The sequence below is a fragment of the Paraburkholderia sp. BR14374 genome (assembly GCF_040948685.1).
Taxonomy (GTDB): Bacteria; Pseudomonadota; Gammaproteobacteria; order Burkholderiales; family Burkholderiaceae; genus Paraburkholderia; species Paraburkholderia youngii.
On record NZ_JBFPKF010000011.1, the window covers coordinates 115,344 to 170,986 of the forward strand.

At 62.6% G+C, this 55,643-nt stretch carries 59 protein-coding genes and 1 pseudogene (2 of these 60 cut by a window edge); 33 read left to right on the forward strand and 27 right to left on the reverse strand.

Going from position 1 to position 55,643, the window contains the following annotated elements:
• A protein-coding gene (gene tssH / locus AB3X86_RS24000) for a type VI secretion system ATPase TssH (protein WP_368597945.1) crosses the window boundary here: on the forward strand, positions 1-100 show its final stretch. 2,591 nt of this gene lie to the left of the window's left edge; 100 of the gene's 2,691 nt are visible here — the last part of the coding sequence; the start codon falls outside the window, past its left edge; the stop codon is at positions 98-100.
• 14 nt (positions 101-114) lie between these two features.
• Here tssH and AB3X86_RS24005 read toward each other — a convergent pair whose 3' ends face one another.
• The gene (locus AB3X86_RS24005) at positions 115-288 is read right to left on the reverse strand and encodes a hypothetical protein (RefSeq protein ID WP_368597946.1); all 174 of its coding nucleotides are present in this window, start codon (positions 286-288) and stop codon (positions 115-117) included.
• A 239-nt stretch (positions 289-527) separates the two neighbouring features.
• On the opposite strand from AB3X86_RS24005, the gene AB3X86_RS24010 reads away from it, so the two are divergent.
• Entirely contained in the window at positions 528-911 is a 384-nt protein-coding gene (locus AB3X86_RS24010) for a PLDc N-terminal domain-containing protein (RefSeq protein ID WP_176369344.1), read from the forward strand.
• A gap of 115 nt (positions 912-1,026) precedes the next feature.
• Positions 1,027-1,581, forward strand: coding sequence for a hypothetical protein (locus tag AB3X86_RS24015; RefSeq protein WP_176111521.1), 555 nt, complete (start codon positions 1,027-1,029; stop codon positions 1,579-1,581).
• Positions 1,582-1,589: 8 nt separating this feature from the next.
• On the opposite strand, the gene AB3X86_RS24020 is transcribed toward AB3X86_RS24015, so the two are convergent.
• Positions 1,590-3,176 (reverse strand): phospholipase D family protein, encoded by a 1,587-nt coding sequence (locus tag AB3X86_RS24020; RefSeq protein WP_368597947.1) that lies wholly within the window; start codon positions 3,174-3,176, stop codon positions 1,590-1,592.
• Positions 3,177-3,481: 305 nt separating this feature from the next.
• On the opposite strand from AB3X86_RS24020, the gene AB3X86_RS24025 reads away from it, so the two are divergent.
• Positions 3,482-4,270: a hypothetical protein gene (locus AB3X86_RS24025; RefSeq protein WP_176378495.1), complete on the forward strand. Its 789-nt coding sequence runs from the start codon at positions 3,482-3,484 to the stop codon at positions 4,268-4,270.
• Between the two features lie 39 nt (positions 4,271-4,309).
• On the opposite strand, the gene AB3X86_RS24030 is transcribed toward AB3X86_RS24025, so the two are convergent.
• Entirely contained in the window at positions 4,310-5,587 is a 1,278-nt protein-coding gene (locus tag AB3X86_RS24030; protein ID WP_368597948.1) for a hypothetical protein, read from the reverse strand.
• A 363-nt stretch (positions 5,588-5,950) separates the two neighbouring features.
• Here AB3X86_RS24030 and AB3X86_RS24035 point away from each other — a divergent pair, with 363 nt between their 5' ends.
• The 4 genes from AB3X86_RS24035 (at position 5,951) to AB3X86_RS24050 (ending at position 8,600) form a co-directional block, all read left to right on the forward strand.
• On the forward strand, positions 5,951-7,024 hold the full coding sequence (locus AB3X86_RS24035) for an AI-2E family transporter (RefSeq protein ID WP_368597949.1): 1,074 nt from the start codon (positions 5,951-5,953) through the stop codon (positions 7,022-7,024).
• Between the two features lie 63 nt (positions 7,025-7,087).
• The gene (locus tag AB3X86_RS24040; protein WP_368597950.1) at positions 7,088-7,621 is read left to right on the forward strand and encodes a helix-turn-helix domain-containing protein; all 534 of its coding nucleotides are present in this window, start codon (positions 7,088-7,090) and stop codon (positions 7,619-7,621) included.
• A 177-nt stretch (positions 7,622-7,798) separates the two neighbouring features.
• Complete coding sequence (locus AB3X86_RS24045; RefSeq protein WP_368597951.1) at positions 7,799-8,101, forward strand: hypothetical protein; 303 nt, start codon at positions 7,799-7,801, stop codon at positions 8,099-8,101.
• 88 nt (positions 8,102-8,189) lie between these two features.
• A complete protein-coding gene (locus AB3X86_RS24050) occupies positions 8,190-8,600 on the forward strand; it encodes a VOC family protein (protein ID WP_368597952.1) in 411 nt (136 codons plus the stop codon).
• Between the two features lie 109 nt (positions 8,601-8,709).
• Here the strand turns inward: AB3X86_RS24050 and AB3X86_RS24055 are convergent, their stop codons facing one another.
• From AB3X86_RS24055 to AB3X86_RS24080, 6 genes are all read right to left on the reverse strand, one after another.
• Positions 8,710-9,102, reverse strand: a complete 393-nt coding sequence (locus AB3X86_RS24055) for a 2-oxoglutarate dehydrogenase (RefSeq protein ID WP_368597953.1) — start codon at positions 9,100-9,102, stop codon at positions 8,710-8,712.
• Between the two features lie 57 nt (positions 9,103-9,159).
• Positions 9,160-10,995, reverse strand: coding sequence for a peptidase S10 (locus AB3X86_RS24060; RefSeq protein WP_368597954.1), 1,836 nt, complete (start codon positions 10,993-10,995; stop codon positions 9,160-9,162).
• Between the two features lie 525 nt (positions 10,996-11,520).
• A complete protein-coding gene (locus AB3X86_RS24065) occupies positions 11,521-11,889 on the reverse strand; it encodes a DUF2784 domain-containing protein (protein WP_176369355.1) in 369 nt (122 codons plus the stop codon).
• Between the two features lie 74 nt (positions 11,890-11,963).
• Positions 11,964-13,637: an alpha,alpha-trehalase TreA gene (gene treA / locus AB3X86_RS24070; RefSeq protein ID WP_368597955.1), complete on the reverse strand. Its 1,674-nt coding sequence runs from the start codon at positions 13,635-13,637 to the stop codon at positions 11,964-11,966.
• 361 nt (positions 13,638-13,998) lie between these two features.
• Positions 13,999-14,799, reverse strand: coding sequence for a transporter substrate-binding domain-containing protein (locus tag AB3X86_RS24075; protein WP_176378488.1), 801 nt, complete (start codon positions 14,797-14,799; stop codon positions 13,999-14,001).
• 211 nt (positions 14,800-15,010) lie between these two features.
• On the reverse strand, positions 15,011-15,766 hold the full coding sequence (locus tag AB3X86_RS24080) for a DeoR/GlpR family DNA-binding transcription regulator (RefSeq protein ID WP_368597956.1): 756 nt from the start codon (positions 15,764-15,766) through the stop codon (positions 15,011-15,013).
• 80 nt (positions 15,767-15,846) lie between these two features.
• Between AB3X86_RS24080 and AB3X86_RS24085 the strand changes: the two genes are divergently transcribed.
• On the forward strand, positions 15,847-16,446 hold the full coding sequence (locus tag AB3X86_RS24085; protein WP_368597957.1) for an NUDIX domain-containing protein: 600 nt from the start codon (positions 15,847-15,849) through the stop codon (positions 16,444-16,446).
• Here AB3X86_RS24085 and AB3X86_RS24090 read toward each other — a convergent pair.
• Positions 16,429-17,163, reverse strand: coding sequence for a haloacid dehalogenase type II (locus tag AB3X86_RS24090; protein WP_368597958.1), 735 nt, complete (start codon positions 17,161-17,163; stop codon positions 16,429-16,431). The genes AB3X86_RS24085 and AB3X86_RS24090 overlap by 18 nt on opposite strands.
• Positions 17,164-17,380: 217 nt before the next feature.
• On the opposite strand from AB3X86_RS24090, the gene AB3X86_RS24095 reads away from it, so the two are divergent.
• Positions 17,381-17,827, forward strand: coding sequence for an SRPBCC family protein (locus AB3X86_RS24095; protein ID WP_176111504.1), 447 nt, complete (start codon positions 17,381-17,383; stop codon positions 17,825-17,827).
• Between the two features lie 116 nt (positions 17,828-17,943).
• On the opposite strand, the pseudogene AB3X86_RS24100 reads toward AB3X86_RS24095, so the two are convergent.
• Positions 17,944-18,051: pseudogene (locus tag AB3X86_RS24100) on the reverse strand (histidine kinase); the annotation flags it as partial.
• A gap of 534 nt (positions 18,052-18,585) precedes the next feature.
• Here AB3X86_RS24100 and AB3X86_RS24105 point away from each other — a divergent pair.
• Both AB3X86_RS24105 and AB3X86_RS24110 read left to right on the forward strand, forming a co-directional pair.
• Positions 18,586-18,753 carry a hypothetical protein gene (locus AB3X86_RS24105; RefSeq protein ID WP_184227111.1) on the forward strand — a complete coding sequence of 56 codons (168 nt, stop codon included), beginning with the start codon at positions 18,586-18,588 and terminating at the stop codon, positions 18,751-18,753.
• A gap of 10 nt (positions 18,754-18,763) precedes the next feature.
• The gene (locus AB3X86_RS24110) at positions 18,764-18,943 is read left to right on the forward strand and encodes a hypothetical protein (protein ID WP_176121469.1); all 180 of its coding nucleotides are present in this window, start codon (positions 18,764-18,766) and stop codon (positions 18,941-18,943) included.
• Between the two features lie 122 nt (positions 18,944-19,065).
• Here the strand turns inward: AB3X86_RS24110 and AB3X86_RS24115 are convergent, their stop codons facing one another.
• Together AB3X86_RS24115 and AB3X86_RS24120 are read right to left on the reverse strand one after the other, a co-directional pair.
• The gene (locus tag AB3X86_RS24115; protein WP_368597959.1) at positions 19,066-20,700 is read right to left on the reverse strand and encodes an NADP-dependent glyceraldehyde-3-phosphate dehydrogenase; all 1,635 of its coding nucleotides are present in this window, start codon (positions 20,698-20,700) and stop codon (positions 19,066-19,068) included.
• Between the two features lie 96 nt (positions 20,701-20,796).
• On the reverse strand, positions 20,797-21,060 hold the full coding sequence (locus tag AB3X86_RS24120; RefSeq protein ID WP_368598025.1) for a hypothetical protein: 264 nt from the start codon (positions 21,058-21,060) through the stop codon (positions 20,797-20,799).
• Between the two features lie 408 nt (positions 21,061-21,468).
• On the opposite strand from AB3X86_RS24120, the gene AB3X86_RS24125 reads away from it, so the two are divergent.
• The 3 genes from AB3X86_RS24125 to AB3X86_RS24135 are packed head-to-tail and all read left to right on the forward strand — an operon-like array spanning position 21,469 to position 23,370.
• Complete coding sequence (locus AB3X86_RS24125; protein ID WP_368597960.1) at positions 21,469-21,909, forward strand: hypothetical protein; 441 nt, start codon at positions 21,469-21,471, stop codon at positions 21,907-21,909.
• 21 nt (positions 21,910-21,930) lie between these two features.
• Complete coding sequence (locus tag AB3X86_RS24130; protein ID WP_368597961.1) at positions 21,931-23,019, forward strand: hypothetical protein; 1,089 nt, start codon at positions 21,931-21,933, stop codon at positions 23,017-23,019.
• Positions 23,020-23,064: 45 nt separating this feature from the next.
• A complete protein-coding gene (locus AB3X86_RS24135; RefSeq protein ID WP_176111499.1) occupies positions 23,065-23,370 on the forward strand; it encodes an acylphosphatase in 306 nt (101 codons plus the stop codon).
• A 58-nt stretch (positions 23,371-23,428) separates the two neighbouring features.
• Here AB3X86_RS24135 and AB3X86_RS24140 read toward each other — a convergent pair whose 3' ends face one another.
• The gene (locus tag AB3X86_RS24140) at positions 23,429-24,244 is read right to left on the reverse strand and encodes a class I SAM-dependent methyltransferase (protein WP_368597962.1); all 816 of its coding nucleotides are present in this window, start codon (positions 24,242-24,244) and stop codon (positions 23,429-23,431) included.
• Between the two features lie 258 nt (positions 24,245-24,502).
• Between AB3X86_RS24140 and AB3X86_RS24145 the strand changes: the two genes are divergently transcribed.
• Positions 24,503-24,775: a hypothetical protein gene (locus tag AB3X86_RS24145; protein ID WP_176121464.1), complete on the forward strand. Its 273-nt coding sequence runs from the start codon at positions 24,503-24,505 to the stop codon at positions 24,773-24,775.
• Positions 24,776-24,861: 86 nt separating this feature from the next.
• On the opposite strand, the gene AB3X86_RS24150 is transcribed toward AB3X86_RS24145, so the two are convergent.
• A complete protein-coding gene (locus AB3X86_RS24150; protein ID WP_368591336.1) occupies positions 24,862-25,767 on the reverse strand; it encodes a cation diffusion facilitator family transporter in 906 nt (301 codons plus the stop codon).
• 524 nt (positions 25,768-26,291) lie between these two features.
• Here AB3X86_RS24150 and AB3X86_RS24155 point away from each other — a divergent pair.
• From AB3X86_RS24155 to AB3X86_RS24195, 9 genes are all read left to right on the forward strand, one after another.
• Complete coding sequence (locus AB3X86_RS24155) at positions 26,292-27,563, forward strand: MFS transporter (RefSeq protein WP_368597963.1); 1,272 nt, start codon at positions 26,292-26,294, stop codon at positions 27,561-27,563.
• Positions 27,564-27,683: 120 nt separating this feature from the next.
• On the forward strand, positions 27,684-28,613 hold the full coding sequence (locus AB3X86_RS24160) for a LysR family transcriptional regulator (protein ID WP_176121461.1): 930 nt from the start codon (positions 27,684-27,686) through the stop codon (positions 28,611-28,613).
• Between the two features lie 179 nt (positions 28,614-28,792).
• Positions 28,793-29,287, forward strand: a complete 495-nt coding sequence (locus AB3X86_RS24165; RefSeq protein ID WP_368597964.1) for a hydroxyquinol 1,2-dioxygenase — start codon at positions 28,793-28,795, stop codon at positions 29,285-29,287.
• A 91-nt stretch (positions 29,288-29,378) separates the two neighbouring features.
• On the forward strand, positions 29,379-30,398 hold the full coding sequence (locus AB3X86_RS24170) for a hydroxyquinol 1,2-dioxygenase (RefSeq protein ID WP_176121459.1): 1,020 nt from the start codon (positions 29,379-29,381) through the stop codon (positions 30,396-30,398).
• A 46-nt stretch (positions 30,399-30,444) separates the two neighbouring features.
• Entirely contained in the window at positions 30,445-31,911 is a 1,467-nt protein-coding gene (locus tag AB3X86_RS24175; RefSeq protein ID WP_368597965.1) for an aldehyde dehydrogenase family protein, read from the forward strand.
• Between the two features lie 7 nt (positions 31,912-31,918).
• Positions 31,919-32,986 carry a maleylacetate reductase gene (locus AB3X86_RS24180; RefSeq protein ID WP_368597966.1) on the forward strand — a complete coding sequence of 356 codons (1,068 nt, stop codon included), beginning with the start codon at positions 31,919-31,921 and terminating at the stop codon, positions 32,984-32,986.
• Positions 32,987-33,031: 45 nt separating this feature from the next.
• Positions 33,032-33,904 (forward strand): intradiol ring-cleavage dioxygenase, encoded by an 873-nt coding sequence (locus AB3X86_RS24185; RefSeq protein ID WP_176368020.1) that lies wholly within the window; start codon positions 33,032-33,034, stop codon positions 33,902-33,904.
• Between the two features lie 5 nt (positions 33,905-33,909).
• Complete coding sequence (locus tag AB3X86_RS24190; protein WP_368597967.1) at positions 33,910-34,221, forward strand: YciI family protein; 312 nt, start codon at positions 33,910-33,912, stop codon at positions 34,219-34,221.
• Between the two features lie 3 nt (positions 34,222-34,224).
• On the forward strand, positions 34,225-34,557 hold the full coding sequence (locus AB3X86_RS24195; protein ID WP_368597968.1) for a Rieske (2Fe-2S) protein: 333 nt from the start codon (positions 34,225-34,227) through the stop codon (positions 34,555-34,557).
• 32 nt (positions 34,558-34,589) lie between these two features.
• On the opposite strand, the gene AB3X86_RS24200 is transcribed toward AB3X86_RS24195, so the two are convergent.
• Both AB3X86_RS24200 and AB3X86_RS24205 read right to left on the reverse strand, forming a co-directional pair.
• Positions 34,590-35,072, reverse strand: coding sequence for a hypothetical protein (locus tag AB3X86_RS24200; RefSeq protein WP_368597969.1), 483 nt, complete (start codon positions 35,070-35,072; stop codon positions 34,590-34,592).
• Positions 35,065-35,727, reverse strand: a complete 663-nt coding sequence (locus AB3X86_RS24205) for a hypothetical protein (RefSeq protein WP_368597970.1) — start codon at positions 35,725-35,727, stop codon at positions 35,065-35,067. Before AB3X86_RS24205 ends, AB3X86_RS24200 begins: the two co-directional genes overlap by 8 nt.
• An 837-nt stretch (positions 35,728-36,564) precedes the next feature.
• On the opposite strand from AB3X86_RS24205, the gene AB3X86_RS24210 reads away from it, so the two are divergent.
• Complete coding sequence (locus AB3X86_RS24210) at positions 36,565-36,822, forward strand: PIN domain-containing protein (protein WP_368597971.1); 258 nt, start codon at positions 36,565-36,567, stop codon at positions 36,820-36,822.
• Positions 36,823-37,025: 203 nt separating this feature from the next.
• On the opposite strand, the gene AB3X86_RS24215 is transcribed toward AB3X86_RS24210, so the two are convergent.
• The 5 genes from AB3X86_RS24215 to AB3X86_RS24235 all read right to left on the reverse strand — a co-directional run bounded on the left by AB3X86_RS24215 (position 37,026) and on the right by AB3X86_RS24235 (position 41,292).
• A complete protein-coding gene (locus AB3X86_RS24215) occupies positions 37,026-37,793 on the reverse strand; it encodes an ABC transporter ATP-binding protein (RefSeq protein WP_176368014.1) in 768 nt (255 codons plus the stop codon).
• 33 nt (positions 37,794-37,826) lie between these two features.
• Positions 37,827-38,540, reverse strand: coding sequence for an ABC transporter permease (locus tag AB3X86_RS24220; protein ID WP_176111477.1), 714 nt, complete (start codon positions 38,538-38,540; stop codon positions 37,827-37,829).
• Positions 38,537-39,226, reverse strand: a complete 690-nt coding sequence (locus tag AB3X86_RS24225) for an ABC transporter permease (RefSeq protein WP_368597972.1) — start codon at positions 39,224-39,226, stop codon at positions 38,537-38,539. The genes AB3X86_RS24220 and AB3X86_RS24225 overlap by 4 nt, the downstream gene beginning before the upstream one ends.
• Positions 39,227-39,315: 89 nt before the next feature.
• Positions 39,316-40,089, reverse strand: a complete 774-nt coding sequence (locus AB3X86_RS24230) for an ABC transporter substrate-binding protein (protein ID WP_368597973.1) — start codon at positions 40,087-40,089, stop codon at positions 39,316-39,318.
• A gap of 285 nt (positions 40,090-40,374) precedes the next feature.
• Positions 40,375-41,292, reverse strand: coding sequence for a LysR family transcriptional regulator (locus AB3X86_RS24235; RefSeq protein WP_176111474.1), 918 nt, complete (start codon positions 41,290-41,292; stop codon positions 40,375-40,377).
• A gap of 447 nt (positions 41,293-41,739) precedes the next feature.
• On the opposite strand from AB3X86_RS24235, the gene benA reads away from it, so the two are divergent.
• The 5 genes from benA to AB3X86_RS24260 all read left to right on the forward strand — a co-directional run bounded on the left by benA (position 41,740) and on the right by AB3X86_RS24260 (position 46,822).
• Entirely contained in the window at positions 41,740-43,107 is a 1,368-nt protein-coding gene (gene benA, locus AB3X86_RS24240) for a benzoate 1,2-dioxygenase large subunit (protein ID WP_368597974.1), read from the forward strand.
• Positions 43,104-43,595 (forward strand): benzoate 1,2-dioxygenase small subunit, encoded by a 492-nt coding sequence (gene benB, locus AB3X86_RS24245; protein WP_176111472.1) that lies wholly within the window; start codon positions 43,104-43,106, stop codon positions 43,593-43,595. Before benA ends, benB begins: the two co-directional genes overlap by 4 nt.
• Before the next feature lie 25 nt (positions 43,596-43,620).
• Positions 43,621-44,643, forward strand: coding sequence for a benzoate 1,2-dioxygenase electron transfer component BenC (gene benC, locus AB3X86_RS24250; protein WP_368597975.1), 1,023 nt, complete (start codon positions 43,621-43,623; stop codon positions 44,641-44,643).
• Positions 44,640-45,431 (forward strand): 1,6-dihydroxycyclohexa-2,4-diene-1-carboxylate dehydrogenase, encoded by a 792-nt coding sequence (locus AB3X86_RS24255; protein WP_176368008.1) that lies wholly within the window; start codon positions 44,640-44,642, stop codon positions 45,429-45,431. The genes benC and AB3X86_RS24255 overlap by 4 nt, the downstream gene beginning before the upstream one ends.
• Positions 45,432-45,604: 173 nt before the next feature.
• Complete coding sequence (locus AB3X86_RS24260; RefSeq protein WP_368597976.1) at positions 45,605-46,822, forward strand: benzoate/H(+) symporter BenE family transporter; 1,218 nt, start codon at positions 45,605-45,607, stop codon at positions 46,820-46,822.
• A 12-nt stretch (positions 46,823-46,834) separates the two neighbouring features.
• On the opposite strand, the gene AB3X86_RS24265 is transcribed toward AB3X86_RS24260, so the two are convergent.
• Genes AB3X86_RS24265 through AB3X86_RS24285 form a run of 5 tightly spaced genes read right to left on the reverse strand, consistent with a single transcriptional unit; the run spans position 46,835 to position 52,153 of the window.
• The gene (locus AB3X86_RS24265) at positions 46,835-48,352 is read right to left on the reverse strand and encodes an efflux transporter outer membrane subunit (RefSeq protein WP_368597977.1); all 1,518 of its coding nucleotides are present in this window, start codon (positions 48,350-48,352) and stop codon (positions 46,835-46,837) included.
• 12 nt (positions 48,353-48,364) lie between these two features.
• Positions 48,365-49,480: an ABC transporter permease gene (locus AB3X86_RS24270; protein ID WP_176378610.1), complete on the reverse strand. Its 1,116-nt coding sequence runs from the start codon at positions 49,478-49,480 to the stop codon at positions 48,365-48,367.
• 32 nt (positions 49,481-49,512) lie between these two features.
• On the reverse strand, positions 49,513-50,499 hold the full coding sequence (locus tag AB3X86_RS24275; protein ID WP_368597978.1) for an ABC transporter ATP-binding protein: 987 nt from the start codon (positions 50,497-50,499) through the stop codon (positions 49,513-49,515).
• Positions 50,496-51,461 (reverse strand): HlyD family secretion protein, encoded by a 966-nt coding sequence (locus AB3X86_RS24280; RefSeq protein WP_368597979.1) that lies wholly within the window; start codon positions 51,459-51,461, stop codon positions 50,496-50,498. The genes AB3X86_RS24275 and AB3X86_RS24280 overlap by 4 nt, the downstream gene beginning before the upstream one ends.
• A complete protein-coding gene (locus tag AB3X86_RS24285) occupies positions 51,458-52,153 on the reverse strand; it encodes a TetR/AcrR family transcriptional regulator (RefSeq protein WP_368597980.1) in 696 nt (231 codons plus the stop codon). The genes AB3X86_RS24280 and AB3X86_RS24285 overlap by 4 nt, the downstream gene beginning before the upstream one ends.
• A 658-nt stretch (positions 52,154-52,811) precedes the next feature.
• Here AB3X86_RS24285 and AB3X86_RS24290 point away from each other — a divergent pair.
• Together AB3X86_RS24290 and AB3X86_RS24295 are read left to right on the forward strand one after the other, a co-directional pair.
• Positions 52,812-54,728 carry a potassium transporter Kup gene (locus AB3X86_RS24290; RefSeq protein WP_368597981.1) on the forward strand — a complete coding sequence of 639 codons (1,917 nt, stop codon included), beginning with the start codon at positions 52,812-52,814 and terminating at the stop codon, positions 54,726-54,728.
• A 190-nt stretch (positions 54,729-54,918) separates the two neighbouring features.
• Positions 54,919-55,643 carry the start of an alkaline phosphatase family protein gene (locus tag AB3X86_RS24295; RefSeq protein ID WP_368597982.1) on the forward strand. 763 nt of this gene lie beyond the right edge of the window, so 725 of the gene's 1,488 nt are visible here — the first part of the coding sequence; the start codon lies at positions 54,919-54,921; its stop codon lies beyond the right edge, outside the window.

A 55,643-nucleotide genomic window follows, 5' to 3' on the forward strand; every position in this document is an offset into this window, starting at 1 on the left:
TGCGTTTGCAGCGAAAAGCGCGCTCACGCATATGACAATCGAGGTGACCGATGCGGCTGCGGCACCTGCGGATGCGCTCGTGGTCCGGGCTAGCTGCTGACGCATGCTCCGAATTTATTCAGGTTTGTTTACGAAAGTGAACGAAGGCTGCAATTCAATCGATGCATCTCGCAAACACTCTTTTTGGCATTTTTTTTGCATAGCAATGGCGCTCGCATTTGACATCGTTTTCACATGATGCATGTCTAATGCCAGCGGCATGATCGCCAGATCGTCAGAAATCGCCAATCGAAGGGAATCCTTAAAAATTGCTCGCGTTGCTTGATCGGAATAGTCTATAAAGACAAAAAGTTCCGCATCATGCGCATGTCTTCCATACAGTATGAATGCACGTGCCCAACCGACATGCGGTCATGGTAGATTTTCAGCGCTGCCATGCTTGATCGTATGCGCCATCCATAGCAGGCAACCATAGGTCGAAATCCGTTACGCCTTTCAATTGCAACCGGAATGACTGGAGAACAACAATGCTCTTCTTTAATGATGGTTTCACATTCCCGAATTTTCTGGCCGACGTTTTTTCCATCTTCATCTTTATTCTGTGGTTCTGGCTGTTGATCACGGTGTCGAGTGACCTGTTCCGCCGCCATGACGTGTCGGGATGGGGCAAGGTTCTGTGGGTGATTTTCCTGATCATCCTGCCGTATATCGGCATCTTCGCGTATCTGCTCACGCAGCATCGCGGCATGGCGGAACGCGATCAGGCGCGGGCCAAGCAGATGCGCGAAGATTTGCGCAATGTGGTGGGCTTCAGTGTCGCCGATGAAATCGAGAAGCTCGACAAGCTGAAAGCGTCCGGTTCCATTTCTGCGGACGAGCACTCGCGTCTGCGCGCGAAGCTCGTGCAGTAAGCGTCGGTTACCTCAGTGCAGCCATCGGCGAGCGGGCGCATTGCCCGTGTCGCCTTGGCTTTTGCGCGGTGAGGGTTTCCCGACGTCGCGCGATCGAACGTAACGGGAGGAACCCATGCTTGCCCGAGTCGCCCACGTTCGAAACGCTGTTGCGCGAACGGCACGGGCGCCGCTGGTTTTGCGCCGCGCCGCGCTCACGTGCGTGACGGCGTTGATGCTCGCGGCTTGCGCGCAGCCGTGGCAGCAATTCCAGGCTGGCCAGGATCAAGCGGCGATTATCGCCCGCATGGGTCCGCCGCGCGAAACCTATGACCTGCCCGGAGGCGGCCGCAGGCTGATGTGGCCGACCCAGCCGATGGGTTCGACCACCGTCGCCGCCGACATCGACGCTTCAGGCAAGATCGTGAGCGTGCGTCAAGTGTTGCAGTTGAGCGAATTCAATCGCGCGGAAATCGGCAAATGGACGCGCGAGGATGTGCTGACCAATTTCGGCCGCCCCGTGCAGACGCAGTTTTTCCGGCTCTCGCAACGCGAAGTCTGGTCATACCGGTACATCGAAAACAACATCAACCACATGCTGTTCAATTTTGCGTTCGACACCAACGGCGTGTTGCGCGCGACGCAGCGCTCGCCCGATCCATTGCGGGATCGCGATTTGCGACGGTTCTGAACCGCAAGCTATAGCAACGACTCAATTGGCATAATCGACAGCATCCATACACCGAGCCGCGCGTACCACGTCGCATTCGGTTCGGTATCGAGGCGGGTTTCGACGCCGTCGTTGGTTTCGATCCAGTACAGCTTGCCGTTTGCGTCGAGATGCACCGCGTACGCGACTGTCGGCAGCAAAGCGAGAAATTTTCGATCGACCCGCGTCGCGAGATCGGGGCTGTCGATCACGAGGCCAAGCTCGGTATTCAGATGCGCGGAGCGCGGATCGAAGTTGAACGAACCGACGAAAACCCGCTGGGAATCGGCGATGAAAGTTTTCGCATGCAAGCTCGAACCCGAGCTGCCGAACGGCCCCGGCGACTGTTCTTTCTTATGGGTGACGCCCGCCACGCGCCGCAATTCATACAGGTGCACGCCGTTTTGCAGCAACTGGACGCGCCGCCTGATATAGCCCGAGTGCACGGCGGCGACATCGGTCGCTTCGAGCGCGTTCGTCAACACGCGCACATCGACGCCCTGGGCGGCGAGGCCGCTCAGAAACTGCGTGCCCGTATTCGCCGGCACGAAATAGGGCGAGACGAGGTCGAGCGACTTCGTCGGCTGGCCCATCACTTCGCGTAGCTGGTGCGGAATCAGCGCTTCCGGCGGCGCGTCGTTCAAGCCTTTCGCGGGATCGTCGCTGATCATCTTCGTTTTGGCCCAATCGAGCGGCAGTTTGTGGTCGAGCAGGTTCTGCACGACGCGCGGACCGCGCAGCGCTTGCTTGTACTCCGCGGCGGCGGGGGCCTGTTCGATCGCCTGCGCATCACGCTCGAGCGTGGCCAGTTCATCGACGCTCTCGTGCGGCAGGATCATGTCGACCGGATACGCCGACGCGCTGGCCCAGTAGCGGTCGAAATCGCGCGACACGTCGGCCGCGGCCGGTCCGATCGCGAGGACATCGAGGTCGGCGAAGACGACGCCGTCGGTGGCATCGAAATACTCGTCGCCGATGTTGCGGCCGCCGAGGATCGTCGCGGTGGCGTCGGCGGTCAGTGACTTGTTGTGCATGCGCCGATTGGCGCGTGAGAAGTCGGTTACAAAGCCGAGGAATTTCGGGCTGCGCACGACGAACGGGTTGAACAGGCGTACTTCGATGTTCGGATGCGAGTTGAGCGCCGAGAGTGTCGGGTCGAGCGCGGACGCGATGCCGAGATCGTCGAGCAGCAGGCGCACCCGCACGCCGCGGTCCGCCGCTTCGTGGATCTGTTCGAGCAGCAGCGTGCCGGTCAGATCGTCGCGCCAGATGTAGTACTGGATGTCGAGCGTGCGTTGCGCGGAACGGATCAGGTCCATGCGCGCGGCAAACGCGACATGCGCATCCGCCAGCGGATAAATGCCCGCCAGCCCCGCGTGCGCGGCCAACTCGGGCGCGACCGCGCGACCGAGATCCGTGGTGGCCGCCACCGCGGGCGACAACGCATGCGACTCCTTGCGGTCCTCGAGCGACGGTAACCGCGCGCAGCCGGCAAGCAGGCTTGCGCACAGCAGCGCGCACAGCGCGCCCTGCCATCGACGATGCGGGAACGACGGGTGGTGTATCTGCGCTTGCATGGAGTCCGGGTCTTCCTTTGGGTCGCGCGTTCCTGCACGCAGCTCGCATTGGTTGAGAAGAATACTATGAGCGCATGTCCATCGGTGCGCCGCCCGACGCTCTTGTTGCGCCAGGCGCTTTGTCCGATGATACGAGCAGGCTGCGCGAATTCGAACGGGGGCCAACCCGGCTGCGCATCGGCCGCACGGTTTCCGTGCGAGCGAGCGTGATCCGCTTCGCGTCAGCGTAAAGGGTCGCCAAGTGGCGTAAAAGGTCCGGTTCACGGCGCCTTCGAGCGTTTCGCCCCACTGTGGAGTCGAGCAACGTGAAGATCTCCCGCTTGCTGCTGGCTAGCGTGCTGCTTTTCGTGGCGGGCACCGTGCTGCAGATGATATGGCCGCTCGCGCAGCCGGCCTCGTATCACCACTTCGCCGATCAGCGCTCGCTGGGGCCGCTGCACAATGCGGCGGACGTGCTCTCGAACGTCGTCATTCTGATCGCCGGCGTGCTCTGTCTGCGCTGGGTCACGCGGCATGCGTCGAACCAGCCGGCGCAATTCCCCGGCATGGTCGTCGCCGCGATCGGGCTGCTGTTCACCGCGTTCGGTTCGGCTTACTACCACATGGCGCCGAACGACGCGACGCTCGTCTGGGATCGCCTGCCGATGACGATCGTGTTCGCCGGCATCCTCGCGATGCTATGGACGTCGTGGAGCGGACAGCGCGTCGGCTGGGCGCAGATGCTGATCATGGTGGTCGTGTCGCCCGCCACCGTCGGCTACTGGCTGGTATTCAACAGCCTGTGGCCTTACGCGATTCTTCAGTTCGGCGGCCTCATGCTGATCGTCGGTATGACGCTCACGCGCAAGGTGGACGGCGTGATCGCATGGACGCTCGTGATCGTCTTCTACGGGGTCGCGAAGATTTTCGAAAGCCTCGATTGGCAGATATGGGAGCTCACGCATCACGTGATCGCCGGCCATGCATTGAAGCATGTGTCGAGCGGTCTTGCCGGCGCGTCGATGATTCTGGTCGCGAACACGGCGCCGCGCTCCGTCGCGGGCATCATGCCGCGCCGGCCGGGCGGCATCGGGCATTCGGGTACGCCGCGTTGAAGCCGCGTCACGGCGAAGTGACGCGGCCTGCGGCGGATGTTACTGCGGTTCGTACCACGAATACGTCGCCAACGTGCTCACCGGCGGTGTGCCGATCTGCAGCGTGATGTCGCGCAACGATGTCAGTTCGATATTGCGCAAGTCGCCCATATAGCGGCGCGAATCGCCGTTGTCGTTGATATACGCGACCACGTCGCCCATGATGCCCGCGACGTTCGTGCTCGTCAGCGGCTCGCCCCAGATATCGAAGAACTCGCCGAGCGTATAGGTTTTTGCGTCCGGCGTTTCGATATGGATGATGCCGGTGTTGTCGTGCGTGTGCATTTCATACGTGCATTGCGACAGGATGCCGACGTTCGCCGGCAACGCGAGCCATTGCCCGTCCTTGATGATCGCGAGGTGCGCGTGCACGTGGTACAGCACACTCATGTTCGGCGCGCAGGTGAGGCCGTCGACTGGTGAGCCGTTGCCGCCCGTCGACGTCGTGCCGTTCGGCCAGAACGACGAGCCGACCACGCCTCCGAAGACGAGCGTGACCGGGTTCGGGTCGAACGGCGGCGGATCGGTCCACGTATAGGTGGGCACTTGTGTGACAGGCGTGCCGACCATGATCGTGATTTCGTCGTGCGGCTTCAGCACGAGGCTGGCGGGGTCGCCCGTGTATTGCGTGAGCGTGCCGCCGTCGTTCACGTAGATCGCGATCGGCGAGGCGGTCAGACCCGCCACGTTCGACGCACTCAGCGGCTCGCCCCAGATCGAGAAGAACTGGCCGAGCGTATAGCTCGCGCCGGTCGTCGCGTCCATATGGATCTTGCCGCTCGAATCGACCGTGTGCACCGGATACGCGCAGCCAGTCGGCGCGGTGATGGTCGGCTCGACCATGCCGATGTTGGGCGGCAGCGTCAGGAGTTGCCCGTTCTGGTAGATCGAGACGTGCGCATACGTGTACGCGGTGCTGCGCAACGCGCAGTTCAGTCCGCCGACGGGTTGACCGGTTCCGCCCGCTGAGGTGGCGCCCGCGGGCCAGATGGCGGCGCCGAGTGTCGTGCCGTCGATGATCGGCGTCGCGGCGGCGAGCTTGGGCGTCGTCGCGCTCGCGTCCGATGCGCCCGACGGGCTCGACGCCGGAGTTGGACTCGATGCCGGTGTCGGACTCGACGCGGGCGCGGGAGTCGATGCGGGGGTGGTCGCTCCGGCCGCGCCGTTCGAGCCGGTGCCGCCCGGCTCCGCGCCGCTGCCGCCACCTCCGCCGCCACAAGCGGACAATGTCCAGATCAGACCCAATGCGACGAATCGCGACCCCAGCCGTTGCAGCATCTCGTTCTCCATGCCGTGAGGTGAAAGGGATGCGTGCAGCGGACATCGCGCACAGACAAAGTGCGGACATCGCACCGCGACGCGCGGCGCGGGCTTCACTGCGTGGATTTGACCAAGCGCTACCACCGCGTGGCGCAGGCGCTCGCGTCGGATCACGTCAGGTGATTGAAACCGATTAAAACAGCGTAACAGATGGTTTCACGAGCGAATGCGGCCCATCACAACGTTTCGCGACATTCTGCTGGCGCATTTCGAGGTATCGGCCTGGAGTTTGCGGACGGAACGATCTGGCGCGCTTTATATGTGAGCTGTCATCGTTCTGTGCGAAGATCAGTTCTGTGCGGATTCGTGGAGCACTGACCAATGACCGACAGATTGCAAGCGTCCGTATACGTAGTGCTGCTGCTGCTGATTGTGGGCTGGTTGCTGTATATCGGGCGTGCGGTTTTCGTGCCGATCGTGTTCGGAGCGATCGCGGTGTACCTGGTGGTCGACCTCACGCGGCTGCTGCAACGCATTCCGCTGATCGGCCCGCGGCTGCCCGTGCAGTTGCGCTATGGGCTGTCGATGTTCCTGATCTGCGCCGCGATTTTCTTCGCGGTCGACATGCTGGTCGCCAACTATGACGCGCTCGTCGCGCTCGCGCCGCGCTACCAGGACTCGGTCTTGCTGATGATCCACAAGATCTCGACGCTGCTGCACCTCGAAAGCGAGCCGACCTGGGAGTCACTGCGGCGGAACATACTCGCGCAACTTAACATTCAGGCGATGGTGACGGGCCTGCTGGCGTCGCTCTCGTCGATGATCATCGACCTGTTCGTGATCGTGCTGTATGCGAGTTTTCTGCTGTTCGAGCGCCGCACGTTCGGCGACAAGCTGGCGAACATGACCGCCAATTCGACCAACGCGGCGCGCATCCGGGGCGTGGTCATCGACATCAACCGGCGCATTGGCGCGTATCTCGCGCTGAAGACGTTTCTCGGCGTGCTGCTCGGCGGGCTCTGCTGGCTCGCGATGCGCAGCGTCGGCCTCGAGTTCGCCGGGCTGTGGGCGATACTGACCGCGCTGCTGAACTATGTGCCATATATCGGCTCGGTGCTCGCGGTTGCGTTCCCGGTGCTGATGTCGGTACTGCAGTTCGGCGACGTGAATTCGGTCCTGATCGTGCTGGTTTCGCTGTCCGCGATTCACTTCGTGATCGGCAATATTCTCGATCCGTATCTGACGGGCAATTCGCTGAACCTGAGCCCGTTCGCGATTGTCGCGAGCATGGCGGTGTGGTCGGCGTTGTGGGGCGTGCCGGGCGCCTTTCTCGCGGTGCCGATCACCGCCAGCATGACGATCATTTTCTCCGAGTTCGAAATGACGCGGCCGGTCGCGGTGCTGCTGTCGAAAAACGGCCGGCTCACTTACGGCAAGACCGAGCAGACCGCTTGAAGCGGTCGCCGCGGCGGCCATTTCACCGGCGCGTTCTTCGACGAGCCGTTCCAATGCGAACTCATGTCCCGCTCACACGACCCTGAACTCCAGCCCCTTCCCATCCCGGGCAGCGCCGAAGCGCTCGAAGACCCGGCGTTGTTGCGCCGCCTGCTGCGCGCGAAAGACCGCATCGATGCCGCGTCGCACGAAGCCTGGCCGGTGCGGCGCCTGGCTGAAGTAAGCCGCGTGTCGGAAGCGCACTTCGCGCGTTCGTTCAAGCGGGCCTTCGGCGTGCCGCCGCACCGCTATCTGTTGACGCGGCGTATCGAGCAAGCCACCACGCTGCTGCGTGACACCGACCTCGGCATCACGGACATCGCGTTCGCGACCGGCTGGGAAAGCCTCGGCACGTTCGGCCGCGTGTTTCGCGACATCACCGGCCTGAGCCCGAGCGAGATGCGCGTGCAGGCACGCGCCAATCAGACCGAACTCGATCGCGTGCCCGCCTGTGTGCTGAAGGCCGCGCAACGTCCGGACCTGACGACCGCGGTTCTGGAAAAGCGCCGCCGCGCGAACGGCGACGCTGCCGAGCCTCCTGCCAGCGAGAAAACATGAATCAGGCAGTGCTCGCCCCCGCCGCGCCTTGATGCCGGAATCCGCATATTCGATGCGGCTTCCAACCAAGACCCGCCTATTTCGACTTCCTATACTCGTTCGATCAAGCCCGGTGCCACGGCGCCGCCCTTTCTGGAAGGAAGCTATGTCGACGATTCCCGCGCGTAGAGCGAGGCCTTGCATATCGAGGGCGTGCGCTATGGCCTGTCGGCCGAAAGCGCGGCCAAGATCGACATCGTGCGTGAAGCCGGCTTGAAGTCGCTGGAGATTTTCAAGCGCGCCGGGGTCAAGATGGACTTCGGTTCCGATCTGCTCGGCCCGGGCCATCGGATGCAGAGCGACGAGTTTTCGATCCGCGCGCAAGTGCTGACCCCCGCCGAGATCATCGGCAGGCGCGATCTGAGTTGTCTGACGGGCCTGGGCGAGCGTATCCCGCTGGTGATGAAGGGCGGGCGCGTCGAGTTCAACGAACTGCATTGACCCGGCGCGCGAGCCGAGCGCAGTTTTGGAGAAGCGCCGCCCGGTGCTCAGCGATACAGTCGAGCCCTCAACCACCGAGGGAGGAGTCATGAATCAGGGTATCGATGTGGTCGGTTTGTACGTCGACGATCAGGACGCGGCGCTTTCGTTCTACGTCGACAAGCTCGGCTTTCGCGTCCACACGGACGTGCGCAACGGCGCTTACCGCTGGCTCACGGTCCAGCACCCGGAGCAGCCGACTTTCCAGTTGGGCCTGTTCGCGCCGGGGCCGCCGATCCACGATGAAGCGACCGCGCAAACGCTGCGCGCGATGGTCGCGAAGGGAGCGATGCCGCCGTTGGTGCTGTCCGTTGCCGACTGTCGCGCCAGCTACGAGCAATTGAACGCGCGCGGCGTGGAATTCACGCAGGAGCCGGTGGATCGTTTCGGCAGCGTCGATGCGGGCTTTCGCGATCCGGCGGGCAATGGATGGAAGATGATCCAGGCGGCGGAGAAGTGAGCGTAAGCGATCCGTGCGGCGCGTAGTCACAAACGGCCGGCGACAAGTCGCACGATCGCGACGCGTTCGCCGGCCGTCCCAGCTACGGGACCGATGGCCTAACCGGGTATCACTGCTGATGCTGCTGCAGATACTGCCGCACGTCGTTCAACGTCACACGACCCGAATGCGCGCTATCGATCTCGTCAAAATGCCTGGCGATATAGCCGAGCCCATTGCTTTGCGCCTGAGCCTTGGTGATCGACGAGCCGTTGCTGAGCACCGAATTCGCGCCCAGCCTGCTCTCCATGCGCTGCTGAGCCTGCTGCTGCAATGTCGAGCCGGTGGTCGGCGCGACCGCGCTAGCACGGTTATGAGGAAAGAACGGACCGTCGACGCCGTGTCCGCCGTGGGGTAGCGTCACGGGCGCGACCGGCTGAGGCGGCAGCGCGTGCGCACTACCGACGATCACACCGAGGACGCTCAACGCCAGCGTACGTCGCAAGATATCGATTGAAGACATGATCACTCGCCATAAAAAGTAGTTGGAGGGTCTCGCGCGAAGCGAAACCACCATCGATCAGGGCGCGGCCGCGGCGACCGCCTCGCTCGTCGGCGTGGCGGCGGGCGCTTCGTCGGCCCACGGCTGCGGCAGCGTCGCGAGCGTGAGTGCGCCCGCTATCGGCGTGTCGCCATAGAAGGCCGCCAGATCCGCCTTCATCTGCGGGCGCGCCACGTCATCCAGATAAATCATATGCCCGCCCTGGAAGAAGTTGACCTGCAGATTCGGATTGAGGCCCTGCACCGTCTTCAGTCGCGCGAGCTGCTTCTCGGTATTGAAGAACGGCGTGGCCAGATCGTGGTAGCCGTTTTCCGCCAGCACCTTCAGTTGCGGATTCAGCTTCAGTGCGCCGAGCAGATCGGGGATCGTGTCGGGCAGCGGCTGACCGCCGTGCGAGAAATTCCACGCCTGGATGACCGCGTCGTTCAGCGGCATATACGCGGCGTTCGGTGCGGTGTAGCCGAGGTAATCCGGCATCTGCGTGGCCAACGCATTGGTGAACGGCAGCGAGATCAGGATGTCCGACGGGTCGCCGTCGCTTTGCAGGCGCGGGTCCGAGTTGGGCAACGACACGCGACCATCGTAGCGGCCGATCGTCGAGCCCGGCACCAGCGTGATGTTGAACGGATCGATGTTGAAGTAACCCTGCATCGCCTGCAACGTGAGGCCGGATTCGGCGTCCCAGAACTTCTCGAGCCACGTCGGCGGGAAGTTCGGCGGTCCGGCATAAGTGGGCGCGCCGAGCTGGCTCAACGTCCAGTACAGCGAATAGTTCTTGAACAGGTTGTAGTTGGCGGTCACGAACGCCTCGCTGCGAAGCGCGTAAGTCGCCTGATTCACTGGCGCGGGCGACACCTGGTTGTAGTACGCCGCGACCTGGGCATAGCCCGGCATGTAGCCGCTCAACGTATCGGTTTCGAGCGCGAGCTGATTGGGCGAACCCGTGATCGCCACCGCCTCGATCGCATCCGCGAAGTAGTTCAGGATCGAGGACTGCAGCGTGATCCCTGTGAGGTGCACGCCGGCCGATTCGAGCGCGAGCGCGAGGATGTCGGTGCGAGGCGTGCCGTACGATTCACCGTACAGATAGATCGGCGAGCTGCTGCGCGAATTGACCGTTAGGTAGCGAATGATGAAGTCACGCATGATGTTCGCGTCCGCATCGGTGCTCCAATAGGTCTGGTTGGTGTTCGGCAGGATCGCCTCGGAGAGGCCCGTGCCCGGCGGATCGATGAACACGAGATCGGTCGTGTCGATCAGGCTTTCGGTGTTGTTCACGAGCGGGTAGTTCGGCCAACTGGTGCCGTTCAGCAGCGGATCGGTGGTCGCGACGCGCGTCGGCGCGAACGATCCGAGCCGCAGCCAGATCGACGAAGAGCCCGGCCCGCCGTTATAGACGAACGTGACGGGCCGCGGTTTGCCATTCGTGCTCGGCGCCGTGTAGGCGACATAAGACATCGTCGCTTCGGGTGCGCCGCTCGTCAGATCCATTGCGGTCAGATGGCCGGTGGTCGTCGTGTAGTTGATGGTGGTGCTGCCGGACGTCCATTGGTAATGCATGATCGCCGCTTTCTCGGCGACCAGTGACGACGCAATGCCGGATGTCGCGCTCGTCGAATAGGAGGTGAGATCGGTGTAGGGCTGATTGGCGGACGGCGTCTGCGGCGCGGATGCGGCTTGCGCCTGCTTGGCGACCTGCGCCATGCTGCCCGGGACCGCCGACGCCGACGAACCTCCATCGCTGCCGCCGCATCCGGCGACGATCACGATTCCGAGTGTCAGCATGCTTAGCGCGGCTAGCCGGCCATGACGACGGACGCGGCCATCGTCGGTACTCCTTCTGTCTGGTTTCATCTCGTTCCCTGGTGAGTGATACCGCTACACAAAGGCGGCTTTTCGCCGGTCGCGCGCGTTGGAGATCGAATAACCCGCACCGCACTCGAAGGCACGCAGCGCTTGCATGGACAGCTTTTCCGAATTCATTAATTCAAATTGCTTGCGCTGATATTTCTATTTGCTTTCCAGAGTTATCGATTGGATGGGCAAAGGAATTCCCTGTCGATTTATCTCGACATTTCAAGAGAAATTTAAAATTGAATCTTTCCGGTGCTTACAGCAAGAGTGAAAATAGAATGGGAAATGAGGTCTTGTCAAGGAAGGAGCGGTGATTATGCTATTCAGGATAAAGAGGGTCTCTTAGCGAGCCCCGTTGCGGTCCCGGCGGTTTGGCGCGGAGAAATGCTTTCCGGATTTATCCGCATTGCATTGGATTTTCGTGGGAAAGTCGTCGGAATTAATTGCGTTTAAAAAATAGAATTAAATGGTAAATTTAACCGGTGCGAACGCATCCTCCATCGAATAAAAAAGGCGATATTCGAGTCACGCCCGTGGCCGAATTCGATACCAGGTAAGAATCACCGCCAGCAAGAACGCGACATAGGCGACCACGAACACCCACGGTGGAAAGTCGTAATACAGCCAGGCGCTTACCCACCGCTGTATGAAGCCTTGCGGACCAGCCGTGCCCGTGCGCAGATAGTCCTCCAGCACGGTCAACGGGCACGGCACATCGAGCACCGCGAGCGTCGCGACGATACCGATGGCGAGAACATGCAGCGTACGAAACGCGCGATTGCGCGCCCACGGGAGTCGCAAACCGTGGGCGATCCAGATCGCGAGTAGTCCGCCGACGATAAACACCACGATCAGCGCGTGCAGCACGAGAACCACATTGGCGAGCCAGATCATTCTGCTTCCACTCGGGATGTGTCTGGAATCATAAGGCCAAGCTCAGTGCACTCGCCTGACCATGGCGCGGCGCCTCACTGCCCATTGCCATACAGATCGAGCAGCATCAACGTCACACCATTGGTCCACCCGAAGCCGTCCTGCAGCGGATACTCGCCACCCCCGCCGCCGCCTTCCCCCGCACCTTCGACGACGTACTTCTCGACGAGCTTCTGCTGCGTGTTGTAGACGTTCTGGACGTCCGCGAGAAAGCGCGTGCCGATCGATTGAGCGAGATCGGTGCGTCCGTAGCGCTTGAGGCCCTGAATCGCGATCCAGTGCAACGGCGCCCAGCCGTTCGGTGCGTCCCATTGCTGCGTGGTGTTATAGATCGAGGTCGCGAGGCCGCCTTGCTTCAACAGCACGTTCTGCACGGTCTGCGCAGTCTTCCACGCGCGATCGGGCCACGCCACGCCGGCCATCAGCGGATACAGCATCGCCGGTGTCTGGTTGTCGCGTGACTTGCGCAGTTGCCAGTCGTAGTCGCCGTAGTAGCCGTTGCTATTCCATAGATAACGGTTGATGCCTTCCGCGCGACGTGCCGCGTAGCCGATGAACTGCGCGACGCAATGGAAGTCGCGTGTCGTCGAGCAGCCGCGCGCGATCGTCGTCTCGAGATGGAATAACAGGCTGTTCAGATCGACTGGGATGATCGATGTCGTGCGCACCGTGGCGAGCGTCTGGTTGTCGCCGAACCAGCGTGAGCTGAAATCCCAGCCGCTTTCGGCGGTCGCGCGCAGATCGCGGTAGACCTGGTTGGCCGGCCGGCCGCTCGCCTGCGCGGTCTGCACGTCCTCGAGATAGGACTCGTCGCGCGGCGTGTCCAGCTCGTCCCAGTAGCGGTTCAGCACGGTGCCATCGTTGAGCACGACGACATTGCGCGTCGCGCCGCCGCGCGGCGTGCTGGCCGAACCCTGCATCCAGTACGCGTATTCCTTGCGCAGCTCGGGGAGGTACTTCTGATAAACCTTATTGCCTTCCTTTTGCGCCGCGAGCTCGACCATATACGAGTAGAACGGCGGCTGCGAGCGGCTCAGATAGTACGTGCGATTGCCGTTCGGGATATGGCCGAACGTGTCGATCATGTACGCGAAGTTGTCGAGCATATCGTCGACGAGATCTTCACGTCCGGACTCCTGCAGCCCCAGCATCGTGAAATAGGTATCCCAGTAGTAGCCCTCGCGAAAGCGGCCGCCCGGCACGACGTACGGTTTGGGCATCGGGATCAGCGAGCTGTAGTCGGGCACGCTCGTCGTCGTGCGCGTGAGGCCGCTCCAGAGCCAGTCGATGTGCTCGCGCAGACTCTGATTGGGCGGCGGCGTGATGCTCTGATCGGGCGGGGGAGTGAAGTACTGGCTGACGAATTTCTGCAGCGAAAAGCCGGGCTGGTTCTTTTGCGCTTCGTATAACTGCACGATCGCGGCGGGACTGCCATTCGGCGTCGAGTCGACGAACGTCTTCTGGTCGTTGAAGATCTGCGCGGTTTGCACGGCGACGAACAGATCGCCGTAAAGGATGTCGGGCGCGGGCGGCAGCGCGGCGCCCACCTGGGTATCGGCCAGACAGCTCGCGGATGCGAAGACGAGCGTGGCGATGCACGCGATGCCGAGCGTGATCGGCGAACGTCGCGGCACGAAGTGCTCATTCAAGCCGGGAAAGAGATGCGCGTTGGATGCGGCGCTGCTGCGAGACAGTGATTGAGTGCTCATGATGCCTCCAAGGTTGTGGGCATGTCACTGGTCTCTTCGCACGCCATTCGACGTCGTCTCCCGACGACATGCGAGTCCGGCACGAGGTGGCCGGATCAATGGCCCCGAAAGCATCGCACGCTTTCGAAGCATCAGGCAACTGCAGCGCAGCACATCCTGTATGCACTCAGCATGAAGATCGAAACGTGATGAACGAAGGGGAAGATGCGCGCAATCGCGTATTTGCGCGTGCTTCGTGATTCGAAGCAATGGAAGCGATGAGCGCGAGCGATTCCGCGAGAAAAACCGCTCGCGGAGCAAGCGACGTACCCGCGTCGACCATTCTGCAGGCCGGCGCGGTTACGGGAGAACAACGAGAAATTTACTGCGCGAGAGGCTGCGTCACGTCCGTACCGAACCAGTGCATCGAGATCTTCTTGAGCGTGCCGTCCTGCTTCATTTGGGTCAGCGCATCGTCGAGTGCTTTTGCGAACTTCGGATTGTCCTTGCGGAACGGGATGCCCATTTCCTGGTCGGCGCCTTTCAGCACCGCGCCGGTTCGCAGCGGCAATTGCGAGTTCTTGATGATGTATGGCAGCATCAGCCGGTCGTCGATGGTCGCGTCGATACGCTTGGCCGCGAGATCGCGCAGCTTCTCGGGTGCGCCCGGATAAGTCTGCACGTTGATGCCGGGTACTGCGCGCGCCATCTGGTCGTAGTTGGTGCCGAGCGTCACGCCGATCTTCTTGTCGCCCTTGAATTCGTCGAGCGATTTGAACTCACGCTTGTCGTCCGCGCGTTGAATCAGCTGCGCGGCCGAGTATGTGTATGGCTGGCTGAAATCAAGAACCTGTTTGCGTTGCGGGGTAATGGTGACCTGGTTGATGATGACGTCGAATTTGCCACTCTGCAGCGCCGCGATAATGCCGCTCCACTCGGTCGGAATGAACTCCGGTTTTACCCCGAGCTTCGCCGCCACGGCTTTTGCGACATCGACATCGAAGCCTTCCAGTTGACCGTCCTTGTTGCGCGAGTCGAACGGCGGATAGGTGCCTTCGAGACCGATCTTCAGGACTCCAGCCCGTTTGACCGAGTCGAGCAGATCTTCGGCATGAGCCGCGATTGCGGTAAAGCTGAAGGCGGAGATGGTCAGCGCGTTAATCAGCAGCTTCGAAAGTTTCATTGAGTGTCTCCTCTGTACTTGAGTATCAGGCTGCACAACGCAACGATTTCATCATCGTGTGCACACTCTCGACTGTCTCGTTTCGTGGATCATGTCGGGGTGCGGCGTCATCCTAGCACTCCAAAAGTCGTCTGTTTTATCTTTGTTCGGAGGCGGTGGAGCGACGCTTCGAGCCCACGATGATGCCAATCAGTCAATTCGTGAAGACACCCTACGCCCTCACCACGGTAACCCCGGCCGCTTCAATCGGCTTCGTCAATTCCGCGCTGGTCTTCTTCTCGACCACGATGGTCTGCGCGAGCGTGATATCACCGATCACGCAGCGCGACGCGGCGTTCAGTTTCGACGACGACGCGAGCACGACCGTCTCCGCCGCGCGCGCGGCGAGCGCGCGCTTGATCGCGGCTTCCTCGAAGTCGCCGGTGGTGAGCCCTGCGCTCGGATGCACGCCGGTCACGCCCATGAAGTACAGGTCGGCATGGATGCGCGAAATGCCTTCCATTGCCGCGGCGCCGACGGCCACGATCGAATGCTTGTAGAGCCGCCCGCCGATCAGGATCACTTCGACGCAAGGATGCGCGGCCAGCGCCGTCGCGACGCTCGGGCTATGCGTGACGATGGTCGCGTGCAGATCGGCCGGCAGTTCCCGGACCAGTAGCGCCGACGTGGTGCCGCCGTCGACGATCACTGTTTGCCCCGGCGCGATCAGCTCGACCGCTCGCCGCGCGATGCGCCGCTTGGCGAGCGTCTCGATGTCCTGACGCTGCTCGAATGACGCGAGCGCGGCAGACGCCGGCAACGCGCCGCCGTGGACCCGCTGCAAGCGCCCCTCAGCGGCCAGTTCGCGCAGATCGCGGCGGATCGTATCTTCCGACACGCCAAACGCCACGCTCAGCTCGCCTGCGAGCACCTGCCCGTTGCGCGCGAGCTCGTCGAGGATCGTTTTCTTGCGTTGGGTGGTCAACATTGGATTGCACGAAATCACTTGAAATTGCACGAAGTTGCACGATAACATGAATCATTGTCGATGATCGACAGGAGGGCAACATGACTGCAACGAAAGACCGGGTTCGCATCGTCGCCACGACCTTGCTGTCGGACGATTGGTACACGCTGAAAAAGGTGACGTTCGACTTCCTGCGCCGCGACGGCACATGGCAGCGCCAGAACCGCGAGACCTACGATCGCGGCAACGGCGCGACGATCCTTCTGCACAGTCCGCGCACCGGCAACGTGATGCTCACGCGACAATTCCGCATGCCCGCGTTCGTGAACGGTCACGACGGCATGATGATCGAAGCGCCGGGCGGATTGCTCGACGACGCTTCGCCGGAAGAGCGCATCCGGCTCGAAGTCGAGGAGGAAACGGGGTATCGCGTCGGCGCGGTCCACAAGATTTTCGAGGCCTACATGAGCCCGGGGTCCGTGACCGAAAAACTCCACTTCTATGTCGGCGAGTACGAGGCGTCGATGCGCGTCCACGATGGCGGCGGCGTCGAAGATGAAGGGGAAGATGTCGAGGTGATCGAAATGCCGTTGCAAGCCGCGTTGCGAGCGGTCGAGGCAGGGGAAATCGTCGACGGCAAGACGATCATGCTGTTGCAGTACGTCGCTTTACGCGGGTTTGCGTCAGCGCCGGCAGCCTAGTTGCGTCGCGAGTTCGTGCAGATCGCCGACGACGAAGTCCCACGCCTCATTCGCCTTCAGATCGCTCGTCTGCTGAGGGCCATGCTCGGTGGGCCGCAGCACGAACGCGGTGCTTAGACCGACGCGCCGGGCGGCGGCGAGATCGTTGTTATGGGCGGCGACGAGGCATAGCTCGCGCGGTTCGATGCCGAGAATTTCCGCCGTTTCGCTATAGACCCGCGGCGAGGGCTTATAAGCGCGGACGACTTCGGCGCCGAGAATGGCATCCCAGGGCAGACCGGCACGCTTTGCGATGTCCACCATCAGGCGAATGTTGCCATTCGATAACGGCGCGATGATGAAGCGTCCCTTCAGGCGCTGCAATGCATCGACGGAATCGGGCCACGGGTCCAGCCGATGCCAGGCCAGGTTCAACTCATCGATCTCGGGCTCGGTAACGTCGACGATGCCCAAACGCGTCAGCACTTTGACGAGGTTTTCCCGGTGCAGCACGTCGAGTCTTACATACGGTCTGCGTCCGCTACGCACTTCTTCCATCGCAGGCGAATACTCGCGTCGCCACGCGTCCGCGAAATCGGATGCGTCGAGATTCGGTGCGTACCGCTGCAGAAACGGTTGCGCTTCACGCGCGACGCCGCTTCGCCAATCAACCACGGTTCCGAAGACATCGAACACGAATGCTTTGATGGTGGTTTGGCTGGTAGAGTCGATGCCCATGATCGTCCTTTGCGGGTATGGCGGGAACAATCCATCTTAGGCGAAGAGAATGCACGCGTTGCTAGCATCGCGGCGGAGTGTACAAGGCTCGTAATGAACGAGGAGCGCAGGTGCTGAGAGCCGTCCAGGGTTTTGCCTGGTCTCGCGCGTGTCGATTCCCGCAGCGGCGGCCCGTCGTGACAGTATGTTCAACCCCTCCAGTGAAGGCACACTCATCATGGCTACCGGAACCGTCAAATTTCACCGTGTTTTGCGCACGACGCCCGAGCGTATCTATCGAGCGTTCCTCGAACCCGCCGCGATGGCGAAATGGCTGCCGCCGTATGGTTTCACCTGCGACGTGCATCAGATGGATGCGCGCGTCGGCGGCACCTACAGGATGTCGTTTCATAACTTCGGCTCGGGCAAGGGCCACTCGTTCGGCGGCGAATACCTCGAATTGGTGCCGTTCGAAAAGATCCGCTACTCGGACTATTTCGACGATCCGAATCTGCCCGGTCAGATGCATACGACCGTTTCGTTGCGGCAGGTGTCTTGCGGAACTGAACTGAACATCGTGCAGGAGGGCATCCCCGAGATGATTCCGGTCGAGATGTGTTACCTCGGCTGGCAGGAGTCGCTCGCGCAGCTTGCGAAGCTGGTCGAGCCGGAGATTCCGGACTGACATTCAATACCAGTCGCGTGCTGCGTCATCCAGCAAATGGGCGAGCCCGGCGCGGTCCGAAACCGCACCGCTCGCACTCAATCAGGGAAGGTTCGGCACTTTGACGGGCGCGCCGGCTACATCGTCGGAATCACACGCGGCGACTCCAGATGGCTCTCCACCCGCTTGATGCCGGGCACGTTTTCCGCGGCGATGCGGATCGCGCGCTTCTCCTCTTCGGATTCTGTTCTTCTCCTGTGCGGGCCGCGACGGGTCCTCATCGGTTGCACGCGTCGCGCGAGGTCGGCAGACGCACCGGGGGACAAGGCCGCGGTGCTGAGGCGCCTTGAGTGTAGGTTAACTTTACCGGCTGGTATGCAACACAAGGCAGATCTTCCCGCTGCTAATGGACTACGACAAAGTCGGCGCCGAACCATATTCAATACCTGATTAACGATAAGGTCGGTTTCAACCGGGATGTCGCTTAGTGCGATGCAGCAATATTCGACGTCGACCGGAGTGTCGACGACGAGCTCCGCACGGAATCCCACATGATTTCGGCATTCGTCGTCGCAGCGAGCGGTTCTGAATCGCTGTCCCAGCGAGCCGTTCCTACCGCTGGCATTGTTTAAGCTTGAATTAAGCGACGCGACCTACGCTTTGAACGTAGCAGGAGAGGAAAACGGCGCGACTGAGTGCACCTTTCCGCCGCGCTACATAGGTACTACGCACGTAACAACTCGGGGCATCCCCGGCAGAAAGAGGTTGAGATGATGTACTTGATTACCGACCTGAAAATGGTCGAAAGCTACGGTCGCATCAAGGCTGACAGTGGCAATGATGCGCTGCATGAGTTCGCGGTCAGCAAAGGCTTCGTCGACCTGATGGAGTTCGCCTCCGCCCGGCCCGCGTTCGCCAACGACTTGCTCGCTGTTCAACTGCAATAAGGAGACTGACGTGGCCATAACTTTGGGGCAGGCGCTGGTGCACGCCGAGCAGTTGGAAGTCTACGGCGTGATCTCCAAGACGTCGCAGGCGCTCATCCGGCTGATGCAGGAGTACCGGGCCGTAGTCGGCGTGGAACAATACGAGCAGGTTATCGAGGAAGCGGGCCTGGCTCATCCGGAGCCGCAGTGACCCGCTTTGCGCATCCTGAACCAAGAAAAAAAGCACTACTTATGCGTGCGGTGCCGGCGGGAATTTGTGCGCATTCTCGCCGACACTGAAACCGCCAAACCTCTAAAAGCCGCACTTAGTCGCTAAAAGATAAAACCGGTGTTCACGAACTTCGAGTGATGATTCGTGACCATCGTGTCGAGCAGCGTCTTGTTCAAGTCGGTCTCCTTGGCTGCGACCATGGACCGGATCGAGAACGCGCGCAATGCATCCGTGACCGATAGCGTGCCTTCCGCCGAATCCTTGCGGCCCGCAAACGGAAAGACGTCTGGACCTCGCTGGCACTGGCTGTTGAGATTGACACGGCACACCTGGTTGACGAGCGGGTCGACCAGCGCGCCAATCTGGGCAGCGTCAGTGCCGAAAATGCTGACCTGCTGACCGTGGTCCGAAGTGATGACATATTCGAGCGGTGTATCGATGTGATCGAACGGCACGACTGGGATAATCGGTCCGAACTGCTCTTCACGATAGAGCATCATCCCTTCCTTGACGGGGTACACCACGGCCGGATAGAAAAGCGTTTTGCAGAACACGCCACCACCTTCATTCACGACCGCCGCGCCTTTCGCTTTCGCATCGTCAATCGCCTGGGTCATGTAGGCTGTACGATGCATGCCGGGCAGCGGTGTAATGGACACACCCTTTTCCCACGGCATGCCAACCTTGAGATTCTCGAGCGCAGCGTTGAAGCGCTCAAGAAACGTATCGACGATCGAGCGGTGCACCATCAGGATCTTGAGCGCTGTGCACCGTTGACCATTGAACGACAACGTACCGAGCAGACATTCTTTTACGGCGAGGTCGATGTCGGCATCAGCCAGCACGATCGCGGCGTTTTTGGCGTCAAGGCCGAGAACGGCGCGGAGCCGATGCGACTTCGGGTGCTGCTTTTTCAGATGGTCTGCAACCTTGCTCGAGCCGATCAGGGCAAGCACGTCGATCTTTCCCGAGGCGAGCATGTGTGGCACGACCACCGCGCCCGGTGCATAAATCGTGTTGATGACGCCCTTCGGAAAAGCGGAGCGGAATGCCTCGAGCAGCGGGAAGAACAGCAGCGTGCCATATTGGGGCGGCTTGAATACGACGGTGTTGCCCATCAGCAATGCGGGAATGAGCGTCGCGAACGTTTCGTTCAGCGGATAGTTGTAAGGCCCCATGCACAGTACGACGCCAAGCGGTGTGCGGCGAATCTGGCCGATGGTGCCCTCGGCGATGACAAAGCGCGAGTTGCTATTGTCCAGCTCCTTTAGCGCCGAGATCGTGTCTTGCATATAGCTGATGGTGCGGTCGAACTCCTTCTGTGAATCGGCAAGGCTCTTGCCGATTTCCCACATGATCAGATTCACAATCTCATCGCGCCTCGCCGCCATCAGACGAATGAAGTCCTGCATGCAACCGATGCGCTGCGCGACCGTCATCGTCGGCCACTGACCGCGGCCGTGGTCGTAGGCTCGCACGGCGGCGTCGAGCGCGGCATCGCTCTCGACTTCGCCCATGACGGGATAACTGCCGATTACGACCTGTTCAGCGTCGCCTGATGCTTGTCGCACGCAGACCGGAGATAGCACGGTCTTGCAGTTTCCATCCCATGCCTTCAGTTCTCCATCGACGAGCGAGACGCGCTGATGAATGGGCTCCGCCAGGCGGGCGGTCTCTGGAATATCGTCGGTGACTGGAAACAACTGCTGGAGGTTTTCGAAGTCGATACTTGCCACGTTTCGCTCCCATGTTCGTGCAGTACGCGGTAGGCGCAAGACACAGACAGAAGCATAGCTAATGGCAGCAGAGTTGGAGCCGAACCGTGTCCAACATCAATCAGGAGCGGCGGAAACGTCCTGGAAACCGGATTCGATGAGATTCATCATCGTGGTCTGCAATTCGACCAGCGGCGTAGCAGTCACTGCAGTCGCTACCCCGTCGGATTTCGGGAGCAGTCCAACGAATGCCGCAATGCCGGTTCCGCATGCCGCTATGAGTAGGGCGGCAGCCAGTACGGCTACACTGCCGCGCACCGCTTGTCTGGGAACGAAGTCCGCAAAACATCGCATGATGGCTATCTCCGGTTGACGCAGCATCTGCAAGCAAAGGCCGTGCCGATGCAGCGAGCTGCCAGGCAAGCGTGCCGCTGGAAGGCTGCATACGCGTCGGCTGCTCGCGCGACAGCGGCAACGTGGATTCGATGGTGGGATTCACCAGACAGTTTGAGCGGGCCGAGACGGTCCGAAACCAACACGTTTCCGCGGAGAATCGGGCGCTTCGACCTTGACGGCGACGCATGCAACATCCTGTGACAGGGAAAGACGGCAGCGTGGAAGCCTCGCGATAGTTCATTCATTGCGAAGTCCGACGCGACGCCTCTGCGGCATGCGCGCACGATTTACTGTTTCCTCCTACCGAACAGCTGTACTAACATCGAGTAACGGTTCGAGCACTGACGACCGGGCGGGGCCGGGAGGCAAATTGCCTCCTCCTGGAGGACCAAGATGAAACAAAACTCGTCTCGGGAAATCGTCGAACTGTTGACCAAAGTAGCCGGGCGGGCCGCCATGCAAGTGCCCAGGGGGCAGACCCGCAGGAGTGCGTCGATAGCGATCGACCAGCTCGAAGAGATCAAGCGCAACGCGGCGTTTGCTCGCCAATATGAATCAGCACCGGAACCGCTACGCGAACTGGTGATGAGGCGGGCCGTAGAAGTCCATGACCTGGCGACTGCACAAGACTACGCGAGCGCCCTCAATGCCCTCAAAGCGGTAGTCGATTTCCTTTATCAACATCTGGTAGACGACTCCGGCTCAGCAACGCCACCGAGCAAACTGGCAAGCATCGATTTGAATGCCGTTCACAGGGCTCTTCAATTCGGAGGTCTTCCGGGACAGTCGCAGCAAGACCCCGATGACGACAACCCGCCGCCAGTGCGTCGCTGAACTTGCCAAGGATAACCGCCGATGCTCTCGGGCCTATCGAAACTACTGGACAAAGCATTTATCCTCGGCTTCTTTTTGCCAGCCATGCTTGGCTTTACAGGTTTTCTCGCAGCTAATGCGGACATCCCGCTGTTTGGCGATTTGCTGAACAAAGCGACCTCGGACAGCGAAAAGGTCGGCGGCTTGTTTACTTTCCTCATAATCGTATGGGTGCTATCGCTGCTCTTGATGGTGCTGAACAACTGGTTTTATCAGGTCCTCGAAGGATACAAATGGCCATTCAATCGAGAGGCCTGGAAGCGCGATGAGCGCGACCGCCGCAATCGTCAGCTGGGCCTTATAGAACGCCTCCGTACCGAACTCGATACCGAGAACAGTACGATCGAGCGGCTCAAAGCCTCAAAGGAATCGTCGGAATACAGAAAAGCCGAATTGAACAGAGCCACCGTAAGGGCGAGGCTGTATCGCACTCAGGAGCGCAACGCGCGTGATTTCCCTCGCTATGAGAACCTCGTTCTTTCTACGGCCTTTGGGAACACGTTGCGTGCATTCGAGGGTTACTCGAGCGAAGTCTACAAGGTCGACAGCATATTCGTCTGGCCGCGTCTTCTTGCCGTGATCCCAAAGGACTATCAGGCAATCATTGCCGACGCGAGAGCTCCAGTTGACTTTCTGGTCGGACTCGTCGTTCTGGGTTCATTGACGTCCATCTGTACGTTCGTGCGAGCGCTTGACATCTGGCTTGCGGACGGGCTGGGCGGCAATTACGTGTTAGCCGATCTTTTGCAGAATGCCGCGATTGCGGCCGCTATTGCGGTAATCGCGTATCGGCTGGCGATTCTTGAGGCAAGAAGCTGGGGCGACGTTGTCAAATCGGCGTTTGATCTTTATCTGCCGGCACTCGCCGAGCAGTTAGGTTTTGTTCTTCCGACGTCCCAGGCCGCGCAGCAGGAGTTTTGGGCCGCATGGAGCACGCAGTTCCGCTTTCATGCACCGGCAAATACCGCGTGGTGGACACGTGTCCAGCCGGCGACGCCACCAGCAACGACCCAGGCGGATTGGGAGGCGACAGACTCCGCAGGCGAAAGCGACGAGATTCGCGGAGGTTGAGAGGCAACTGCGCTGCCTTTTATTCAGCCTGGAGTTGCGTGCACCATGACACCACAGTTCGATACCGATTTGCGGACCAGACTGGTGAGAGTCTACGGTCGTGTGCAGGGTGTAGGTTACCGGCAGGCTTGCATCGAGGAGGCCACGGCCCGAGGGATCACGGGTTGGGTCCGAAACCGGATGGATGGTTCGGTCGAAGCTGTGTTGCAAGGGCGCGCTGAAGACCTAGAGCGAATTTGCGACTGGCTGGTTGACGGTGCGCATGGAGCGCTGGTGGATCGCCTGGAAATCAAGGAACTGTCGCCACCGGTAGCCCGGTTCGATGAATTCAAGCTGGCCGCGACGGTCTAGTTCGGGTCACGCTACAGAGTCCAAGCCGCCGGACATGAACGCTGATTCTTCGAGCGTCCTAAGGCTTGACCGCGGAGGCCAGAACGCAGCTCATCGGAAGCCGCAGGTCCCCGTTATCGCTGCGATACGCCTCGGCGTCGCGTGCGACGGCCCGTTCGATAGACGCCAGCGCCGCCGGCGTTTGCGCGTGTAGCAACGCGGAAAACCGCACGCCGCCGCGCAGGAGTGCATGAAAAGGGGTATTGGGAGCATGAAGCACGAGCGTGAGGTCCAACTCCCGCATTTCGGGTTGGACGAACCCGGCATCGAGCAACGTGCGCTTCGATTCCTGCCAATCGCTGAACCGGAAGAGGGCTGGTCCCGGCGGCAGGGGCACATCGGTCGTCCCGTGCTGCTCGATTGCCTTTAACACCATGTCGAAGGCCACCGCCTTGTTGGGTGTCGCCCATTCCGTGAAGGCAATTCTGCCATCGGGTCGCAGTACACGAAGCGCCTCCGCGAGTGCGCGCTCGGGGTGCGCGAAGTGCAACATTCCGAAGCTGATCCCCACAGCCGAGAAGCTTTCGTCGGGAAATGGCAAATCCTCCGCGTCGCCGACGCGGAACTCAAGTGCCGGAAAGACGCGTCTCGCCTTGTCGACCATCGCGACCGAGAAATCCACGCCAGCGACATCCGCGCCGCACAGTGCGGCGGCCGCCGCGAGGTAGCCGGGGCCGCATGCGACGTCGAGAAAACGCGCACCCCGACGAATGCAGAGGGTCTCGAGAATGGCCTGGTTCGACTGCGCGGTCAAATCACCGAAATACTCATGATAGGCCTGCGCGACCCGCTCCCAACCTTCATGTTCGAAGGTGCTGAAGTCGAGTTGTCCCATGCTTACCCCCACCGGTTTTACACATGTGCAACTTGTAGCGCACGACTATGTTCCTCGGAATCCGCATGTCTGGCTATCGGGGAAACAATTCAGGCGGGCGACAGCGAAAATAGACGGATTTGTGGTGCGGCGCACAACTAGCGTCGTCTAAAGCCGCCAGACTCGCGCGCGCGTCGGCGCTTCTTGCATTTCAGCGCCCGGGTCGCGAACCGCCTCACTTGCGCTAGACTGGCTCGAGCAACCGGAAGGAGACCCAGGATGATACGCAAGACGCTTAATGCCTCGCAGCTTCAGCAGGAGGTCAATCGGAGAATTCATCGACTGCCGGAAATCGTCGATGATGGCGTGAAGATTCGCGTGCCGCGGCCGCAGCTGCAAGAGGCTGACAAGACTGGCTGCAACTGGAACATGACCCACTTCGGCAATGCGATTGGCTTCGAGCGCGACATCGAGGGCGTACTGAAGGCCATGCGTGCGGAATACAACCTCAGTACCGAAGTGAAGGACACCGGCAATCCGTTCGGTGACTAGCCGCGACACACACCGATTCATTGTTCGTTATTGATCGAATGCGCATGTTGGAAACGGGAATGGCAACGCACGCCCGCAACGCGTCGTTACAACCAGCGCGGGTCGCGCGTAAACGCGACGGTCAGCCAGCGGTCCGGGCCCGACTCACCGATCGCGCGCGAGATTCTGTCGCGGATATGATCGAGCTGGCGCACGCCGGCGTGCTCCATCGCCTCGGGCAACACGATATGCACCTCGACGAAAAGGCCTCGGCCGACGCGTGTCGCGTAGTGCGAGTGCTTGACGAAGCCATAGTCGGCGGTCAGTTGTTGCATCAGGTCGCGCAACTCGTGCTCCAGATCCGGCGGCGTGATCAGCAACACTTCCTTGACCGCGCCGATCACGGTTCCGATCGGCATCGGGATCAGCACGAGAGTTAGCAGGGCCAGCACGCCGGGGTCGATGTACGGCGTCAGATGGCCTTGCCCGATGCGTTCGAGCAGCCATGCAATCGAAAACGCCAGCAGCAGCGCCGAGCTGATGCACGCCGACATCAGCCAGCTCTTGATGTCGAGGCCGATCAGTTCGGAGTCGATCACGCGATTCACGCGCCGTTCGCGCCAGAACATGAAGAAGCAAAACGCGGCGACCACCACGGCGTAGAAGACCCCCCAGCCGAATTCGAGTTCGCGGCCGCCGTCGAGCAGGCCTTTGACCGCGTTGATGAAAGCGTAAAAGCACAGCACCGCCAGCAGACTGCCGTTGAACACGAGCACGAGCGGCTCGATGTGCCAGAAGCCGTGCTGGAAGCGTCGACTGCTCTCCTGTTGAAGCAGGCGGGTGACGAGCAACGACAGGCTGCACATCGCGGCGTCGAGCGCGGAGAACATGCCGTCGAAGATGATCGCCAGCGAGCCGCTCAGAATCCCGACCGCGATGCCGAGTCCGGCGATCATCACGGTGCAAAGCAGCGACTGCTTGAGGATGCGTTGTTCGAGGTCCGTTGCTTTCATGATCCGAGTGACCGCCCGTGGCTGAAAGACGTTCAGAGGTGAGGGGAGTATATCGGGCGCGTATGCCCGGAATGTCGCGGCCACGCGCGAGCGCGCCGCAATCCGTCGGTAGCGGCCAACGTCGCGGGCCCGGTGCTCGATACGGCTAGCCAAAGCTATTCCCCCGGGTGGCCCGCGCGCCCCCCCCCCCCCCCCGCCCGCGGCACATCCGCGCGTCTACCCGGGCTTGTCCTGGGGTGCCTCCACGCGCATCCAATTCACCCCATCCGCATACCGCCAAGCCTTGCCCACGCTCGCCGCCGCGCTATCCCTCGCGATTATTTGCGATTCACGAATACCGCATTCGCCGCTTGTCCCGTACCTGAGCCGCCGCACTTGGGCCAATCTTGGCCGCGTCGCTGCCGCATCGACGAAGCGCGGCACGACACCCGTTGCTGAATTCGACGAACCCGGCGGCGCGCCGCGGCGCCAGCGAATGCCGTGCGCGCGCCAAGCGGCCGGACTACGGAGACATGGAGACACAGATGAAATCGAACGACTGGGACGTGGCCTACGAATGGAAGGCCGTCGCGCTGCTGGCCCTCGGCTTCGGCCTCGTGGGACTCGACCGCTGGCTGATCGCGCCGCTCTTTCCGGCCATCATGAAGGACCTGCATCTGACCGCGCAGGACGTCGGCAACTGCATCGGCATCCTCGGCTTGTCTTGGGGCATTTTCGCGGCGTTGATGGGCGGCATCTCCGACAAGATCGGGCGCCGCAAGGTGCTGATCCCGGCGATTCTGGCGTTTTCGCTGCTGTCCGGTTTCTCCGGACTTGCCGGCGGCCTGATGAGCCTGCTCGCGGTGCGCGCCTTGATGGGCGTCGCCGAAGGCTCGTTCTGCCCGACCAGCTTCGCCGCGACCGCCGATGCGTCGCATCCGAAGCGCCGCGGTTTCAATCTCGGCCTGCAGCAAAGCGGCTTCGCGCTGTTCGGCCTCGCGCTGTCGCCGATCATCGCGACGCAGCTGCTCAGCGTGGTCACGTGGCGCTGGGTTTTCGCGCTGGTGTCGGTGCCCGGGCTGATTCTCGGCGTGCTGATGTTCTTCGTGATTCGCGAACCGAAAGCCGCGCCGCAAGCGACGCCAAAGCGGCCCGCCTGCCCGGCCGAACCCGGCAATTGGCGCGACGTGCTGAAGAGCCGCAACATCCCGATCGCGATGGCCGCGCTTTTCTGCGCGATGACCGGCGTGTTCGTGCTCGGCGCGATGCTGCCGCTGTACCTGACCGAGTATCTGTCGCTCGACACGCAGCGCATGGGCGTCGTCGTCTCGGCAATCGGCTTTGGCGGCTTTATCGGACAGTTCGGTTTGCCGGGGCTGTCGGACCTTACCGGGCGGCGCGTCGCGAGCATCGTCGGCTTCGCCGGCACCGCCGTGATGCTGTACCTGTTCCGCGGACTCGGTGCGCAGCCGGTGCAGCTGTTTGCGGTGCTGTTCGTCGCGTCGTTCTTCACGCTCGGACTCGTGTCGCTGCTGTCCGGTCCGGTTGCGACCGAAGCTGCGCCGATCGGCATGATCTCGACGTCGATCGGCATCGTCGTCGGCGCGGGCGAGATTTTTGGTGGCGGCATTGCGCCGGCATTGGCGGGCTTCGTCGCGACGCACTTCGGCATTCAGAACATCCTGTGGCTGCCGATCTGCGCGGTCCTGCTCGGTATCGGCGTGAGCCTGCTGCTCGAGGAAACCGCGCCGGCCCGAGTGCGTCGTCAGCGGCTTGCGCCGTCGCTCGACCTGCCGGCCAGCGAGCAACCGGAATGATGCGCTGCAACCGGTCGGCGCAGCGCTCGACAACGAGGCCGTTGTCGCCGACCGGGCGGCGCGTTCACGCGCCCCAGCCCAGATACACTGACAGGCTGGACGAGTGGACAAGGACCCAGCATGGATCGTTTTCTGAGCATCGAGGCCTTCGTACGCGTGGCCGAGACGAGCAGCTTCGCCGAAGCGGCGCGGCAGTTGGGCGTGACGAGTTCGGTGATCACGACGCGCATCCAGCAGCTGGAGAAGTTCGTCAACGCGCCGCTCTTTCATCGCAGCACCCGGGTCGTACGCCTGTCCGAAGTGGGCGAGGCGTTCTATCGCGAATGCGCAGAGGTGGTCGGGCGTGTCAACGAACTGACCGACCAGATGCGCGAGTTGCGCGCGACACCGACCGGCCGCTTGCGCATCCAGATGCTGCCGGGTTTCGCGCTCGGCCACTTCGGCGCGCCGCTCGCGGAATTCAACCGCCGCTATCCCGGCATCCAGCTCGATGTGATCGTCAACGACCGGGTGGTCGATCCGATCGAAGAGGGCTTCGACGTCGCTTTCCAGATCTTTCCGCCGATCGCCGAATCGCTGATCGAGCGACGGCTGTTCAAAGTGCGGCGTCTGTTCTGCGCGACGCCCGCGTATGTGAAGGAGCATGGCGCGCCGCAGCATCCGCGCGAGTTGCTGCAACACACCACCGCGCTTTATTCGGGCTACCCGTCGCGCAATCGCTGGACCATGACGCACGGCGACGAGGTAGTCGAAATGGAGCTGCCGGGCATGATCCGTTCGAACTCGGTGCATCTGCTGCGCGACTATGCGCTGACTGGAGGCGGCGTCGTCTGTCTGCCGACGCTGGTCGCGAGCGCCGCGCTGCTCGATGGTTCGCTGGTGCCGATTCTGACCGGCTACACGCTGTCGCCGCTGAATTTCGCGGCCGTGTATCCGGCGACCCAACGACAGGCGCTCAAGGTGAAAGCGCTGGTCGAGTTTCTGGCCGAGTACCTGGGTCCCGAGCCCGCGTGGGACCGGCCGCTGATCGAGCGTGGCTGGGTGACCTAAGGCTATTCACGCGGCGATTATTTGCAAAGTCCGAATGCTGTAATCGCCCGATCGCCGGTTGTTGCCATCCTGTTGCGCTTCTAAAGTTGAATCAAACGAACTTTTTCAACAACCGCAACTTCGTTGCATGGGATCGGAGTAGGCGCTAAAGCGCCAACTCCGATCGACAGGAGACAGCAATGACCGAGTCGTCATTCCACACCGTCTTTGGCTCGCTCGACGGCTACCGCAAAGGCGAAATCGAAATCACGAGCGGCGAAGCGCGCCATTACGTGTTTTCCAACATCTTCGAAGTCGCTTCCGGGTCGGCGCCCTACGAGAAGGTCGTGGTCGGCAAGAACCTCGACTACGTCATCGAGGCGTTGCGCACCGAAGGCCAATCGCAATGGTTCGCCTGCGCGCACGACGAGTTCGCGATCTTGATGGACGGCGAAGTACGCATCGATTTCATCAAGCTCGACAACCCGCCGAAGAGCGGCACGGGCACCATCGCAGCGGGCGCGCAACCCGCCGGCCTTACGATGGGTTACGTGGTGCTGCGTCGCGGACATCAGGCATTGCTGCCGGCCGGCTGCGCATATCGCTTCACCGCGCAGAAACCCGGCGTCGCGCTCGTGCAAACGATGCTCGGCGAACTGTCGGTGGAGAAGTGGGCCGACATCTGCCTGCACTGATACGCAGAACATGCACCCACCCCGCAACTACGTTGCATGGGACCAGAGTAAGCGCTAAAGCGCCAACTCTGGTCGACATAGGAGACAAAACATGGCATCCCTCGAAACCCTCGATCACCCGGCCGGCTTCGCCGCCGACACCGTGCGCGCCAGCGAACCCGACGCGGTCACCGGCTATCGCCGCTTTACGCTCGGCGCGTTCGAATTCCTGCGCGACGAGTACTTCGTCAAGATCAACTGGCCCGCGAAAGGCCAGACCCGCACCCACGCGGTGCCGGCCGATGCGTTCCTGCGCGCGATGATGCGCGACGTCGCATGGGGCTTCTTCTACGGCTGGGTCAATTTCGACCAGGTGTTCGGCACGCGCAATCACTACGGCAAGGTCGACGTGTATGCGGGTTCGTTCAACGGCATCATGAAGGACGCGGGCGTCGATTACATGGAGACCTTCGAGACGCCGACGATCATGGCGACCTTCAAGGCGATTCTGCACGACTGGACCAACGAAGGCTTCGACCCGTTCGCGGCACCCGAGGAAACCGGCACCGCGTTCGGCCGCAAGCATGGCGACAACGATGCCGCGATCGAGCGCACGCGCATCGCGACGCGCCGCATGCCGGGCCTCGAAGGCGACTCGCCGCTGCGCGACGATCTGCCGGTGAACCGTGCGTTCGCCGACGTCACGCAGGACGATCCGGAGGTGCATGTCGAGCCCGGCTTCGAGGGCCAGCTGCACGCGTTCAACCTGTTCAAGTATCTGTCGCGCTCGGACGTTACCTGGAATCCGTCGGTCACGTCGGTGTGCGGCCAGAGCCTGTTCTGCCCGACCACCGAGGAATACATCCTGCCGGTGTTTCACGGCAACGATCGCGTCGAGTGGTTCCTGCAACTGTCCGATGAGATCGTCTGGGACATCGGCGACAAGAACACCGGCGCACCGCGCGCGCGGATCACGATGCGTGCGGGCGACATCTGCGCGATGCCGGCCGATATTCGCCATCAGGGTTATTCGACCAAGCGCTCGATGCTGCTCGTGTGGGAGAACGCGACGCCGAATTTGCCGAAGCGTTACGAAAGCGGCGAGCTGAAGCCGTACCCCGTCGATTTCTGAACGCTCGATTGAAGAGCCCCGCGCCCGCATTCACCGAGGACCATTCATGCAAACCCAACTGTTCATCGACGGCCGCTTCACGGACGCCGTCGAAGGCGGCACGATCGACGTGCTCAATCCGCACGACGGCTCGCTGATCACACAGATCGCCGCGGCCACCGCCGCCGATGTCGATCTGGCTGTCGATGCCGCCGCGCGCGCGTTCCCGAAATGGGCCGCGCTGCCCGCCGCCGAACGCGGTCGGCTGCTGCTTAAGCTCGCCGACGCGATCGAGGCCAACGCGGAAGAACTCGCGCAACTCGAATCGCTGGACACCGGCCACCCGATCCGCGATTCGCGCTCCCTCGACGTGCCGCGCACGGCGGCATGCTTTCGCTACTTCGGCGGCATGGCCGACAAGCTGCAAGGCTCGGTGATTCCGGTCGAAGCGGGCTTTCTGAACTACGTGCAGCGCGCGCCGATCGGCGTGGTCGGACAGATCGTGCCGTGGAATTTCCCGCTGATGTTCACGAGCTGGAAGATGGGTCCGGCGCTCGCGGCCGGCAACACGGTCGTGCTGAAGCCGTCGGAGATCACGCCGCTGTCCACGCTGCGCATCGTCGAGCTGATGGCCGAGGTCGGTTTTCCCGAGGGCGTCGTCAACATCGTCGCGGGCTATGGTCATACGGCGGGGCAGCGGCTCGCCGAGCATCCGGGTGTCGGCAAGATCGCGTTCACCGGATCGACCGCGACCGGGCGGCGCATCGTCGAGGCCTCGCAGGGCAACCTGAAGCGTGTGCAGCTCGAACTCGGCGGCAAGGGCGCGAACATCGTGTTCGACGACGCGAACCTCGACGCCGCGATCAACGGCGCCGCGTGGGCGATCTTCCACAACCAGGGTCAGGCGTGCATCGCGGGCTCGCGGCTGATCCTGCACGAGCGCATCGCGGATCGGTTCCTCGAACGCTTCGTGTCGCTGGCGTCGTCGATCCGGCTCGGCGATCCGCTCGATGCCGACACCGAGATGGGGCCGCTCACGTCGAAGCAGCATCAGGAACGGGTGCTCGCGTTCGTCGACATCGCGCGTCAGCAGGGCGGTCGCGTGCTGACCGGTGGCAGCGCGCCGAGCGATGCGTCACTTGCGAACGGCTACTACGTGCGCCCGACCGTCGTCGAGGCTGCGAGTCCGAACGACCGCGTCGCACAGGACGAAGTGTTCGGCCCGTTCGTCACGGTGCTGCGTTTCCGTACCGACGACGAAGCGCTCGCGATCGCCAACGGCACCGACTACGGACTCGGCAGCGGGCTGTGGACGCGCGATCTGTCGCGCGCGCATTCGATGGCCGCGAGAATCCATGCGGGCATGTGCTGGGTCAACTGCTACAAGCGCGTCAATCCGGGCAGCCCGTTCGGCGGCGTCGGACAGTCGGGCTATGGCCGCGAGATGGGCTTCGAGGCGATGCACGACTATACGGAAGCGCGCTCGGTGTGGGTCAACGTCGACGGCAACGTGCCGCCGCATTTCAAACGCTGAGGGCCGCATGGAGCGCTTCGTCTATCAGGGCACGCCGTCGCGTGTGGTGTTCGAATGGGGCGGGCTCGCGACGCTGCCCGCGGAGGTCGAGCGGCTAGGAGCCAGGCGCGCGCTGATCCTGGCGACACCCGAGCAGCACGCGCTGGCCGAGCGGGTCGCGGAGGTGCTCGGCCAGCGCGCGGCGGGTGTGCATGCGCAAGCCGTGATGCACGTGCCGATCGAAGTCGCTCGCGCGGCGCGCGATGCGGCCGCCGCGCTCGATGCCGACTGCTGCGTCGCGGTGGGCGGTGGTTCGACGGTCGGCCTCGGCAAGGCGATCGCGCTCGAATCGTCGCTGCCGATCATCGCCGTGCCCACTACCTATGCGGGCTCCGAGATGACGCCGATCTACGGGCTCACCGAAGGGCGTCTGAAGCGCACGGGCCGCGATATGCGCGTGCTGCCGCGCACGGTGATCTACGATCCGTCGCTGACTTTGTCGTTGCCGGCGGGCATTTCCGCCGCGTCGGGCATCAACGCGATGGCGCACGCGGTCGAAGCGCTGTATGCCGAGGACGCGAATCCGGTGATCAGCCTGATGGCCGAGGAAGCGATCCGCGCGCTCGGCGAAGCGCTGCCCACGATCGTGCGCGCACCGGACGATGCCGCCGCGCGCAGCAGCGCGCTGTACGGCGCGTGGCTCGCGGGCACCTGTCTGGGCGCGGTCGGCATGGCCCTGCATCACAAGCTTTGTCATACGCTGGGTGGCACGTTCAACCTGCCGCATGCGCAAACCCATGCGGCGATGCTGCCGCATACGGCACACTACAACCACGGCGCCGCGCCCGATGCGCTCGCGCGCGTCGCGCGAGCGCTCGGCGGCAAGCGCGAGGCCGACGCGGGTCCGCTGCTGTTCGAACTGAATCGCGCGCTCGGCGTTCCGCTGGCGCTCGCGCAGATCGGCATGCCCGAGCAGGGACTCGACGAAGCGGCCGATCTCGCGTGCAAGAATCCGTATGCGAACCCGCGTCCCGTGGAACGCGATGCGATCCGCGCGGTGCTGCAACGGGCGTGGCAGGGTGCCGAACCCGTCTGAGCGCCGGGCAACGCGGCGCCGCCAGATCAATCGATGGAGGAAGACATGTCGACAGACAGCAAAGAGGCCGAGCAGGCCCTGACCGAGCAGGTGGTAGCAAGCTTCGCCGGCACACCCGACGATCGGCTGCGCACGCTGATGCAAAGCCTCGTGCGGCACATGCATGCATTCGTGCGCGAAGTCGAGCCGACCGAGGCCGAATGGATGTCGGCCATTCGCTTTCTGACCGACACCGGCAAGATGTGCGACGACCTCGTGCGCCAGGAATTCATCCTGCTGTCGGATACGCTCGGCGTATCGATGCTGGTCGACGCGATCAACCATCGTCTGGCGACGGGCGCCACCGACACCACTGTATTCGGCCCGTTCTACATTCGCGGCATGCCCGAGCGCGCGTATGGCGAGAACATCGCGTTCACGCCCGGCACGCCCGCACTCGTGCACGGACGTGTGCTGTCGACGGACGGCGAGCCGCTTGCGAACGCGGTGCTCGATGTCTGGCAGACCGCTGGGAACGGCATGTACTCGGGACAGGACACCGAGCAGCCGCACGGCAATCTGCGTGGACGTTTTCGCACCGACGCCGAAGGCCGCTACGCGATTTCGACGATCGTGCCGGTGAGCTATCCGATTCCGACCGACGGCCCGGTCGGCCGCATGCTCGAAGCGACCGGACGGCATCCGTGGCGACCCGCGCATCTGCACTTCATGATCGACGCGCCGGGGCATCGTACGCTCGTCACGCATGTGTTCGATCGCGAAGACCCGTATCTGGGTTCGGACGCGGTGTTCGGCGTGAAGCCGTCGCTGATGGTCGATTATCGCGAGTGCCCCGCGGATCACGAACTCGCGCGCCGCTTCGGTTTCGATGGACCGTTCCGCGAAGCGCGCTACGACTTCATCCTCGATCGGAGCTGATGGCGATGGCACGTTTTTTCGCGGTATTCGCGACCGACAAGCCCGGCATGCGCGAAGTGCGCGAACGGGTGCGTCCGGTGCATCGCACGTGGCTGCGCGGCGGTACGCATCGCGGCGTGTTCGTGCGCCTTGGTGGTCCGACGCTCGCGCCGCAATGCGATGCGATGAATGGCACGTTGCTGGTCGTCGAAGCGGAGCGTATCGACGACGTGATGGAATTCGTCAGCAACGATCCGTACATGCAGGCGGGATTGTTCGATTGCGTGGAGATTCGCCCGTGGGACTGGAGCCTCGGCAACCCGGAACGGAGAGTCTGAGCGATGAACGAAACGGCGCTATGTCAGTTCGCCGACGTGCCCGATGGCGGCGCGCGGGTCGTCGATGCAACGGCCGCCGGCGTGCCTGTTGTGGTGGTGCGGCGGGGCGAGCAGGTGTGGGCTTACGCGAACCGCTGTCCGCATTTTTCTGTGCCGCTCGATTTCGAACCCGGCGATGTGCTGTGCTATCGATCGCAGGTGTTGATGTGCGCGCATCACAGCGCGTTGTTTCGCTTCGAAGATGGACGCTGTATCGAAGGGCCGTGTGCGGGGGCGAGCCTCGATGCGGTGAAGATTGTGGTCGATGGGGACGGGTGGGTGGTGTTGAATCCGTAGCCGACGCGACTTCGCTCGATAACATCGCGCCGTCACGACAACGACCAAGGATCGACCTTGCCACCCTCGATCACGAAGTGCTTCGCATCGACGCTAGGCGCGAAAAGGCGCCAGTCCTCGTCATCTTCGATTCCGTCTGGAATCACCACAAGGCGATACCCTCGCGAGAACAAAACGACGATGCCGCCCGCGTCATTTGCCGACGCGCACGCGCACTTGAAAGGCTCTTGCGTTACGAGCATTTCGTGCAAGCGCCTTGCCGTGTCGTGCGCTTTTTCATCAGAGCCGCGCAGATCTTCCCGTGTTGCTACGGTTAATCCATCTCGCTTGATCTGCCAGGCACATTGCACGTGGAGCGCCCACGCCCCATCTTCGTGCTCTTTGCCCCCGAGCGTATACCGCCTTTGGGGACCAAACTGCATGGTGAGCATGTCCCCCGCATGACTGACCCAACTCACCTCAAGCCCAACAAGCACGGCAAGCCGCTTCGTAATTTCTGCCCTAATATCAGTCATCACCATCTCCGAACATTTCCTGCCCGCGCTCTAGCATCTCGTGATAGCCGAAGCCCTGTCTACTGGTTTCTCGATGAAGTCGCTGGGCCTGATCTTTATTCAGACCCAACGCTCTTACAACGGCCTTGAACTGCCTGTTTTGCGCCTGACTGTTGCGCGGCGTACCTTCGCTACCCGCGACCTGCACCCCGTCACCATCCGGCATATCGGGCTGATAGTCGAACGGCTGTGCATTGCCGAGGTTCTGCGGCACGCGCGGTCCGTTGCCATAGAGCGACCTTGGCATGTCCGCGCGGTCCGGTTGCTGCGCGCGCGCGGAGTCCGATTGTGAGGCCTTTTCCCGCTGCTCTCGTATCGCCTGCACGCACTTGCGTATCTCGTCCCGCTCAGGGACGAAGATCAGACTACCGTCCTTCACTTCGTTGTACAGGGCTTTGGCAACCTCATGGTCTCTCATCCTGTACATATGAAAGCGGTTGCCACTCCGGCCGAGCATATCGCGCAACTCATACGACTGGAGTGACAGCAGCATGGATGGGCTATATCGCAGCCACGCTGCGCGCGCTTCGTCCATGCCCTGCACAATGTCGTCGTGCGACTCGCGGGGCACGCTCGCCGGCAATGCAAAATGGAACCACCGGTCAACGTCAAACAACCAGTTAGATTCGATGTGAAGGTTGAACGATCTGTAAAGACTGATCGAGAGAAATGTCCGTGCCGCCTTTCACGGACCTCATGGCAAGAACCGAGGGAAAGTGAAGTCATCGTGCCTGACAGCCAATGAAGGAGGCCCGATTGTGCAACAAGAAGCCATCCTAAAAAACCCCGGATAAATTCTTGCGGGAGGGGCGCTGCGCCTGGACAGGCTTTTCACCAAGCCTCGGTCACCCGCCCATTGCGGACAACAAGTTACGTCGGTGGGCCCCTGATCATCAGTCATACCAACGTATTGTCGCGCGCTGGCTGTGACGCGGTAACAGGCGCTTCCGATATCGGTAACTCCTTTTCGAGTATGCGGGTGTTCGTTAGCGCGCACCAGTCTCCGCGTGCGAATTGGCAACTTGCGGAGGAAAGGGGCGAGTGTATCGGGCGTCACCGCAAAGCTGGCAACCCGTTGAAGCCCCGGCGTGTTATACAGCTTCCCGCATCCAGAAGACGGACACTTGCGAACGAATCTGGCTACCAGTCCGCCATTTATCGTCCGGACCGACCATTCCCCCGCGCAGCCCGAGTCTCGACAGCCGCTCTCCAGTGATATTCGGGAATTAGCCAGAGCGGCACGGCTTTCTGAGCCTGCCTTTGTACGTGCGGCCGAATACGCCGCTCGCGATCGGGACCGAGAACCAGCGGCCCGATTACGACTATGCGTTGCGCAGCGAATTGCACCTGTTCGAGCTGGATTCCGGCAAATCGGCGAGCGTGACGTTGCGCGGCCCGGACCGTTCGATCCCGAACCGGCACCTGATTGCACTGCGCGATCGGCGAGGGCTCGATGATTGTGCTCGATACCGCTGCGCTGATCATGTGGCTGAGCGCTCACGACAAGCTGAGCGTCACGGCTCGCAAGGCGATCGACCGCGAAATGCATGCGGGCGAAATCGCCATTTCGATGATTAGCATCCTCGAGGTAGCGGAATACGTCGAGGATGGCCGGCTCAAACTGTGTGTCGATACACGGCGCTGGTTGTCGACCTTGCCGTCGGTCGAGGGCCTGCGCGTGGTCCCGGTCGATATGGCGATCGCCGTTTAGGCCGCGGCGCTGCCCACCACGCTCACGTCGCATCAGCGGCTGATCGCATCCACCGCGATGGCGCGTGGCGGCACGCTGATCACGCCCGACGCGCGATTGCGCGAGTTCTCCTACGCGGGGGCAATCTGGTGAGTGGCGCAGTCGTTCTGCGGATGATTCGGGCTAAGGCACGAGACTGAACCACGCGCCATACGCTGCCGCCGCTACTTCAACCGCCCCGCCAGAAACTGCTGCAACCGCTCGCTACGCGGATTCGTCAGCACCTGATGCGGATGCCCTTGCTCCTCGATCTTGCCTTTGTGCAGGAACACGACATGATTCGACACGTTGCGCGCAAAGCCCATCTCGTGCGTGACGACGATCATCGTGCGGCCTTCTTCGGCGAGCGCCTGCATCACGCGCAGCACTTCGCCGACGAGCTCGGGATCGAGCGCCGAAGTCGGTTCGTCGAACAGCATCACTTCCGGCTCCATCGCGAGCGCGCGGGCAATCGCGACGCGCTGCTGCTGACCGCCCGACAGATGCGACGGATATTTTTTCTCCGTGCTGGCCGGCAAACCGACCTTGGTCAGATACTTGCGAGCGCGTTCCTCGGCTTCGGCGCGGCTCAATCCCAGCACGCTGATCGGCGCCTCGATGATGTTCTCGAGCACCGTCATATGCGCCCACAAGTTGAAATGCTGGAACACCATCGCGAGACGCGTGCGCATCGTTTGCAACTGCTTCGGATGGGTCACGCGTAGCGAGCCGTTGCGATCCCTGCTCGTGTTGATCTCCTCGCCGTTCAGCGTGATGCGCCCGGAGCACGGCGATTCGAGAAAGTTGATGCACCGCAGGAAGGTGCTTTTCCCGGAGCCGCTCGACCCGATGAGGCTAATCACGTCGCCCGCCTTCGCCTTCAGCGAGACGCCCTTCAATACCTCGTTGTCGCCGAACTTCTTGTGCAGGTCGTCGACTGTCAGCTTGTACATGCTCGTATGCTCCATCATGGCGCGAATGCGCCTTCAATGCCCTTGCGGTTTCAGATATGCCAGCAAACGGATTTCCATCTTGCGGAAGCCCCAGATCAGCGCGAACACGATCGCCGCATACAGGATCGCTGCGATGCCGTACGCCTGGAACGTCGCATAGGTCGCGGAGTTGACGTCGCGCGCCACTTTCAGAATGTCGGGAACGGTCGCCGTGAACGCGAGCGTGGTCGCGTGCAGCATCAGAATCACCTCGTTGCTGTACGAGGGCAGGGCCCGGCGCAGCGCCGACGGCAGGATGATGCGCGTATACAGCTTGAACTTCGACATGCCGTAAGCCTGGGCCGCCTCGATCTCACCGTGCGAGGTCTCGCGGATCGCGCCCGCGAAGATCTCGGTGGCGTACGCGCATTCGTTCAGCGCGAACGCGAGCAGCGTGCAGTTCATCGCATTGCGAAAGAAGCTGTCGAGCATCGCGTGCGAATGGACGAAATGCAGACTGTAGAGCCCCGTGTAGATCAGCAGCAGTTGAACGTACAACGGCGTGCCGCGAAACACGTAGGTGAAAAGCCAGACGGGCCCGCAGATGTAACGGTTGCGCGACGCGCGGGCGATCGCGAGCGGCACGGCCAACACGAAACCGAGCACGATCGACGCAACCAGCAACCACAGCGTGATGACGAGGCCGGTGTAGTTGAAGCCATCCGTGAAAATGTAGTTCTGCCAGTATTGACGGATAAGTTCGATCACAGCGCGGCCCTCCGTACGCCGATCGAGTAGCGCTTCTCGAGGCGGATCAATACCAGATTCGAAATGGTGGTGATGGCGAGGTAGATGGCTCCGGTCGCCAGCGTGAAGAAGAAGAACGACTGGGTGCTCTTGCCGGCGTCCTGCGATGCCTTCACGACGTCCGCGAGACCGATGATCGACACGAGCGCGGTGGCCTTCACGAGCACCTGCCAGTTGTTGCCGATGCCGGGCAGCGCGAAGCGCATCATCTGCGGAAACAGAATGCGGGTGAACACTCGGCGCGCGCTCATGCCGTACGCGAAGCCCGCTTCGATCTGCCCACGCGGCACCGACAGAAACGCGCCGCGGAAGGTTTCGGTGAAGTACGCGCCGTAAATGAAGCCCAGCGTGATCACGCCGGCGAGAAACGGATCGATGTCGATCTGCTCCATGCCGAACATGTCGGTCAGCTCATTGAGCCAGATCTGGATGCTGTAGAACAGCAACAGCATCAGCACGAGGTCGGGCACGGCGCGGATCAGCGTCGTGTACATCGCGCCGATGCGCGAAAGCACGCGGTTGGTCGACAGCTTCGCGGCGGCGCCGAGAAGTCCCAGCGCGAACGACGCCGCGAGCGACAGCACCGCGAGCTTGATGGTTACCCACGTGCCCGCGAGGAGCAGCGGACCGAAGCCTTGAAACAGCATGGGAGTGTCCTTGTTGAAGGAGCGACCCGCGCGCATGCGCGCGGGGCCTGGCGATCGGGTGGAGCGGGCCCGTGGTGTTGCGCGCGGGCTTAGCCGCCGTACACGTCGAAGTCGAAGTACTTCTGCTCGATCTTCTTGTACGTGCCGTCCTTGATCATGTCGGCGATCGCCTTGTCGACCTTGACCTTCAGATCCTCGTCTTCCTTGCGCATGCCGATGCCCGCGCCGTTGCCGAGGATCTTCGGATCGTCGATGTTCTGCCCGACGAAGGTGAAGCCCGCGCCGCGCGGCGTCTTCAGGAAGCCCTGGTCAGCCTGCACCGCGTCTTGCAACGCTGCGTCCAGACGGCCCGACTGCAGATCGGTGTAAACCGCGTCCTGGTTCTGGTACGGCACGACCTTTACGCCCTTCGCCTCCCAATAGGTCTTCGCGTAGGTTTCCTGGATCGTGCCCTGTTCGACGCCCACCGTCTTGCCCTTCAGCGAGTCGGCGGTCGGCACGATGCCCGAGCCCTTCTTCGCGACGAGTCGCGTCGGCGTGTTAAACAGCTTCGACGAGAAAGCGATCTGTTCAGCACGTTTCGGCGTCATCGACATCGACGACAGCACGCCGTCGAACTTCTTCGCCTTGAGTGCCGGAATCATGCTGTCGAAGTCCTGCTCGACCCACACGCACTTCGCATTCAGACGACGGCAGATTTCGGTGCCGAGATCGACGTCGAAGCCGACCAGCTTGCCATCGGTCGCTTTCGATTCGAACGGCGCATAGCTCGCATCCACGCCGAAGCGGACTGTGGACCAATCTTTGGCGAAAGCGCCGGTGGCGGCGAGTGCGAGGGCGAGGGAAAGGGCAAGTTTCTTCATCAAAGTCTCCGGGAGGGATGCAACGAGTGCGATGTTGTATAGACAAATTATCCCGTACGGCCGATGAGCGGCAATCAGGGTTAGTGCTTACGCGCACCCAGGAGGGAGACGGAGAATAGGCGTAGAAGCCTTGCGGGCAGGATGATCAGGCTGATTGAAAGGCTGCGGGCTCAGCCGGAATTTTCGCGTATACCCGCGGTCTATACCGTGGCGACGAGCTTGTCCATACAACTTCGTTACGGCGGCGCCCGCATGAACGTCTAGCCGCGAACCGCGCGATCCGCGCTACTGATGCGAAGGCGGTAGATAGGTCATGTGCTGTTCGTTGTACAGCGCGTAGATCAGTTCCTGCATGCGCTGGATGTCGGCCGATTCGTCGAGCATGCGCATGCTCATGATGATCGGCGACACGAGGTTCTCATCGTCGAGGTCCTTATAGGCGATGTCGCCGCGCTGCAAGCCGTACACGCTGGCCGGCACGATCGAGATGCCTTCGCCCGCGGCGACGAGGCCGAGCGCGATCTGCAACTCGCGCGTCTCGTAGAGCCGCTGCGGCTTCAGCCCGCGATCGTGAAACGCGGCCAGCACCTGGTCCGCGTAACTGGGCCGAGGCGCCTTCGGAAAGATGATCAGCGTTTCGCTGGTGAGGTCGTGCATTGACAGCACCGGCTTCGCGTCGATCAGCGGATGGCCGAGCGGCAGCGCGACGATCATCCGTTCTTCGCGCAGCACGACGCGCCGGATGCTCGGGTCTTCGTGACGAATGCGGCCGAAGCCGACGTCGATGCGGCCTTCCTTGAGCGCCTTGATCTGATCCATCGTCGACATCTCGTGCAGGCTCAGCTCGACGGTGCTGTTCTCGGTGCGAAAGCGCCGGATGATTTTCGGCAGCATGCCGTACAGCGTCGAGCCGACGAAGCCCACGGACAAACTCCGCTCGATCTTGCCGACGCGCCGCGTCATCGCCTCGATTTCCGTCGTTTGCGCGAGCAGCTGCACCGCGTGCGAATAGAAAAAGCGGCCCGCCTCGGTCAGTTTCAGCGGCCGCGAGTTGCGCTCGAACAGCTGCACGCCGAGGGTGTCTTCGAGCTGCTGGATCTGCCGGCTCAGCGGCGGCTGCGCAATATGCAGACGTTTGGCGGCCTTGGTGAAGTTGCATTCCTCGGCAACGGCCACGAAGTAGCGCAGGTGGCGCAATTCCATAAAAATACCTTCTAAGTATCGTCGCGATACTAAATCAGTGTTGGACGATGCAAATGGCGTGCAACTATCCTTCAGTCACCGTAGACGCCCCGCAAAATTATACCTCCCGAGCATTGACAACTCGGCCCGGTCTGAAGCGTCGGTCGGCCCCACGGAGACGGCGCAGGCAAATCCTGGCGCATGGGATCCAAGACTTAGAAAGAGTTCAGGAGCAGCAATGAAACACGCTGAAATCGAAACCCTGCCGAAAGGGTTGTCCACCGACATCCCGCCTCTCGTGCCGAAGGTCGAACCCTTGCGCACCGCGACCTGACGCAGCCCCCGGAGGCGCACCGCCTCCACTCCCCGACGTGAAAGACCAACCGGCCAGCCGGCCTCGCGGCAGGCAGGCCGCTCCCTACACGCGTGCTTCGCACGCATACCGACAGTCCGTACCAGGAGACACGCATGATTCCGATCTACCCGGATCACACTCCACAATTGAAGAATATCGACGACTTTCTCGTCGAAGACCGCGAGCGCGGCGATTACCGCCTGCATCGCAGCGCGTTTACCGACGAGCGTTTGTTCGAACTCGAAATGCAGCACATTTTCGAGGGCAACTGGATTTATCTCGCGCACGAAAGCCAGATTCCGAACAACAACGACTATTTCACGACCTACATGGGCCGGCAGCCGGTCGTGATCGCGCGCAACCGTCAGGGCGAGCTGAACGCGTTCATCAATTCGTGCACGCACCGCGGCGCGATGCTGTGCCGCCACAAGCGCGGCAACAAGGCCACCTATACGTGCCCCTTCCACGGCTGGACCTTCAACAACAGCGGCAAGCTGCTGAAGGTCAAAGATCCCTCGGACGCGGGCTATCCCGACTGCTTCAACAAGGAAGGCTCGCACGATCTGAAGAAGCTCGCGCGCTTCGGCAACTATCGCGGCTTCCTGTTCGGCAGCCTGAGCGATGACGTGCCGCCGCTCGAGACGTTCCTCGGCGAGGCGGCGCTCATCATCGACATGATCGTCGACCAGTCGGAAGACGGACTCGAAGTGCTGCGCGGCTCGTCGACCTACACGTATGAAGGCAACTGGAAGCTGACCGCGGAAAACGGCGCGGACGGTTATCACGTGTCGGCCGTGCACTGGAACTACGCGGCGACGACCAATCATCGCAAGGAAGAAAACGCGCGCGAAGACAAGATCCGCGCGATGGATGCGGGCAGCTGGGGCCGTCAGGGCGGCGGCTTCTACGCATTCGAGCACGGCCACATGCTGCTGTGGACGCGCTGGGCGAATCCTGAAGACCGTCCGAACTTTAGCCGCCGCGAGGAATTCGCCGCGCGCCGCGGCGCCGAGCGCGCTGACTGGATGATCCAGAACTCGCGCAACCTGTGCCTCTACCCGAACGTGTATCTGATGGACCAGTTCGGCTCGCAGATTCGCGTGCTGCGGCCGCTGTCGGTCAACAAGACCGAGGTGACGATCTACTGCATCGCGCCGAAGGGCGAGTCCGACGAAGCGCGCTCGCGCCGCATCCGTCAATACGAGGACTTCTTCAACGTGAGCGGCATGGCCACGCCCGATGACCTCGAGGAATTCCGCGCCTGCCAGTTGGGCTATGCGGCCCGCGCGGTCGAATGGAACGACATGTGCCGCGGTTCGAAGCACTGGATCGACGGCGCCGACGAAGCCGCGCAAAAGATCGGCCTGAACCCCGTGATGAGCGGCGTGAAAACCGAAGACGAAGGCCTCTACACGGTGCAGCACCGCTACTGGATCGACACGATGAAAAAGGCGCTGAACGCGCCGGGGAGCCGCGCATGAGCAACATCGCCATCACCGATATTCAGGCTTTCCTGTTCCGCGAAAGCCGCCTGCTCGACGACGAGCAATGGGACGAGTGGCTCGCCTGCTATCACCCGGACGCGTCGTTCTGGATGCCGTCGTGGGACGACGAGGACAAGCTCGTCACCGATCCGCAGCGCGAGATTTCGCTGATCTATTACCCGAACCGCCAGGGCCTCGAAGACCGCGTGTTTCGCATCAAGACCGAGCGTTCCAGCGCGACGATGCCCGATACGCGCACGAGCCACAACGTCGCGAACGTCGAAGTGGAGAGCGCGGAGAGCGGCGTGTACACGGTGCGCTTCAACTGGCACACGCTGAGCCATCGCTACAAGACCAACTACAGCTACTTCGGCATGTCGCGCTACGTGATCGACTTCAACGGCGCCGAGCCGCAAATCCTGAGCAAGTACGTCGTGCTGAAGAACGACTACATCAATCAGGTCATCGACATCTACCACATCTAGCCGGTGCGGTTGCAGGAGACAGGTCATGGAACACACTATTGCACTTCAGTTCGAAGACGGCGTCACGCGCTTCATCAGTTGCCGTGAGAACGAAACGCTGTCGGATGCCGCGTACCGGCAGAAGATCAACATTCCGCTCGACTGCCGCGAAGGCGCGTGCGGCACCTGCCGCGGACTGTGCGAATCGGGCGCGTACGACATGCCCGAGGAGAGCTACGTCGAAGATGCGTTGACCCCCGAAGAAGCGGGCAAGGGCTATATCCTCGCGTGCCAGACGCGGCCGCGCTCGGATCTGGTGATTCGCGTGCAGGCGTCGTCGGCGGCGTGCAAGACCGGGGTGTCGCGTTTCGAAGGTACGCTCGCGGCGGTCGAACGGCTGTCGGATTCGACCATCCATTTCTCGATCGATATCGACGGCGCGAGCGCGCCGAGCTTTCTCGCGGGTCAATACGTGAACGTCGAGATTCCGGGCGTGAGCGGCGAGAGCCGGTCGTATTCGTTCAGCTCGGCGCCGGGCGCGACGCGCGCGGCGTTCGTCGTGCGCAACGTGCCGGACGGCAAGATGAGCGGCTTTCTGAGCCGCGATGCACAGCTTGGCCAGCGGATCGGCTTCACGGGTCCCTACGGCAGCTTCTATCTGCGCGATCCACAGCGTCCGGTGCTGTTCCTCGCGGGCGGCACCGGCATCCCGCCGTTCCTGTCGATGCTCGACGTGCTGAAGGCGAGCGGCAACACGCAGCCGGTGCGCCTCGTGTACGGCGTGACCCACGACATCGACCTGGTCGCGCTCGAACAGCTCGAACAAGCGCAGCGCAGGCTGCCGAATTTCAGCTACCGCACCTGTGTCGTCGATGCCGCGAGCAGCCACGAGCGCAAAGGCTACGTGACCGCGCACGTCGACAGCGAATGGCTCAATAGCGGCGACGTCGACGTCTACCTGTGCGGCCCGGTCGCGATGGTCGAAGCGGTGCAGGGTTGGCTGCGCGACAGCAGCGTCGAGCCCGCGAACTTCTACTACGAAAAATTCTCGGCGAGCAACGTAGCATGACCTCGACCTTTACCGATCGCTTCAAGGACAAGGTGCTCGTCGTGACCGGCGCGGGCCAGGGCATCGGCCGCGGCGTCGCGCTGCGCGCGGCGCGCGAGGGCGCGGCGGTGGTGCTGGTGGACCGTTCGCCGATCGTGCACGAGGTGGCCGAAGAGATTGCGCGCGCCGGCGGCGACGCGCGCGCGTTCATCGCCGACCTCGAAACCTATGCGGGCGCGACTGCGATGACGGCTTTCGCGATCGATGCGTTCGGCCGCATCGACGCGCTCGTCAACAATGTCGGCGGCACGATCTGGGCGAAGCCGTACGAGGAGTATGAAGCGGAGCAGATCGAGGCCGAGGTGCGGCGTTCGCTGTTCCCGACGCTGTGGTGCTGCCACGCGGTGTTGCCCGCTATGCTCGAGCGCGCGAGCGGCGCGATCGTCAACGTGTCGTCGATTGCGACGCGCAGTATTTATCGCGTGCCGTACGCGGCGTCGAAAGGCGGCGTCAATGCGCTGACCGCGAGCCTCGCATTCGAGCATGCCGAACACGGCATCCGCATCAACGCGGTCGCGACCGGCGGCACCGAAGCGCCGCCGCGCCGCGTGCCGCGCAATACCGCGCCGCAAAGCGAGCAGGAAGCGACGTGGTATCAGGGCATCGTCGATCAGACGATCGCGTCGAGCCTGATGCATCGCTACGGCACGATCGACGAACAGGTCGGCGCGATCCTGTTCCTCGCTTCCGACGAAGCGTCGTATATCACCGGCACCGTGCTGCCGGTCGGCGGCGGCGATCAGGGCTAGCGAGCGGCGGGCCGAACGACGCCGATAGGCCGCGCGGCAATTGTCCTTCATACTATCGGCCCGGCATGACTCCGCTGCCGGATGGTGACATGCGGTGATTCGCGGTCACTCGCGGTGACATGCGCCGCCCGGCGCGCGTCACCGACAACGGGCCGCCACGACCCACATCGACGATGAATCCCACCCCTAGCCAGGCGCCTACCACGCGCGCCATTGCGGCCGACTGGTCCGTGTCCGCCATCGTGGCCGGCTTTCTGGCCGTGCTGATCTCGTACGCGGGCCCGCTCGTGATCTTCTTCCAGGCCGCGCAAGCGGCCCACATGCCCAACGAGATGGTCGCGTCGTGGGTATGGGGCATCTCGATCGGCGCGGCCGTCTCCGGCATCTTCGCGAGCTGGAAGCTGAAGGTGCCGGTCGTGACCGCGTGGTCCGCGCCCGGCACCGCGCTGCTAGTCGGACTGTTCCCCGGGTTGACGCTGCATCAGGCGGTGGGCGCGTATCTGAGCGCGGCCGTGATCATTCTGCTGATCGGCATATCGGGCTATTTCGATCGAATGGTGCGCCGCATTCCGAAGGGCATCGCCTGCGGGATGATGGCCGGCATTCTGCTGCAGTTCGGCACGCATGCGTTCAAGGCGGCCGCGTCGATGCCGGCGCTGGCGTTCGGCATGATCGGTGCGTACATCGTCTTCAGGCGCGTGCTGCCGCGCTATTGCATCGTGCTGGTGTTGCTGACGGGCACGGTCCTCGCCATCGCGCTCGGCGCCGCGCACCTCGGCGCGCTGCCGCTGCAAGTCACGCGGCCGATCTTCATCCAACCCGAATGGACGCTGAGCTCGACGCTGAGTCTTGCGCTGCCGCTCGTCGTCGTCAGTCTGACCGGCCAGTTCCTGCCGGGCATGGCGATTCTGCGCGTGTCCGGCTATCACACGCCGGCCCGGCCGATCATCACAGCGACCAGCATCGCGTCGATCGGCGTGGCGTTTTTCGGCGGCATCACGATCGTCATCGCCGCGATCACGGCGGCGCTGTGCACCGGCAAGGACGCGCACGACGAGCCGGACAAGCGCTATATCGCGGGCATTGCCAACGGCGTGTTCTATCTGATCGGCGGGACCTTCGCCGGTGCGATCGTCGCGCTGTTCACGATGCTGCCGAAGGAATTCGTCGCGATTCTGGCGGGCCTCGCGTTGATCGGTGCGATCACGTCGAACGTGATGGGCGCGATCCAGGACGAAGACCATCGCGAGGCCTCGGTCATCACGTTTCTCGCGACCGCATCCGGTATGACCTTCCTCGGGCTCGGCTCCGCGTTCTGGGGCATCGTGATCGGCTCGCTCGCCTACCTCGTGCTGAACAAGGTGCGGCGCGAGACGTCGGCAAACCAGTGAAGAAGCGGTAACTCAAGGCCGCGCGCCGAGCGCCTGAAACAGCGCGGCGGTATCGGCATAACGCTGCGCGGCGGCTTTGGTGCGATCGAGTCCGGTCTGCAATTGCTGGCGCTGCGTATCGAGCAGCGTCAATTGGCTGATGCCGCCCGCCGCATAACGCTGACTCGCAATACCGGCGCTGTGCTGGGCGCTGCGCTGCGCGGCATCGAGCGCCTGCAACGCAATCGCGTCCTGATCGAGCGCGCGCAGCGCGTCGGCGACCTGTTGCAGTCCCTGCAGCACGGTTTGCTTGTACACGGCGAGCGCCGCCTGGTAGGCCGCCTCGGACGAATGCTTGCGCGCCAGCAGTTCACCGCCATGAAACAGCGGCTGCGTGAGACCCGCGCCAAAGTTCCACACGTTGAAACCCGTCAGCAGATCGGACACGTTGACACGTTCGGTCGCCGCGCTGCCCGACAGCGTGATACGCGGATACAGGTTCGCGGTCGCGACGCCGAGGTTCGCGCTCGCCTGATGCAACAACGCCTCGGACGCGCGAATGTCGGGCCGCTGCTGCGCGAGCGTCGACGGCAAGGTCAGCGGCAGGTCGGCGGGCAGCACGAGCGTATCGAGGTCGAGTGCGGCAAGGTCGTGCGTGGTGGCCAATTCCGCTGGCGCGCGTCCCAGATAGATCGCGAGCTGATGATCGGTCTGTGCAAGCTCCGTACGCAACGGCGGTAACGTCGCGCGGGTTTGCTGCACCAGCGTGCGCTGACTCAGCAGATCGACCTCGGAGATGCCGCCCGCGTGATAGCGGTGTTCGGCGATATCGAGTTGCTGCATCTGATTCGCGAGCAGCGCCTCTGTGAGTGCGATCTGTCGCGCGAGCGACGCGCGCCGGATCGCCGCCGTCACCACATTGCCCGCGACCGTCAAGCGCGCGGCTTCGAGTTCGTATTGCTGATAGTCGACCTGCGCAGCCACCGCTTCGAGCGCGCGGCGATTCGCGCCGAACAGATCGAGCGTGTACGACACGGTGACTTGCGCGCTGTACAGCGTGAACGGCGCAAACGCGCGGCCTTGCGTCAGCTGGCCGAAGCCCAGCGCTTCGGGATCGATCCTCTCGCGCGTGGTCGACAGGTTCGCATCGACCTGCGGCCACAGCGTGCCGCCCGCCTGCGCGCGGTAGTCCTGCTGCGCTTCGTCGAGTTTCGCGCGGGCTTGCGCGAGGGTCGGGCTGTCGTCGAGCGCCTGCTGCACCAGCGCGTTCAGCGCCGGCGAGCCGAACGCGCGCCACCAGCCGTCGCCGGGCACCTCAGTCGGCACGAAGTGTTGCGCGGCGCCGCCGGGACCATCGGCGGCGACCGTGCTTGCCGCAAGCGGCGCGGCGGTATAGCTCGATACGCTGGTCACGTCGGGCCGATGGAAATCGGGGCCGACGGTGCACGCGCACAAGGCCGCGCTTGCGCCGCAGGCGGCGAGCCGACGCGTGACGGATAAACAAGCCGCGCGATGAAAAACCACGTCAAGAAAGCGAGGGGCGGAACACATTGCAGGCCTTCCTCAATCGAGCGTGCGTCGATAGAACTTCACGGCGACGCCCATCACGACGAACAGAAAGATCAGCAGCGGCCACACATGCGGCCACATGTCGGCCCAACCGACGCCTTTTAGCAGAATGCCGCGCACGAGCCGGTTGAAGTAGGTGAGCGGCAACAGGTTGCCGATGTACTGCGCCCACTTCGGCATGCCCGCGAACGGGAACATGAATCCGGACAGCAGGATGTTGGGCAGAAAATAGAACATCGTCAGCTGCATAGCCTGCAACTGATTCTGCGCGAGCGACGACAACGTAATGCCGATCGTCAGATTGGCCGCGACGAACAATAGCGCGGACAGATACAGCGCGATCAGACCACCTTCGAACGGCACGTTGAACACGAAGCGAGCGGCCGCGAGAATGATGCTGACCTGCACCAGACCGATCGCCACATATGGCACGATCTTCCCGGTCATCACTTCGAGCGGCAGCACGGGCGTAGCCAGCAGATTTTCCATCGTGCCGCGCTCGCGTTCGCGCGTGATCGCGAGGCCCGTCATCATCACCATCGTCATCGTCAGGATCACGCCCATCAGGCCCGGCACCACGTTGTACTGGGTGATGCTTTCGGGGTTGTAGAGCCGGTGCAATTGAACATCGAAAGCGGTGGGGCCGACCGCGAGCGGCGACAGCGGACCCGTGAGGTCCTTCTGCAGTACCGACTGCGTGATCGACGGCAATGCGCCGAGCGCGGTGCCAACCGCCATCGGGTCCGTCGCGTCGGCTTCGACGAGCAGCGAGGGCCGCGCGCCCTTGGCCAGCTCGCGGGTGAAACCGACCGGAATATTCAGCACGAACAGCACCTTGCCTTGCGCGAGCGCGCGGCGGCCGGACTCTTCATCGGGCAGCGTCGAGACGATGTCGAAGTAATCGGAGTTGCGCATCGCCATCAGGAAGCTGCGCGTGAACTCGCTGTGATCGGCGGCGATGACGGCGGTCGGCAGATGCTTCGGGTCGGTATTGATCGCGAAGCCGAACAGCGCCATCTGCATGATCGGCAGCACGATCATCATCGCAAACGTGATGCGGTCGCGCTTCAGCTGCAAAAACTCCTTGCGCACGATGCTCCACCAGCGCATCAGCGAAAAGCGCGGAAGTCGGCGCGCGGAATTCACGATGCTTTGCCCGCGGAAGGCGTTGCATAGTTGTCGGTCGAGCGGTTCATCATGAAGATGAACACGTCCTCGAGGCCGGTTTCCTGTCTTTCGATTCGTAGCGTGGGGTTCGAGCGTTCCAACTGGTCGATGCTCGCGTGGAGTTCGGGCGTGTCGGGCCCGCTCACGTGCAGCGACGAACCGAACGCGACCGTCTGCTCGACGCCGGGCGAGCTGCGCAGCCGGTCGCCGAGCTCGACGAGATTCTGGCCGTACACGGCCCACGTCACGAGCCCTTGCGAGTCGATCACCTGTTTCGACGTACCCTGCGCGAGCAGCTTGCCGTACGCGATATAGGCGAGCTTGTGGCAGCGTTCCGCTTCGTCCATATAGTGCGTGCTGACGAGTACCGAGATGCCGCGCGCCGCGAGGCGGTGCAGCTCTTCCCAGAAGTCGCGGCGCGCGCTCGGATCGACACCGGCGGTCGGCTCGTCGAGCAGCAGCAGTTCCGGTTCATGGAGCATGCACGCGGCCAGCGCGAGACGCTGCTTCCATCCGCCCGACAGTGCGCCGGCCAACTGCTTCTCACGGCTTTGCAGCCCAAGCTGTTCGAGCGCGCGATCCACCGCCTCGCGGCGGTTCTTCATCTCGTAGATGCGCGCGACGAAGTCGAGGTTTTCGCGGATCGACAGATCTTCCCAATAGGAGAAGCGCTGCGTCATGTAGCCGGTGCGGCGTTTGATCTGCGCGCTGTCCCGCACGATGTCGTAGCCGAGACAGGTGCCGCTGCCGGAGTCCGGCGTCAGCAGTCCGCACATCATGCGGATGCAGGTAGTCTTGCCGCTGCCGTTCGGGCCGAGAAAACCGAAGATCTCGCCGCGCCGCACCTGCATCGTCACGTCGTTGACCACGTGCTTGGTGCCGAAATGCTTGTTCAGCCCGTGCACATCGATCGCGTACACGGGGTCGCTGGCGTTGGCGGGGGGCGGCGCGGACGCACTCATTGCAGCGTGACCGTGACGGGCTGGCCGGGCCGCAGCTTCGGCGCATCGGCGGTTCGCGGTCTGGCTTCGACCATGAACACGAGCTTCGCGCGGCTTTCGTTGCTGAAGATCACTGGCGGCGTGTACTCCGCCTGGTCCGAGATGAAGCTGAGCACGGCCGGCACATCGGCGGCGCACCCGTCGCAATGAATCGATACGCGACGGCCCGGCGCGAGCGAACCGACCACTCCTTGCGGCACGAAGAAGCGCACCTTGACGTTTTCCGGCGGCAACATGCGCACGACGGGGCTGCCCGCCGGCACCCATTCGCCGCTGCGAAACATCGTGTCGAACACGAGGCCCGCGTGCGGCGCGTGCACGCTTTTCTGATCGAGCTTCCATTGGGCCTGGCCGAGTTGGGCCTGCGCGGCGTCGACTTGCGCCTGCTGTGCGCGGATCTGTTCGATCCGTCCCGGCAGACGCGCGACGGCGAGCTGACTTTGCAACTCGCGCACGTGCGCGGCGCTCGACAGCGCGCTCGCGCGCGAGTCGTCGAGCTGGCTTTGCGCAATGCCGCCGGCGTCGAATTGCTGTTGGTCGCGGCGGAACTGGGTCGCGGCGCGCGCCGCATCGGCTTTGGCCTGCACGAGTTGCGCGCGCGTCACGTTGACTTCCGGCGGACGCTTGCCGGTTCCGAGGTCGGCGAGCTGGGCGCGGGCCGAGCGCAGTTGCTCGTTGGCCTGCGCCACGGCGTCGGTTTCGTTCTGCGCTTCGAGCGCGAACAGCGGCGTGTTCTGCGCAACGGTCTGCCCGCGCGAGACCGCGAGCTCGGTCAACTGGCCCGCCTGCGAAGACGCGAGGTACAGGAACTCGCCTTCCACATAGCCTTGCCATGTGTTCGCCGGTTGTTGCGAACAGCTCGCGCACGCGATGCACAGCGCAAGCAACGCGACACGTGTGGATGAGCGGGCGGACGGAATCATGACGGCTTTCCTTTCGCGCGGCGTGCGGTGGACGTCGCCCGGCTCCTTGCCCTGGCGCTGGTCTTGACCGTCGTGGTTGCGCTCATGCCCTGCGTGAGCAGCGCGACGACGTGGCGTTCGAGCGTCGCGCGATCGAACGAGCTGCGCGGATTCAGGCGTTGCCAGATCCTGGCGGTTGCCTGCGGCAGCATCACGAGCGCGAGCACCGAGTTGAACAGCAGCAACGGTTCGAGCTGCGCATTCAACTGACCCGACGCGCAACCGCGTGCGATGTTCTGACCGAACGCGGCGACCTTTTGCACGGGGATATGCGCAAACGCGCGCTCGCGCAGCAGGCCGCCTTCGTTGATGATTTCGCGCAGCCATAGCGAAGGCAGCCACGGCATGGCCTCGGTGACGTCGAACATGCGTTTGACGATGCCTTGCGTCAGCGCGAGCGGATCGTCGCGTTCGGCATCGACCGGGTCCCAGATGGCGCCGAACGCGGCGACCAGCTTTTCCTCGAACAACGCGTCGAGCAGCTTTTCGCGGGTCTGGAACCAGTAGTGCACCATCGCGGACGTCACGCCGCTCGCCGCCGCGATCTGCGCCACCGTCGTGTTGGCGATCCCGCGCTCGGCGAACAGCGCCACCGCGACATCGAGCAGATGTTCGCGTGCGTCGAAGTCCTGCGGATGAGGACGACGACCCATTCTGGAACGGGCGACTTGCGGCATGGACACCGGACTAACTGATGAGTTAGTTAGTTTTAACTGCTTGATAGTAGGACAAGTTTTGATGTGCTGAAGGAGGGGAAACCCTGGCTGAGGGTGGCCGCCGTTAAGCTTTCGCGGCGTAATAGCACTTCTAAAATCACCCCGGCTGTAAGACGCAGTAAAAGAACGGTTACTTGCTTGGCGCGCTCTCACACACAGTCGTCGAAAATGACTTCATAAAATTCCCGACGAATTAACCACTGGATCGACTCGCGATACATCTGGCGGACAAGGGCAGAAGCTATTCACTCGCGGAGTATTTGCCGGAGCACTACCAGCAGCGGCTCGTGGAAATCATGGAACCCGGAGAGCATGCCCGCACGGCGCCTTCGAGACGGACGGACGAGGCGGTCTGCTGACCCTTGCGCCGTTCTACCTGACGTTGAGCTGACAATGGACGCAGCGACGGCGTCGGCCAAACGCGTGACTGCTGCGCAAAGCGCATTTTCGCCGGAAATTTCTATACTTCTCTAGCGCACTGGCCCGATCCAGCGCGCACGACCAAGACGAATTCGCGTCAACGAAACGAAAGAATCGAAGCGAACCCGCGGCGCGGCCATCACGGCTCAGGCGCGATTCGTATGAGGAGGGAGACATGGCACATTCCGCAACCGCCGCGTCGGGGAAGGAAGGCCACGGCGACGCCTCACCGGCTCTTCCAGCGCTCGCGCTGGCCGCGCTCGGCGTGGTCTATGGCGACATCGGCACGAGCCCGCTCTATACGCTCGCCACCGTGTTCGATCCCGCCAACGGTCTCACGCTCAATGCTTTCAATATCGTCGGCATCGTTTCGCTGATTTTCTGGTCGCTGATGATCGTCGTTTCGCTGAAGTACGTCGTCCTGATCCTGCGGGCGAATAATCACGGCGAAGGCGGGATCATGGCGTTGCTCGCGCTCGCGGCGTCGTCGATCGCGTCGCGGCCGCGCTTGCGTCGCGGGCTCCTCGTGGTGGGGGTGATGGGCGCGGCGCTGTTCTTCGGCGATAGCGTCATCACGCCAGCCATATCCGTGCTGAGCGCCGTTGAAGGGCTCGAGGTCGTCGAGCCCGGGCTCAAAACCTATGTGGTTCCGGTGACACTCGCCGCGCTGATCGTGCTGTTCGTCACGCAAAAGCACGGCACGGGCGGCATCGGCGCCGTGTTCGGGCCAGTGATGGTGCTCTGGTTCGTCGTGATCGGCGCGGCGGGCGTCGCGAACATCATAGCCACGCCGGTCGTGCTGTACGCGCTCAATCCGCTGGAAGGTCTCCGCCTGGTCATGCATCACCGCTGGCTGGCGTTCGTCGCGCTCGGCGCGGTGGTGCTGTCGCTGACGGGCGCCGAGGCGCTCTACGCCGACATGGGCCATTTCGGTAAGCGACCCATCCGTGTTACGTGGTTCGGCGTCGTTTTTCCCGCGCTCGCGCTGAACTATCTGGGCCAGGGCGCGCTGCTGCTGGCGAACCCTGGCGCGGTGCAAAACCCGTTCTACCGACTGTTCCCGCAGTGGGCCATCGTGCCGATGATCGTGCTGGCGACGATCGCCACCGTGATCGCGTCGCAAGCCGTTATTTCGGGTACCTATTCGATGACGATGCAGGCCATGCAGCTTTCCTTCCTGCCGCGCATGAACATCGTACATACGTCGGAGCGCGAGATCGGGCAAATCTACGTGCCCGGCATCAACTGGATTCTGCTGATCGCCGTGGTCGCGGCGGTGTTGGGCTTCCGCTCGTCCACGGCGCTCGGGGCCGCGTACGGCATCGCCGTGACCGGTACGATGCTGATCACCACATTCCTGACGTTCTTCGTCGTGCGTTACGCGTGGCACTACAACTGGCTGCTGTGCGTGCTCTCCACCTCGTTCTTCTTCGTGATCGACGCGCTGTTCTTCTCGGCGAACCTGCTCAAGATCGTCGACGGCGGCTGGTTCCCGCTCGTGGTCGGCGCGATCATGTTCACGATCATGGCGACGTGGGGACGCGGCTGGGAGATGATGCTGGCCGAAGCGCGCATGCGGGCGGGAAAGACGCCGCTCAAACAGTACCTCACCACGCTGCTCGAAAGTTCGCCGACGCGTGTGGGCGGCACGGCGATCTTCCTGACGCCGGACGCCGAAGCAGTGCCGCACGCGCTCGTCAACAACCTGCGGCACAACCGTGTGCTGCATGAGCGCACGGTTTTCCTGAGCGTAATCACGAAAAGCGTGCCGAGGGTGGCCGACAGCGAGCGCGTGCAGATCAGGCCGCTGTGCGCGGGTTGCTGGCACGCAACGGTGAATTACGGCTTCAAGGACGAAGTGGACTTGCCACGCACGCTGGCCGCCTACAAGTCGCCGGAACTCACGTTCAACCTGGACGACACATCCTGGTTCCTGAGCCGCGCGGCTGTCGTGCCCAAGCGCGCCCACGGCATGGCGCTATGGCGCGAGCGGCTGTTCGCGGTGATGCTGCACAACGTGGGCAATATCGCGGCTTTCTTCAAACTGCCGGCCAATCGGGTGATCGAAGTCGGCGCGCGCGTGGAGATCTAGACGGACAAGGCCTCCTCTACCTTTGAAGTAATTCGTTGGACATCGCCACTTCGCAACGGCCCGCCACTCCCTCGGGTTCGAAACTTGCTGCCAACGACCAACCGCCGCTCCAATCGACGCGCGCGTGTTGCTTCGCGGGCGGGCAGGCATGGACGAATGCCCGCGCCGCAGCCAATCAGGGAGGCGTGTGATGGGCGACGAGACTCACAAGACTCATGCACACGACCGCCGCCGCTTTCTTGCTGGCGTAGCCGCGGTGGCCGGCAGTGTCGCGCTATCGGGTTGCGGTGGCGGATCGGGCGGAGACGACTTAACGGGCGGAGGAGGTGGCGACCCCGCGCCCTCGATTACCGATATTCCGGCGCCCAACGCCGCCGACCGCTATAGCCTGCCGCGCCCGGCGTTGCCCGCGCCGGCCAGCTCGGGCATCGACTTCATCGTGCTGGTCACGATGGAAAATCGTTCGTTCGACCATTTCCTCGGCTGGGTGCCGGGCGCCGAGGGCATGCCCGCGAACCAGAAGTTCAAGGATGCGTTCGGCGCGACGCAAACGCCGTTTTCGCTCGCGGCGAATGCCGCGTACGGCTATCAGGCGTGCGCGTTCCTGGACCCCAATCACAGCTTTTCGGGGGGCCGCACGCAACTGGCATCGGGTGCGATGAATGGCTGGCTGCTCACGCCGGGCACGAGCCTGAGCCGGGGCGACCTGCTGCCTATCGGCTTCTACACGCAGGCCGACCTGCAATTTTTCGACGCCGTGGCCAGCAGTTACACGATCGGCGACTTTTACTTCAGCGGTATCCTCACCAGCACGTTTCCCAATCGCCTCTATCTGCATAGCGGCGCAACGGACCGGCTCGACGACAGCGCCGACACGTCGTCGCTCGCGACGATCTGGGACAAGCTGAGCGACGC

Coding starts and splice junctions, on each gene's coding strand:
- AB3X86_RS24010 (WP_176369344.1), top strand. CDS start 528: ATGCTCTTCTTTAATGATGGTTTCACATTCCCGAATTTTCTGGCCGAC.
- AB3X86_RS24195 (WP_368597968.1), top strand. CDS start 34,225: ATGAACGAAACGGCGCTATGTCAGTTCGCCGACGTGCCCGATGGCGGC.
- AB3X86_RS24135 (WP_176111499.1), top strand. CDS start 23,065: ATGACACCACAGTTCGATACCGATTTGCGGACCAGACTGGTGAGAGTC.
- benB (WP_176111472.1), top strand. CDS start 43,104: ATGAGCAACATCGCCATCACCGATATTCAGGCTTTCCTGTTCCGCGAA.
- AB3X86_RS24280 (WP_368597979.1), bottom strand. CDS start 51,461: ATGATTCCGTCCGCCCGCTCATCCACACGTGTCGCGTTGCTTGCGCTG.
- AB3X86_RS24180 (WP_368597966.1), top strand. CDS start 31,919: ATGGAGCGCTTCGTCTATCAGGGCACGCCGTCGCGTGTGGTGTTCGAA.
- AB3X86_RS24125 (WP_368597960.1), top strand. CDS start 21,469: ATGAAACAAAACTCGTCTCGGGAAATCGTCGAACTGTTGACCAAAGTA.
- AB3X86_RS24290 (WP_368597981.1), top strand. CDS start 52,812: ATGGCACATTCCGCAACCGCCGCGTCGGGGAAGGAAGGCCACGGCGAC.
- AB3X86_RS24185 (WP_176368020.1), top strand. CDS start 33,032: ATGTCGACAGACAGCAAAGAGGCCGAGCAGGCCCTGACCGAGCAGGTG.
- AB3X86_RS24235 (WP_176111474.1), bottom strand. CDS start 41,292: ATGGAATTGCGCCACCTGCGCTACTTCGTGGCCGTTGCCGAGGAATGC.
- AB3X86_RS24080 (WP_368597956.1), bottom strand. CDS start 15,766: ATGTTGACCACCCAACGCAAGAAAACGATCCTCGACGAGCTCGCGCGC.
- AB3X86_RS24040 (WP_368597950.1), top strand. CDS start 7,088: ATGTCCCGCTCACACGACCCTGAACTCCAGCCCCTTCCCATCCCGGGC.
- AB3X86_RS24140 (WP_368597962.1), bottom strand. CDS start 24,244: ATGGGACAACTCGACTTCAGCACCTTCGAACATGAAGGTTGGGAGCGG.
- AB3X86_RS24085 (WP_368597957.1), top strand. CDS start 15,847: ATGACTGCAACGAAAGACCGGGTTCGCATCGTCGCCACGACCTTGCTG.
- AB3X86_RS24175 (WP_368597965.1), top strand. CDS start 30,445: ATGCAAACCCAACTGTTCATCGACGGCCGCTTCACGGACGCCGTCGAA.
- AB3X86_RS24160 (WP_176121461.1), top strand. CDS start 27,684: ATGGATCGTTTTCTGAGCATCGAGGCCTTCGTACGCGTGGCCGAGACG.
- AB3X86_RS24200 (WP_368597969.1), bottom strand. CDS start 35,072: ATGACTGATATTAGGGCAGAAATTACGAAGCGGCTTGCCGTGCTTGTT.
- AB3X86_RS24035 (WP_368597949.1), top strand. CDS start 5,951: ATGACCGACAGATTGCAAGCGTCCGTATACGTAGTGCTGCTGCTGCTG.
- AB3X86_RS24030 (WP_368597948.1), bottom strand. CDS start 5,587: ATGCTGCAACGGCTGGGGTCGCGATTCGTCGCATTGGGTCTGATCTGG.
- AB3X86_RS24230 (WP_368597973.1), bottom strand. CDS start 40,089: ATGAAGAAACTTGCCCTTTCCCTCGCCCTCGCACTCGCCGCCACCGGC.
- AB3X86_RS24170 (WP_176121459.1), top strand. CDS start 29,379: ATGGCATCCCTCGAAACCCTCGATCACCCGGCCGGCTTCGCCGCCGAC.
- AB3X86_RS24120 (WP_368598025.1), bottom strand. CDS start 21,060: ATGCTGCGTCAACCGGAGATAGCCATCATGCGATGTTTTGCGGACTTC.
- AB3X86_RS24270 (WP_176378610.1), bottom strand. CDS start 49,480: ATGCGCTGGTGGAGCATCGTGCGCAAGGAGTTTTTGCAGCTGAAGCGC.
- AB3X86_RS24265 (WP_368597977.1), bottom strand. CDS start 48,352: ATGTGTTCCGCCCCTCGCTTTCTTGACGTGGTTTTTCATCGCGCGGCT.
- AB3X86_RS24275 (WP_368597978.1), bottom strand. CDS start 50,499: ATGAGTGCGTCCGCGCCGCCCCCCGCCAACGCCAGCGACCCCGTGTAC.
- AB3X86_RS24060 (WP_368597954.1), bottom strand. CDS start 10,995: ATGAAACCAGACAGAAGGAGTACCGACGATGGCCGCGTCCGTCGTCAT.
- AB3X86_RS24255 (WP_176368008.1), top strand. CDS start 44,640: ATGACCTCGACCTTTACCGATCGCTTCAAGGACAAGGTGCTCGTCGTG.
- AB3X86_RS24130 (WP_368597961.1), top strand. CDS start 21,931: ATGCTCTCGGGCCTATCGAAACTACTGGACAAAGCATTTATCCTCGGC.
- AB3X86_RS24285 (WP_368597980.1), bottom strand. CDS start 52,153: ATGGGTCGTCGTCCTCATCCGCAGGACTTCGACGCACGCGAACATCTG.
- AB3X86_RS24020 (WP_368597947.1), bottom strand. CDS start 3,176: ATGCAAGCGCAGATACACCACCCGTCGTTCCCGCATCGTCGATGGCAG.
- treA (WP_368597955.1), bottom strand. CDS start 13,637: ATGAGCACTCAATCACTGTCTCGCAGCAGCGCCGCATCCAACGCGCAT.
- AB3X86_RS24095 (WP_176111504.1), top strand. CDS start 17,381: ATGGCTACCGGAACCGTCAAATTTCACCGTGTTTTGCGCACGACGCCC.
- AB3X86_RS24165 (WP_368597964.1), top strand. CDS start 28,793: ATGACCGAGTCGTCATTCCACACCGTCTTTGGCTCGCTCGACGGCTAC.
- AB3X86_RS24075 (WP_176378488.1), bottom strand. CDS start 14,799: ATGAAACTTTCGAAGCTGCTGATTAACGCGCTGACCATCTCCGCCTTC.
- AB3X86_RS24065 (WP_176369355.1), bottom strand. CDS start 11,889: ATGATCTGGCTCGCCAATGTGGTTCTCGTGCTGCACGCGCTGATCGTG.
- AB3X86_RS24260 (WP_368597976.1), top strand. CDS start 45,605: ATGAATCCCACCCCTAGCCAGGCGCCTACCACGCGCGCCATTGCGGCC.
- AB3X86_RS24210 (WP_368597971.1), top strand. CDS start 36,565: ATGATTGTGCTCGATACCGCTGCGCTGATCATGTGGCTGAGCGCTCAC.
- AB3X86_RS24145 (WP_176121464.1), top strand. CDS start 24,503: ATGATACGCAAGACGCTTAATGCCTCGCAGCTTCAGCAGGAGGTCAAT.
- AB3X86_RS24150 (WP_368591336.1), bottom strand. CDS start 25,767: ATGAAAGCAACGGACCTCGAACAACGCATCCTCAAGCAGTCGCTGCTT.
- benC (WP_368597975.1), top strand. CDS start 43,621: ATGGAACACACTATTGCACTTCAGTTCGAAGACGGCGTCACGCGCTTC.
- AB3X86_RS24015 (WP_176111521.1), top strand. CDS start 1,027: ATGCTTGCCCGAGTCGCCCACGTTCGAAACGCTGTTGCGCGAACGGCA.
- AB3X86_RS24055 (WP_368597953.1), bottom strand. CDS start 9,102: ATGTCTTCAATCGATATCTTGCGACGTACGCTGGCGTTGAGCGTCCTC.
- AB3X86_RS24215 (WP_176368014.1), bottom strand. CDS start 37,793: ATGTACAAGCTGACAGTCGACGACCTGCACAAGAAGTTCGGCGACAAC.
- benA (WP_368597974.1), top strand. CDS start 41,740: ATGATTCCGATCTACCCGGATCACACTCCACAATTGAAGAATATCGAC.
- AB3X86_RS24155 (WP_368597963.1), top strand. CDS start 26,292: ATGAAATCGAACGACTGGGACGTGGCCTACGAATGGAAGGCCGTCGCG.
- AB3X86_RS24090 (WP_368597958.1), bottom strand. CDS start 17,163: ATGGGCATCGACTCTACCAGCCAAACCACCATCAAAGCATTCGTGTTC.
- AB3X86_RS24190 (WP_368597967.1), top strand. CDS start 33,910: ATGGCACGTTTTTTCGCGGTATTCGCGACCGACAAGCCCGGCATGCGC.
- AB3X86_RS24050 (WP_368597952.1), top strand. CDS start 8,190: ATGAATCAGGGTATCGATGTGGTCGGTTTGTACGTCGACGATCAGGAC.
- AB3X86_RS24225 (WP_368597972.1), bottom strand. CDS start 39,226: ATGCTGTTTCAAGGCTTCGGTCCGCTGCTCCTCGCGGGCACGTGGGTA.